The sequence below is a fragment of the Rhodoferax sp. genome (genome assembly GCF_025354435.1).
In the GTDB taxonomy this organism is placed as follows: Bacteria; Pseudomonadota; Gammaproteobacteria; order Burkholderiales; family Burkholderiaceae_C; genus Rhodoferax_B.
In genome coordinates this window covers 1-46603 of record NZ_JANXMU010000043.1, presented here as the reverse complement: position 1 = coordinate 46603, position 46603 = coordinate 1, and the positions used below count along the sequence as shown (strand labels likewise).

49 protein-coding genes are annotated in these 46603 nt (G+C 62.6%); 24 read left to right on the top strand and 25 right to left on the bottom strand.

What is annotated here, in order from left to right; genetic code table 11:
• The 5 genes from Q0T48_RS11415 to Q0T48_RS11395 form a co-directional block, all read left to right on the top strand.
• Positions 1-534 (top strand): DMT family transporter (locus Q0T48_RS11415; protein WP_295956395.1); only part of this gene is annotated, 534 nt, incomplete at its 5' end.
• 29 nt (positions 535-563) lie between these two features.
• Positions 564-1433, top strand: a complete 870-nt coding sequence (locus Q0T48_RS11410) for a sulfurtransferase (protein ID WP_295956393.1) — start codon at positions 564-566, stop codon at positions 1431-1433.
• 31 nt (positions 1434-1464) lie between these two features.
• The gene (locus Q0T48_RS11405) at positions 1465-1770 is read left to right on the top strand and encodes a hypothetical protein (protein ID WP_295956391.1); all 306 of its coding nucleotides are present in this window, start codon (positions 1465-1467) and stop codon (positions 1768-1770) included.
• Positions 1771-1772: 2 nt separating this feature from the next.
• A complete protein-coding gene (locus Q0T48_RS11400) occupies positions 1773-2735 on the top strand; it encodes a homoserine kinase (protein ID WP_295956389.1) in 963 nt (320 codons plus the stop codon).
• Positions 2736-2748: 13 nt separating this feature from the next.
• Positions 2749-3546: a BPSS1780 family membrane protein gene (locus tag Q0T48_RS11395; protein ID WP_295956387.1), complete on the top strand. Its 798-nt coding sequence runs from the start codon at positions 2749-2751 to the stop codon at positions 3544-3546.
• A gap of 40 nt (positions 3547-3586) precedes the next feature.
• Here the strand turns inward: Q0T48_RS11395 and arsH are convergent, their stop codons facing one another.
• The 6 genes from arsH to Q0T48_RS11365 all read right to left on the bottom strand — a co-directional run bounded on the left by arsH (position 3587) and on the right by Q0T48_RS11365 (position 8483).
• Positions 3587-4309: an arsenical resistance protein ArsH gene (arsH, locus tag Q0T48_RS11390; protein ID WP_295956386.1), complete on the bottom strand. Its 723-nt coding sequence runs from the start codon at positions 4307-4309 to the stop codon at positions 3587-3589.
• A complete protein-coding gene (gene arsC, locus Q0T48_RS11385) occupies positions 4281-4706 on the bottom strand; it encodes an arsenate reductase (glutaredoxin) (RefSeq protein ID WP_295956384.1) in 426 nt (141 codons plus the stop codon). Before arsC ends, arsH begins: the two co-directional genes overlap by 29 nt.
• Positions 4703-5395, bottom strand: a complete 693-nt coding sequence (locus Q0T48_RS11380) for an MIP/aquaporin family protein (protein WP_295956382.1) — start codon at positions 5393-5395, stop codon at positions 4703-4705. The genes arsC and Q0T48_RS11380 overlap by 4 nt, the downstream gene beginning before the upstream one ends.
• Positions 5382-5717: a helix-turn-helix domain-containing protein gene (locus Q0T48_RS11375; RefSeq protein WP_295956381.1), complete on the bottom strand. Its 336-nt coding sequence runs from the start codon at positions 5715-5717 to the stop codon at positions 5382-5384. The genes Q0T48_RS11380 and Q0T48_RS11375 overlap by 14 nt, the downstream gene beginning before the upstream one ends.
• Before the next feature lie 61 nt (positions 5718-5778).
• Entirely contained in the window at positions 5779-6024 is a 246-nt protein-coding gene (locus Q0T48_RS11370) for a hypothetical protein (protein WP_295956379.1), read from the bottom strand.
• 68 nt (positions 6025-6092) lie between these two features.
• Positions 6093-8483 (bottom strand): UvrD-helicase domain-containing protein, encoded by a 2391-nt coding sequence (locus tag Q0T48_RS11365; protein WP_295956377.1) that lies wholly within the window; start codon positions 8481-8483, stop codon positions 6093-6095.
• Between the two features lie 20 nt (positions 8484-8503).
• Between Q0T48_RS11365 and Q0T48_RS11360 the strand changes: the two genes are divergently transcribed.
• Both Q0T48_RS11360 and Q0T48_RS11355 read left to right on the top strand, forming a co-directional pair.
• On the top strand, positions 8504-9169 hold the full coding sequence (locus Q0T48_RS11360) for a hypothetical protein (protein WP_295956376.1): 666 nt from the start codon (positions 8504-8506) through the stop codon (positions 9167-9169).
• A gap of 43 nt (positions 9170-9212) precedes the next feature.
• A complete protein-coding gene (locus Q0T48_RS11355; RefSeq protein ID WP_295956374.1) occupies positions 9213-9872 on the top strand; it encodes a CBS domain-containing protein in 660 nt (219 codons plus the stop codon).
• A 60-nt stretch (positions 9873-9932) separates the two neighbouring features.
• Here Q0T48_RS11355 and Q0T48_RS11350 read toward each other — a convergent pair whose 3' ends face one another.
• Together Q0T48_RS11350 and Q0T48_RS11345 are read right to left on the bottom strand one after the other, a co-directional pair.
• The gene (locus Q0T48_RS11350) at positions 9933-11147 is read right to left on the bottom strand and encodes a fatty acid desaturase (RefSeq protein WP_295956372.1); all 1215 of its coding nucleotides are present in this window, start codon (positions 11145-11147) and stop codon (positions 9933-9935) included.
• A gap of 123 nt (positions 11148-11270) precedes the next feature.
• A complete protein-coding gene (locus Q0T48_RS11345; protein ID WP_295956370.1) occupies positions 11271-12542 on the bottom strand; it encodes an RsmB/NOP family class I SAM-dependent RNA methyltransferase in 1272 nt (423 codons plus the stop codon).
• A 54-nt stretch (positions 12543-12596) separates the two neighbouring features.
• Between Q0T48_RS11345 and Q0T48_RS11340 the strand changes: the two genes are divergently transcribed.
• On the top strand, positions 12597-12854 hold the full coding sequence (locus Q0T48_RS11340; RefSeq protein ID WP_295956368.1) for a DUF1653 domain-containing protein: 258 nt from the start codon (positions 12597-12599) through the stop codon (positions 12852-12854).
• Here Q0T48_RS11340 and Q0T48_RS11335 read toward each other — a convergent pair.
• Positions 12826-13938: an ATP-binding protein gene (locus Q0T48_RS11335; protein WP_295956366.1), complete on the bottom strand. Its 1113-nt coding sequence runs from the start codon at positions 13936-13938 to the stop codon at positions 12826-12828. The two genes, Q0T48_RS11340 and Q0T48_RS11335, sit on opposite strands and share 29 nt — an antisense overlap.
• Complete coding sequence (locus Q0T48_RS11330) at positions 13926-14675, bottom strand: response regulator transcription factor (RefSeq protein ID WP_295956364.1); 750 nt, start codon at positions 14673-14675, stop codon at positions 13926-13928. The genes Q0T48_RS11335 and Q0T48_RS11330 overlap by 13 nt, the downstream gene beginning before the upstream one ends.
• Positions 14676-14919: 244 nt before the next feature.
• On the opposite strand from Q0T48_RS11330, the gene Q0T48_RS11325 reads away from it, so the two are divergent.
• The 4 genes from Q0T48_RS11325 (at position 14920) to Q0T48_RS11310 (ending at position 19190) form a co-directional block, all read left to right on the top strand.
• Positions 14920-15786 (top strand): EF-hand domain-containing protein, encoded by an 867-nt coding sequence (locus Q0T48_RS11325; protein WP_295956362.1) that lies wholly within the window; start codon positions 14920-14922, stop codon positions 15784-15786.
• A gap of 112 nt (positions 15787-15898) precedes the next feature.
• The gene (locus Q0T48_RS11320; RefSeq protein ID WP_295956360.1) at positions 15899-16945 is read left to right on the top strand and encodes a LacI family DNA-binding transcriptional regulator; all 1047 of its coding nucleotides are present in this window, start codon (positions 15899-15901) and stop codon (positions 16943-16945) included.
• 128 nt (positions 16946-17073) lie between these two features.
• A complete protein-coding gene (locus Q0T48_RS11315) occupies positions 17074-18465 on the top strand; it encodes a glycoside hydrolase family 3 N-terminal domain-containing protein (RefSeq protein ID WP_295956358.1) in 1392 nt (463 codons plus the stop codon).
• Positions 18462-19190, top strand: coding sequence for a tetratricopeptide repeat protein (locus Q0T48_RS11310; protein ID WP_295956355.1), 729 nt, complete (start codon positions 18462-18464; stop codon positions 19188-19190). The genes Q0T48_RS11315 and Q0T48_RS11310 overlap by 4 nt, the downstream gene beginning before the upstream one ends.
• Before the next feature lie 73 nt (positions 19191-19263).
• Here the strand turns inward: Q0T48_RS11310 and purN are convergent, their stop codons facing one another.
• Positions 19264-19857 (bottom strand): phosphoribosylglycinamide formyltransferase, encoded by a 594-nt coding sequence (purN, locus tag Q0T48_RS11305; RefSeq protein ID WP_295956353.1) that lies wholly within the window; start codon positions 19855-19857, stop codon positions 19264-19266.
• On the opposite strand from purN, the gene Q0T48_RS11300 reads away from it, so the two are divergent.
• Complete coding sequence (locus Q0T48_RS11300; protein ID WP_295956350.1) at positions 19847-20521, top strand: YceH family protein; 675 nt, start codon at positions 19847-19849, stop codon at positions 20519-20521. The two genes, purN and Q0T48_RS11300, sit on opposite strands and share 11 nt — an antisense overlap.
• Here the strand turns inward: Q0T48_RS11300 and Q0T48_RS11295 are convergent.
• Positions 20513-21070 (bottom strand): HNH endonuclease, encoded by a 558-nt coding sequence (locus Q0T48_RS11295; protein ID WP_295956348.1) that lies wholly within the window; start codon positions 21068-21070, stop codon positions 20513-20515. The two genes, Q0T48_RS11300 and Q0T48_RS11295, sit on opposite strands and share 9 nt — an antisense overlap.
• 162 nt (positions 21071-21232) lie before the next feature.
• Between Q0T48_RS11295 and Q0T48_RS11290 the strand changes: the two genes are divergently transcribed.
• The 3 genes from Q0T48_RS11290 to lspA all read left to right on the top strand — a co-directional run bounded on the left by Q0T48_RS11290 (position 21233) and on the right by lspA (position 25696).
• Entirely contained in the window at positions 21233-22267 is a 1035-nt protein-coding gene (locus Q0T48_RS11290) for a bifunctional riboflavin kinase/FAD synthetase (RefSeq protein WP_295956345.1), read from the top strand.
• Between the two features lie 82 nt (positions 22268-22349).
• The gene (gene ileS, locus Q0T48_RS11285) at positions 22350-25187 is read left to right on the top strand and encodes an isoleucine--tRNA ligase (RefSeq protein ID WP_295956343.1); all 2838 of its coding nucleotides are present in this window, start codon (positions 22350-22352) and stop codon (positions 25185-25187) included.
• Positions 25187-25696 (top strand): signal peptidase II, encoded by a 510-nt coding sequence (gene lspA / locus Q0T48_RS11280; RefSeq protein ID WP_295956341.1) that lies wholly within the window; start codon positions 25187-25189, stop codon positions 25694-25696. Before ileS ends, lspA begins: the two co-directional genes overlap by 1 nt.
• A gap of 77 nt (positions 25697-25773) precedes the next feature.
• Here the strand turns inward: lspA and Q0T48_RS11275 are convergent, their stop codons facing one another.
• Positions 25774-26082: a BON domain-containing protein gene (locus Q0T48_RS11275; protein WP_295956338.1), complete on the bottom strand. Its 309-nt coding sequence runs from the start codon at positions 26080-26082 to the stop codon at positions 25774-25776.
• A gap of 375 nt (positions 26083-26457) precedes the next feature.
• Here Q0T48_RS11275 and Q0T48_RS11270 point away from each other — a divergent pair, with 375 nt between their 5' ends.
• From Q0T48_RS11270 to Q0T48_RS11260, 3 genes are all read left to right on the top strand, one after another.
• Positions 26458-26778, top strand: coding sequence for a thioredoxin family protein (locus Q0T48_RS11270; RefSeq protein ID WP_295956336.1), 321 nt, complete (start codon positions 26458-26460; stop codon positions 26776-26778).
• Between the two features lie 69 nt (positions 26779-26847).
• Positions 26848-27243, top strand: coding sequence for a VOC family protein (locus Q0T48_RS11265; protein WP_295956333.1), 396 nt, complete (start codon positions 26848-26850; stop codon positions 27241-27243).
• Between the two features lie 85 nt (positions 27244-27328).
• The gene (locus Q0T48_RS11260; protein ID WP_295956331.1) at positions 27329-28990 is read left to right on the top strand and encodes a Na/Pi cotransporter family protein; all 1662 of its coding nucleotides are present in this window, start codon (positions 27329-27331) and stop codon (positions 28988-28990) included.
• Here the strand turns inward: Q0T48_RS11260 and moaD are convergent.
• The 7 genes from moaD to Q0T48_RS11225 form a co-directional block, all read right to left on the bottom strand.
• Positions 28987-29238, bottom strand: coding sequence for a molybdopterin converting factor subunit 1 (moaD, locus tag Q0T48_RS11255; RefSeq protein WP_295956329.1), 252 nt, complete (start codon positions 29236-29238; stop codon positions 28987-28989). The two genes, Q0T48_RS11260 and moaD, sit on opposite strands and share 4 nt — an antisense overlap.
• Positions 29235-30455 (bottom strand): gephyrin-like molybdotransferase Glp, encoded by a 1221-nt coding sequence (gene glp / locus Q0T48_RS11250; RefSeq protein ID WP_295956327.1) that lies wholly within the window; start codon positions 30453-30455, stop codon positions 29235-29237. Before glp ends, moaD begins: the two co-directional genes overlap by 4 nt.
• Positions 30452-30973: a molybdopterin-guanine dinucleotide biosynthesis protein B gene (gene mobB, locus Q0T48_RS11245; protein ID WP_295956325.1), complete on the bottom strand. Its 522-nt coding sequence runs from the start codon at positions 30971-30973 to the stop codon at positions 30452-30454. Before mobB ends, glp begins: the two co-directional genes overlap by 4 nt.
• A 69-nt stretch (positions 30974-31042) precedes the next feature.
• Positions 31043-32470 (bottom strand): threonine synthase, encoded by a 1428-nt coding sequence (gene thrC, locus Q0T48_RS11240; RefSeq protein WP_295956323.1) that lies wholly within the window; start codon positions 32468-32470, stop codon positions 31043-31045.
• 155 nt (positions 32471-32625) lie between these two features.
• On the bottom strand, positions 32626-33015 hold the full coding sequence (locus Q0T48_RS11235; protein WP_366887952.1) for a signal protein: 390 nt from the start codon (positions 33013-33015) through the stop codon (positions 32626-32628).
• 104 nt (positions 33016-33119) lie between these two features.
• Positions 33120-34442 carry a homoserine dehydrogenase gene (locus Q0T48_RS11230; RefSeq protein ID WP_295956321.1) on the bottom strand — a complete coding sequence of 441 codons (1323 nt, stop codon included), beginning with the start codon at positions 34440-34442 and terminating at the stop codon, positions 33120-33122.
• Between the two features lie 47 nt (positions 34443-34489).
• Positions 34490-35713, bottom strand: coding sequence for a pyridoxal phosphate-dependent aminotransferase (locus Q0T48_RS11225; protein ID WP_295956318.1), 1224 nt, complete (start codon positions 35711-35713; stop codon positions 34490-34492).
• A 243-nt stretch (positions 35714-35956) separates the two neighbouring features.
• Here Q0T48_RS11225 and Q0T48_RS11220 point away from each other — a divergent pair, with 243 nt between their 5' ends.
• The 4 genes from Q0T48_RS11220 (at position 35957) to Q0T48_RS11205 (ending at position 39168) form a co-directional block, all read left to right on the top strand.
• A complete protein-coding gene (locus tag Q0T48_RS11220; RefSeq protein WP_295956316.1) occupies positions 35957-36334 on the top strand; it encodes an Mth938-like domain-containing protein in 378 nt (125 codons plus the stop codon).
• 173 nt (positions 36335-36507) lie between these two features.
• Positions 36508-36984: a peroxiredoxin gene (locus Q0T48_RS11215; RefSeq protein ID WP_295956314.1), complete on the top strand. Its 477-nt coding sequence runs from the start codon at positions 36508-36510 to the stop codon at positions 36982-36984.
• A gap of 162 nt (positions 36985-37146) precedes the next feature.
• Positions 37147-38847 (top strand): PhoH family protein, encoded by a 1701-nt coding sequence (locus Q0T48_RS11210; protein ID WP_295956310.1) that lies wholly within the window; start codon positions 37147-37149, stop codon positions 38845-38847.
• Positions 38848-38865: 18 nt separating this feature from the next.
• Positions 38866-39168 carry an antibiotic biosynthesis monooxygenase family protein gene (locus Q0T48_RS11205; protein ID WP_295956307.1) on the top strand — a complete coding sequence of 101 codons (303 nt, stop codon included), beginning with the start codon at positions 38866-38868 and terminating at the stop codon, positions 39166-39168.
• Positions 39169-39368: 200 nt separating this feature from the next.
• Here the strand turns inward: Q0T48_RS11205 and Q0T48_RS11200 are convergent, their stop codons facing one another.
• The 5 genes from Q0T48_RS11200 to Q0T48_RS11180 form a co-directional block, all read right to left on the bottom strand.
• Positions 39369-40016 (bottom strand): OmpA family protein, encoded by a 648-nt coding sequence (locus tag Q0T48_RS11200; RefSeq protein WP_295956305.1) that lies wholly within the window; start codon positions 40014-40016, stop codon positions 39369-39371.
• A gap of 222 nt (positions 40017-40238) precedes the next feature.
• Positions 40239-42842, bottom strand: coding sequence for a bifunctional aconitate hydratase 2/2-methylisocitrate dehydratase (acnB, locus tag Q0T48_RS11195; protein ID WP_295956304.1), 2604 nt, complete (start codon positions 42840-42842; stop codon positions 40239-40241).
• 56 nt (positions 42843-42898) lie between these two features.
• A complete protein-coding gene (locus Q0T48_RS11190) occupies positions 42899-43537 on the bottom strand; it encodes a hypothetical protein (RefSeq protein ID WP_295956302.1) in 639 nt (212 codons plus the stop codon).
• Positions 43534-44544 carry an aldolase/citrate lyase family protein gene (locus tag Q0T48_RS11185; protein WP_295956300.1) on the bottom strand — a complete coding sequence of 337 codons (1011 nt, stop codon included), beginning with the start codon at positions 44542-44544 and terminating at the stop codon, positions 43534-43536. Before Q0T48_RS11185 ends, Q0T48_RS11190 begins: the two co-directional genes overlap by 4 nt.
• A gap of 5 nt (positions 44545-44549) precedes the next feature.
• Positions 44550-45536, bottom strand: coding sequence for a malate dehydrogenase (locus Q0T48_RS11180; protein WP_295956298.1), 987 nt, complete (start codon positions 45534-45536; stop codon positions 44550-44552).
• A 199-nt stretch (positions 45537-45735) separates the two neighbouring features.
• Here Q0T48_RS11180 and Q0T48_RS11175 point away from each other — a divergent pair, with 199 nt between their 5' ends.
• The gene (locus tag Q0T48_RS11175) at positions 45736-46518 is read left to right on the top strand and encodes a GntR family transcriptional regulator (RefSeq protein ID WP_295956296.1); all 783 of its coding nucleotides are present in this window, start codon (positions 45736-45738) and stop codon (positions 46516-46518) included.
• Positions 46519-46603: the final 85 nt, after the last annotated feature.

Genomic DNA, 46603 nt, shown 5'->3' with positions numbered 1-46603 from the left:
CCCCTGATGGCCACGGTGCTGGCCAGTTTTGCCGGTGTGGTGTTGATGTTGCGCCCGACCCTGGACCAGAACCAACTCTTTGCCGGACTGGTCGGCCTGCTTTCCGGCATGGGGGCGGCGCTCGCTTACTTGCAGGTCACGGCTCTGGGCAAGGCGGGCGAACCAGAAGGCCGCACCGTGTTTTATTTCTCGGTCGGCACAGCGACCGTCGGGTTGACTGGCATTGCGTTCACGGGCCTGACACCCTGGTCGGCCGCGAGTTGGCAAGCCACCGCCTGGCTGGTGCCGATTGGCGTGCTGGCGTCGCTGGGCCAGTGGTGCATGACACGCGCTTACAGCCGGGGCTCAACCCTGCTGGTCGCCAATCTGCAGTACTCCGGCATTGTGTTTGCCGCCATCTACAGCCTGCTGCTGTTTGGCGACCAGATTGCGCTGCTGGGCTGGGCCGGCATGGGCCTGATTGTGGCCAGCGGTCTGGCCGCCACCGTGCTGCGTTCGCGCGCCATTCCCAACACCCCGGCCGAAGAACACTGAACCTACAACTATTGAAGGAACCCCGTCTGATGTACACCACCCTGATCTCCGCCCCGCAACTCCATGCCCTGCAGTTGAGCGGCCAGCCGCTGATGGTGTTTGACTGCAGTTTTGAGCTGATGGAGCCCGGTGCCGGCGACCGGCAGTACCAGCAAGCGCACATCCCCGGTGCCGTCCGCGCCGACCTGGACCGGCACTTGAGCGCCGCCAAAACAGCAACGGACGCCGCCTCCGGTGGCCGTCACCCGCTGCCCTCACGGGACACCTTGGCCGCCTGGCTTTCCCGCATCGGCTTTACCAACGCCATGCAAGCCGTGGTGTACGACCGCCAGGGCGCCAACTATTGCGGCCGCCTGTGGTGGATGCTGAAATGGGCCGGCCATGAAAACGTCGCCGTGCTGGATGGCGGTTGGCAGGCCTGGCAGGCCCACGGGGGCGAAACACAGAGCGGTCAAATAGACGCCAACGCCCCAGCTTCAGCATCAAATTACCTTCTAGCCCCCGCTGAATATGCATTGATAGCTACTGAAACAATAGCAACCAAACTCGGGCGGCCGACGCAGAACCTGATTGACGCGCGGGGCGCCCCTCGCTTCAAGGGCGAGGTGGAGCCACTGGACCCGGTGGCGGGCCACATCCCCGGCGCGCTCAACCGCCCGTTCAGCCAAAACCTGGAGCCAGACGGCAAATTCAAGCCCGCCGCGCAGCTGCGCGCCGAGTTCACCGCGCTGCTGGGCAGCAGCGACCCGGCCAGCGTGGTGCACCACTGCGGCAGCGGTGTCAGCGCCAACCCCAACCTGATCGCCATGGAAATAGCCGGTCTGGGCCGCACCGGCCTGTACGCCGGGAGCTGGAGCGACTGGTGCAGCGATCCCACACGACCGTTCGCGCAAGGCTAGGCACAAGGGTAAGCACTCTACAATGAAAGCTATGCGCGCCTACCACATCCTCCCCCTTTTCCTGCTCGGTCTATCCCCTGTATCCCTTACATGGGCCGCCACCCCTGCGGTACCGATCGACCAGCGCATCCAGCACATCGAAGTGCAGGACGCGGATGTGCGCATCAACGAGCTGCGCGTGGGCGGCGAGACGCAAACCATCACCGTCAAACCCACCAACGGCCTACCGGCCTACGAGGTGATTCCGGCCAACGGCGCGCGCAACCGCACCATCGACGGGCGCGACGGCGGCCAGGGCAGCGTGGGCTCGCGGGTCTGGAAACTGTTCAACTTCTAAGCATGGCGGTTTATACAAAAGTCTCTTTGAAAGAGGCCAAAGCGCTGGTGCGCCAGCTGGATTTGGGCGATGTGAGTGCACTGCGCGGCATCCAGGGCGGTATCGAGAACACCAACTACTTTGCCACCACCGACAGCGGCGAGTTCGTGCTCACCCTGTTCGAGCGCCTTAGCTTCGAGCAGTTGCCCTACTACCTGCATCTGATGAAGCACCTGGCCCAGCGGGGCATTCCGGTACCCAACCCAGTGGGCAACAAGGCGGGCAACATCCTGCATACCGTCAAAAAGAAGCCCGCCTCGGTGGTCACCAAGCTGCGCGGCAAAAGCGAGCTGGCCCCTGGTGTGCTGCACTGCGCCGCCGTGGGCGACATGCTGGCGCGCATGCACCTGGCCGGGCGTGACTTCGCCATGGACCAACCCAATCTGCGCGGCCTGGCCTGGTGGAACGAAACCGCCCCGGTGGTCATGCCGCACCTGGAACCCGCCCAGGCCCAGTTGCTGCAAAGCGAGCTGGCCTACCAGAACCACATTGCCGAATCCAGCGCCTACGCCGCGCTGCCGCAAGGGGCCATCCACGCCGACCTGTTTCGCGACAACGTGATGTTCGATACGGTAAACGGTGTGCCCCAGCTCAGCGGTTTTTTCGACTTTTACTTTGCGGGCACCGATGCCTGGCTGTTCGACATCGCCGTGTGCCTGAACGATTGGTGCGTGGATCTGCCCACCGGTGCCCACGACGCGGCCCGCTGCGATGCCTTCCTGGCCGCCTACCAGGCCGTGCGGCCCCTGGCCGCCGCCGAGCGCCAGTTGCTGCCCGCCCTGCTACGCGCCGGGGCCCTGCGCTTCTGGATCTCGCGCCTGTGGGACTTCCATTTGCCGCGCGAAGCCGCGCTGCTGCAGGCCCACGACCCCTCCCACTTCGAACGCGTGCTGCGCCAGCGCGTGGCCCATCCGGTCACCCTCTGAGCCCCTCTACTCCATGAAACTCCAAATCGTCCCCGCGCGCACAGGCACCCTGTGGGTGCGGCTGGGCATCCAGACCTTCTTCAAACAACCGCTGGCGCTGGCCGGGTTGTTCTTCATGTGCATGGCCGCAATCAGCATCATCAGCCTGGTGCCGATTCTGGGCAGCATCGCCGCCATGGTGTTTTTGCCCACCATGGCGCTGGCCCTGATGGCCGCCACGCTGGAGGCCACCAAGGGCAAATTCCCCACCCCCAGCATCGTGCTCAGCGCCCTGCGCGCCGGGCAGCAGGGCATCCGCCCGATGCTGGTGCTGGGTGCCCTGTACGCGGTAGGTTTCATGGTGGTGTTGGGTATCTCGGCCCTGGTGGATGGCGGCGAATTTGCCCGCGTCTTTCTGGGTAGCCACGTAGCCGAAGAAGCCAGCGACGAACCCCTGCGGCTGCAGGCAGGCATGCTGGCCTTCATGGTCTTACACCTGCCGCTGTCGCTGGCCTTCTGGCATGCGCCTGCGCTGGTGCACTGGCACGGCATCAGCCCGGGCAAAAGCCTGTTTTTCAGCCTGGTGGCCTGCTGGCGCAACAAGGGTGCCTACGTGGTGTTCGGCCTCACCTGGTTCGGCGTGCTGCTGGCCGTGGGCATGGTGGTGCAGTTGCTGGCCGTGCTGCTGGACCAGCCCGCTTTTCTGGGCGTGGGCGCATTCGTCATCACGCTGCTGACCACCTGCATGTTCCTGACCTCCATCTACTTCAGCTTCCGCGACAGCTTTGCGGCAGACGAGGTGGAAGAAAAAACCCCAGACGCTATTGAATAAATAGCTACTTGCGCAGGTGCAATATGCGTTAGAGTGTGTTTTAGATACTTTTTTGGTTAACGCGTTGTGACAGGGCTTCGGCGCTCTCTTTGCGTTCGCTGTAGCGGTCTACCAAGTAGGCCGATGCATCCCGGGTCAACAGGGTGAACTTCAGCAGTTCCTCCATCACGTCCACCACCCGATCAAAATAGGCCGACGGTTGCATCCGCCCGGCCGCGTTAAATTCCAGAAACGCCTTGGCCACCGACGACTGGTTGGGGATGGTCAGCATGCGCATCCAGCGGCCCAGCACGCGCAACTGGTTCACGGCATTGAACGACTGCGAACCGCCGCTGACCTGCATCACCGCCAGCGTCTTGCCCTGGGTGGGCCGCATGGCCCCCTGGGCGAGCGGAATCCAGTCGATCTGGGTCTTCATCACCCCGGTCATCGCGCCGTGCCGCTCGGGCGATGTCCAGACCATGCCCTCGGCCCACTGCGCCAGGGCGCGCAGTTCCTGCACCTTGGGGTGCGATTCGGGCGCGCCGTCGGCCAGCGGCAGGCCGTGCGGGTCGAAGGTGCGGGTTTCGGCGCCCATGCCGGTCAGCAGCCGGGCCGCCTCCTCGCTCAGCAGGCGGCTGAACGAGCGTTCACGCAGCGAGCCGTACAGCAGCAGGATGCGCGGCGGGTGGGTGCTAGGCGGCGCGCTGTGCAGGGCGGCCTGGGTCGGCACCTGGAACAACGCCGGGTCGATATTACTTAGCAAGGCGTTCCCCCTGGGCATTGACGACCGGCTCGCCGTCTTCCTTGGCAAACGCGCCCTGCTGGGGCGATGGCAGGATGTCCAGCACCGCCTCGGACGGGCGGCACAGCCGGGCCCCCAGCGGGGTGGTGACGATGGGGCGCTCCAGCAGGATGGGGTGGGCCAGGATGGCATCGATCAAAGCACCGTCGCTGAGCTCGGGGTTACCCAGTCCCAGCTCTTCATACGGCGTGCCTTTCTTGCGCAGCACAGCGCGGACCGGCAGGCCCAGCTGGGCGAGCAAGGCCAGCAATTGGTCACGGTCGGGCGGGGTTTTGAGGTACTCGACCACGGTGGGCTCAATGCCCGCATTGCGGATCAAAGCCAGCACGTTGCGCGAAGTGCCGCAGGACGGGTTGTGAAAGATGGTGGTCGTCATGGCGTGCTTTCTAAGGAGGGGGTGGTTTCAAACAAGCGGGCCAGCCCCAGACCAACCAGCGCGCCTGCGCACTGCGCCAGCACAAAGCCGGGCGCACTGGCCGGGGCGATACCCGCAAAACTGTCGCTCAGCATGCGGCCCAGCACGGCGGCGGGGTTGGCAAAACTGGTGCTGGCCGTGCACCAGTAGGCCGCGCCGATGTAGCAGGCCACCAACACGCTGGCCTTGCCCGCCGGGGCGCGCAGGATGACCAGCACCAGCCCGGCTGTGGCCACCGCCTCGGCGATCCACTGGCCGCTGCCCGTCCGCAGTTGGGCGCTGGTTTGCAGGATGGGCAGGCCGAACATGGCGTGTGCCAGCCAGGCACCGAGTACCGCACCCAGCAGCTGGAATACTATAAAAAACAGAGCTACCTGTGCAGGTCTTGTATGCGCTAGCTGCCCTTTTGACCATGCAACTAGCGTGACCAGCGGGTTGAAGTGCGCGCCGCTCACGGGGCCTAGCATTTCAATCAAGACGTACAAAGCCCATACGGTCACCAGCGTGTTGGCCAGCAGCGCCACGGCCGGGTTGCCACCCGCCAGGCGCTCGGCCATCACGCCCGAGCCAATCACCGCACACAGTAGCCCGGCCGTGCCCAGGCATTCGGCCAACAGCTGCTGAAAAATCCGGGGTTTAGCAGACGGCACAGACGGCCTCCACCGCGCAGGCTTCGCCCTGGCAACAGTGCTCGGTCAGGTAGCCCAGCAGCGCGTTCATCTGGTCGAAGTTGGCGCGGTAGATCAGGTTGCGGCCACGCGGCTCGCTGCTGACCATGCCGGCATGGGCCAGCTCCTTGAGGTGGAACGACAGCGCGCTGGGGGCCACGCCCAGCCGCTCGGCCATCGTGCCCGGGGTCAGACCCTTGGCCCCGGCCACCACCAGCGCCCGGAACGCACGCAAGCGCTGCACCTGGGCCAGGGCCAGCAGGGAACGGACGGCGGCAGGTTCTTCCAGCGGAATTGTTTTCATATTTCAATGATAGTTGAAATGTTGAGGTAAAAAAAGCCGCCCCAGCGGCTGCCACCAGGTTTCACATGCCCATCTGCAAAAACGCCACCGGGTCGCGCGCAATGCGCAGGCCTTGCTCCCGCGCATGGGCCAGGGCGTTGTCTTCCGACACAAACGGGTTGTCGAAGCTGAATACGCGCTGGCTGGGGATGGGCATGCCGTAGTGCTGCGCAATGCCGACCCGCGCCAACCAGGTGCCGTCAATCATGGGCTTGGCAAACAGCGAGACGACACAGTCGCCGACGTGGAATTCTTTCAGGTCTGTCATGGCGGGCTCCTTGGGGGTTGGTGCCCGCCATGCTGCGCGCCTTGTGTGACGCTATGAAGACAAGCGTTTCAGGGCACCGGAGTGAGTTTGGCTACGCTCAGCGCCAGCCACTTCACGCCGTGGCGCGGGAAGTTGATTTGCGCACGGGCATCGTCGCCGCTGCCTTCCAGCAGATTCACCTTGCCCTCGCCGAACTTGGTGTGAAACACCTGCATGCCCACGCGCAGGCCGTGGCTGGGGGCGGCTTTTTGCGGCGGTACGGGCGGACTGGCAAAGGGGGCATCTTCTTTATTAAATCGGCCTCCAGCGCTGTATCCACCTGCGCTACCAGCTATGGATTTAAAAGCATAGCCAGATCCATACGCCGAGGACTTGGAGGTGATCCATTTCAACGCCGATTCGGGCAGCTCGTCGAAGAAGCGGCTGCGCGGGTTGTAGCGGGTCTGGCCGTGCAGCAGGCGGCTTTGCGAAAAGCTGAGGTACAGGCGCTGGCGGGCGCGGGTGATGGCCACGTACATCAGGCGACGCTCTTCCTCCAGGCCCTGGCGGTCGCTGAGCGAGTTTTCGTGGGGAAACAGGCCTTCTTCCATGCCACCGACAAAGACGGCATCGAATTCCAGACCCTTGGAGGAATGGACCGTCATGAGCTGTACCGCGTCTTGCCCGGCCTTGGCCTGGTTGTCCCCGGCTTCCAGTGCCGCATGGGTCAGGAAGGCGGCCAAGGGCGACAAGGTTTCACCGCTGTCTTGGTCGATAAAGCCATCGGCAGCGGGTGCATTGGGGTCCAGACCCTGGCTGGCGGGGGATTGGCTAAGCTCGTCCAGCGGCAGGGCCACGGCATCGCGGCCAAATCCTTGCTGGGAGACGAAGCTTTCGGCGGCGTTGACCAACTCCTCCAAATTCTCCACCCGGTCTTCACCCTCGCGGTCGGCCTTGAAGTGGGCCAGCAAGCCGCTGTGGGCCAGCACCAGGTCGATGATTTCGCGCAAAGTGCGGCCTTCGGTCTGCTCACGCAGCACGTCCAGCTTGGCTACAAAGGCACCGAAGTTGGCCCCGGCTTTACCGGGGATGATGCTGACGGCATCGTGCAGGGAGCAGCCGCTGGCACGGGCAGCATCTTGCAAAATCTCCAGGCTGCGCGCGCCGATACCACGCGGCGGGAAGTTGACCACGCGCAGAAAACTGGTGTCGTCGTTGGCGTTTTCCAGCAGGCGCAGGTAGGCCAGCGCGTGCTTGATTTCGGCCCGTTCAAAAAAGCGCAGGCCACCGAACACGCGGTAAGGGATGGCGGCGTTGAACAGTGCGGTTTCGATCACCCGGCTTTGGGCGTTGCTGCGGTACAGCACGGCGATTTCCTGGCGCGACATGCCGTCGCGCACCAGCTGCTTGACCTCGTCCACGATCCACTGGGCTTCGTCCAGATCGCGCGGGTTCTCCACCACCCGCACCGGCTCGCCGGGGCCTTGGGTGGTACGCAGGTCTTTGCCCAGGCGATTGCTGTTGTGGCTGATGAGCCGGTTGGCCGAGTCCAGGATGTTGCTGAAGCTGCGGTAGTTTTGCTCGAGCTTGATCTGCTGGGTCACGCCAAATTCACGTACAAAGTCGGCCATGTTGCCTACCCGCGCGCCGCGGAAGGCGTAGATGCTCTGGTCGTCGTCGCCCACCGCCAGCACGCTGCCGCCGGGCATGGCCATGCCTGCGGCCAGGTCCTTGGGGCCGTGGCCGCTGAGCATCTTGATCCAGGCGTACTGGAGCTTGTTGGTGTCCTGGAACTCGTCGATCAGGATGTGGCGAAAACGGCGCTGGTAGTGCTCGCGGATCGAGTCGTTGTCGCGCAGCAGCTCGTAGCTGCGCAGCATCAGCTCGCCAAAATCGACCACGCCTTCGCGCTGGCACTGCTCTTCGTACAGGGCGTAGATTTCGATTTTTTTGCGGGTTTGCGGGTCGTGGCTCTCCACCGCATCGGGGCGCAGGCCTTCTTCCTTGCAGTTGCCAATAAACCATTGGGTTTGCTTGGCAGGGTACTGTTGGTCGTCTATATTGAATTGCTTCATCAAGCGTTTGATGGCGCTGAGTTGGTCCTGGGTGTCTAGTATTTGGAAGCTCTGCGGCAAGTTCGCCAGCTTGTAGTGCGCACGCAGCAGGCGGTTGCACAGGCCGTGGAAGGTGCCAATCCACATGCCGCGCACGTTGATGGGCAGCATGGTGCCCAGGCGCAGCACCATCTCTTTGGCGGCCTTGTTGGTGAAGGTGACTGCCAGGATGCCGCCGGGGGTGACGCGCCCGGTTTGCAGCAGCCAGGCGATGCGGGTGGTGAGCACCCGGGTCTTGCCGGAACCGGCCCCGGCCAGAATCAGCGCGTGACCGGTGGGCAGGGTAACAGCCGCCAACTGCTCGGGGTTAAGGTTATGGAGGAGCGGCGCATTATCGGTGGGCAAGTTAGTATTTACTGAGAACATAGGCCGATTGTAGGAACCCCATGAAACGACCCCTCGCCCTTGCAGCCGCCGCCCTGCTGCTGGCGCTCCACCAGGCAGCCCTGGCCCAGGCATCCTGCTCCAGCGAAGGGCAGGCTGCGCCCACGGCTTTGCTGGAGCGCTTCATCAGTGCCGATTGCGAAGCCTGCTGGACCGATGCGCATGCCGCACTGCCCCGCCCCGGTGCAGTGGCCCTGGACTGGATCGTGCCGGGAGCAGGTGGCGACGATGCGCCCTTGTCGGCAGCAGCCCGCCAGGACGGGCTGGACCGCTTGCAAGCCATAGGACGGGCGATGGCCCCCACCACCCCGCTGCCCACCACACTTCTGCCATTGCGCGTGGCCCGTGGCCCGGCGCTGGGCGGCTACATCGGCACCTCCATCGCCTTGCAAGCCGCTACAGATGCCGTTTACGGCCCGCTCACCGCCTGGCTGGCGCTGGTGGAGACCATTCCGGCCGGAGCCGACGGCACGGCGATAGAACGCAATCTGGTGCGCAATACCTTGGTGCTGGACTGGAGTGCGCCCGGTGAACACGCAGAAATCCGCCCCTTGAGCGTTCCCGCAGGCGCCCAAGCCGCCCGCCTGCGGGTGATCGGCTGGGTGGAGGATGCCAGTGCGCGGGTGGTGGCGGTGGCGCAGTCGGTGTGTGTGCCCGCAGACGAATAATCCGCAATGTGGTACTTTGCACCAGCAGAGGAGGACTTGATCCATGTTTTCGGTTTATGGAATTACAGGGCGGGTGTTCACCGGCACGGTAGAGCAGTTGCGCCATATCGACAAGGTGAATGCCGTCGCACGGCTGCACCCCATCGAAGCGAACGATCTGGTGCTGGAGCCCGAGTTCTCCGTACCCACGTTTGAGGCCGAAACACACCATCCCAAAGCTCTTCTGCCCGCCACGGCTGTCGCCGCCTACACCCAGGTCAGCCAACCCGACACCCCGCGCCAGCCGCTGGACAAAGTGGGCTTGCTGATGACACAACCCGCAGTCACGGTGCGCACCAATGTGCCGCTATCCATAGCCGCCGTCTTGCTGGCCCGCCACCGTGTCGGCCAGGTGCCGGTACTGGACGCAAAAGGCCAATTGGTCGGGTTGCTGCTGCGGACCGACATCTACCCCACGCTGGAAAGCCCCAGTGCCACTGACTGGGCCGACCGCATGGCCCTGCCCGTGGCCAGCGTGATGTGGACACCGGTGGCCAGTGTCACCGCGGACACCGACATCCGCCGCGTCGCCCAGGTGCTGCTAGACACCCATCTGCCCGGCCTGCCGGTGGTGGACGACAACGGCACGCTCACAGGTTTTGTCTCGCGTACCGACATCCTGCGCTCCGTGGCCAACGACCCGCCCTTGGACGTGTGGGGCTGACCCAGACAGCAAAAAGCCCGCAGTAGCAGGCTTTTTGCTGTCTGGGAGCGGTGAACGCGATCAGGCGTGGGCGGCGCGCAACTTCATCGAGAAGTCTTGCAGGGCTTTGATGCCGCTGCTTTCGGCGCGGTGGCACCAGGCTTGCAGGTCGACCGTGAGCTGTTCACGCGACTGCGAGGTGTTGAGCCACATCTGGCGCAATTCTTCGCGCATCACCACCATCTTGTCGAGCACGGGGTGGGCGGCGCGGGCCTGGTCCAGGTGCGGTTGGGCAGCAGCGGGCACTTTTTCGGCATCGCGGTGCATCCAGCGCTTGGCGGCTTGCAGGGCCGACACATCACCTTGGCGGGCCTTGAGAGCTTCCAACTCGGCTTTGCAGGCCTGGCGCATTTCGCGGGCGAAACCGGCCATGACTTCATAGCGGTTGGTGATCAGCGCTTCCAATGTTTTTTCGTCGGCTACGGGCTTGATGACACCCAGTTGCAGCTTGGGCGGGGTCTTTTTAACCTTGGCCAGACCCACTTTTTCCAGGGCGCGGATGTAGACCCAGCCCATGTCGAACTCGTAAGGCTTGACCGAGAACTTGGCCGACGTAGGGTAGGTGTGGTGGTTGTTATGCAACTCTTCGCCACCGATCAGGATGCCCCAGGGCGAAATATTGGTGCTGGCATCGGGCGCTTCAAAGTTGCGGTAACCCCAATAGTGGCCGATACCGTTGATGATGCCGGCGGCGGTGACGGGAATCCAGATCATCTGCACGGCCCAGACCGACAGGCCTGCAATACCGAACATGGCCAGATTCAGAATCAGCATCAGGCCCACACCTTGCCAGCTGAAACGGGTGTACAGGTTGCGTTCGATCCAGTCGTTGGGGCAGCCATGGCTGAACTTGGCAATGGTTTCCAGGTTCTTGGATTCTTTACGGTACAGCTCGGCACCCGTCCAGAACACGGTTTTAATGCCGTGGGCGTGAGGGCTGTGCGGATCGTCCTTGGTTTCGCACTTGGCGTGGTGCTTGCGATGGATGGACACCCATTCTTTGGTGACCTGTCCGGTGCCCAGCCAAAGCCAGAAACGGAAAAAGTGGGCGGGAATGGCGTGCAGATCCATCGCCCGGTGCGCCTGGTGGCGGTGCAGGTAGATGGTGACACTGGCAATGGTGATGTGGGTGGTGACCAGCGTGTACAACACGATCTCCCACCACGACAGGTTCCACAAACCATTCGCAAGCCAGTCAACAGCTGCGTTCAACACAGCCCAATCGGGTAACAACATAAGGTAAAAGCCTCGGTTTCTAATAGGGCTAGCGGCTCAAAGTCTGCTGGCCAGCCTTCTATTGTATGCAGGAGCCCCAAAATATCCTAGGGCTCCGTCTCTACCCGCAGACACTGTGGGCGTTTATTTTTTCTGCCAGACCGCCGCAAAGAAGCCATCCGTGCCATGCCGGTGCGGCCACAAGCGCAAAAACTCGCCGCCACTGACCGGGCCGCTGCACAGGCTGGCCGCGTTCTCTACTTTTAAATGGGTCAGGATGTCGGCGGTTTCAAGGGGGGTGAAGTCAGGATTCGCCGCCGAGAACGCCAGGGCGATCTCTTCATTTTCCGCGGGCAGCACGCTGCAAGTGGCATACACCAAGCGGCCACCGGACTTGAGCAGGCGCGCAGCACTCTGCAAAATTGCGGTTTGCTTGACCACCAACTCTTCCACCGCCTTGGGGGTTTGCCGCCACTTCATGTCGGGGTTGCGGCGCAGGGTGCCCAGGCCGGAGCACGGGGCATCGACCAGCACGCGGTCGATCTTGCCGGTCAGGCGCTTGATGCGGTCGTCGCGCTCATGGGCGATGGCGGCAGGGTGCACGTTGGATAAGCCACTGCGCGCCAGCCGGGGCTTGAGCGCGTCCAGCCGGTGGCCCGAGGTGTCAAACGCATACAGGCGACCGGTGCTGCGCATACCCGCACCGATGGCCAGCGTTTTGCCACCGGCACCGGCGCAGAAGTCCACCACCATTTCGCCACGCTTGGCATCCAGCAGCAGGGCCAGCAGTTGCGAGCCTTCGTCTTGTACTTCGATGGCACCACGGGTGAAGGCATCAAGCTTGGTCAGCGCTGGCTTGTCGGTCAGGCGCAGGCCGTAGGGCGAGTAAGGGGTGGCTACCGATTTAATGCCGACCTTGGCCAGCTCTTTCTGCACGTCGTCGCGCTTGGCGTTCAGGGCGTTGACGCGCAAATCCAGGCCTGCGCCGTGGACCAGGCTGTCCACCAGCGGCCAGAATTCGTCTTTGAGCTGCTCTTTCAGCGGCTGCACCAGCCACTCGGGCAGGTTGTGGCGGTGCCGGTCCAGCAGGTCTTCGGTTTTGACCTGGTCGCAGTTTTCCAGCCAGGTTTTCTCCTGATCGGTCAGCGCGCCGTACAGAAAATCGCGTGGGCCGTGGAAGCCCAAAATGGCCAGCCGGCGCTGCTTGGAGCCGCTGCCGGAAGGAGAAAAGTGGTCAAACAGCAGTTTTTTGCGCAAAACCGTGTAAACGGTTTCGGCCAGGGTGGCGCGCTCGCGTGGGCCCAGCGACCGGTTGTCGCGGAAAAACCGCGAAACCACCGAGTCGGCAGGGTGTTCAAATTGGAGGGCTTGGCGTACGAGTTCAGAACACTCGTCGAGGAAATCTTTAGGATGCATAACCCCGATTGTCCCATGTGGGTCCCACGCCGCTTTTTTACCCCCGATATTTCCATGTCCGACCCCACCCTGCCCCCGCTCACCACCACCCCACCCGGCCGTTACCGCCACTACAAAGGCATGCTGTACGACGTGGTCGGCACGGTGCGGCACAGCGAAACGCTGGAGCCCATGACCCTGTACCGTGCCCTCTACGGTGAACACGGGCTGTGGGTGCGCCCGGCAGCAATGTTCGAAGAAGAGGTGGTGATAGCCGGCGTGCGCCAGCCGCGCTTTAGCCGCATCACGGGTGACGAGGCAAACGCAGCGTAGCCACCAGCCCGGCGCTGTCGCCGTTGCGCAATTGCAAACTGCCCCGGTGCTTACGGGCGATGTCATGGCTGATGGACAGGCCCAGGCCCACTCCGCCGTGGTGGCGGTTGCGCGAGGCCTCGACGCGGTAAAACGGAGCCAGCACCTGCTCCAGCTCGGATTCCGGCAAACCAGGGCCGGGATCAACGATCTCGATGCACACCTCCGCCGCCGCATCCTTCAACTGGATATGGGCCGACCCACCGTAGCGGATGGCGTTTTCCACCAGGTTGCTGATGCAGCGCCGCAAGGCCGAAGCCTGGGCCCGCACTGGATCAGCGGTACCGGTGATGCGCACCGTGTGCCCGCAGGCCAATTGGTCGTCGGCCATGCTTTGCACCAGCGACTGCAGGTCCAGCCGCACAAAGGGCTCCTCAATGGCCGCGCCGCGCAGGTAGTCCAACGTGGCGGTGATCATCGCGTCCATCTCGACCACATCGTTCTGAAATGCCCGTTTTTGCGCCGGATCGGCCAGGCCTTCAGCGCGCAGCCGCAGCCGCGTCAACGGGGTGCGCAGATCGTGCGATACCGCGGCCACGAAACGGTCACGCTCCCTGAGTTGCTGGCGGATTTGTGCCTGCATCTGGTTGAACACCTGGCTGGCCTCGCGGCACTCCAGCGGGCCGTCTTCGGCCAGCGGCGGGTGGTCGATGTCCTGGCCCAAGGCCTTAGCGGCGCGGGCCAGGCGGCGGATGGGTTCGGACAACCAGCGGGCCCCGATCCAGGCCGCCAGCACCAGAGCGCACAACCGCACGCCAATATCCAGCCACAGGCCCGGCATGGTCCAGATCGATATTTCGGGCGGATGCTGAGCATCTTCCATCGCCATCTCGGGCAGTTCCCAATCGAATGACAAAGCGGGCGGCTCCATCCCGCTGCCGCTCTGCATCGGCGGACGCAGTTCGGACATCATGGTCAGCGCCAGCACATGGCTGGCCAGCACCGCCACGCACAGCAGCAAGGCCAGACGGCCAAACAAAGTAGCAGGCAGCAGCCGCGCCAACAGCCTGCGCGTGGTGGCGAAAAACCGCTTCAGTGCGGCCATCCGGGCTGGCCCTGCACGGATTGGGCGGTGAACATGTAGCCCGAACCGCGCACGGTCTTGATCATCGACGGCATGTCGCTCGGCTGCGTGGTGTCGCTCAGCTTTTGCCGCAAGCGCGACACCAGCAGATCGATGCTGCGCTCGAACGCGTCCATGGAGCGGCCCCGCGCCTGCTCCATCAACTGGTCGCGGCTCAGCAGGCGGCGCGGTGCGGCCAAAAAGCTCGACAGCAGGCGAAATTCGGCGTTCGACAGCGGCACCACCAGGCCCGACGGCGCGGTCAGCCGCCGCTCGTGGCGGTGCAGGGCCCAGCCGTCGAAATACACCACATCGCTGCCCACTTCCTGCAGGATCCGGTCGTGCACCGACGCGGCGCGGCGCAGCACGGTGTGGATGCGGGCCACCAGCTCGCGCGGCTCAAAGGGCTTGCTCATGTAGTCGTCGGCCCCCATCTCCAGGCCTAGCACCCGGTCAAAGTGGCTGGTGCGGGCAGTCAGCATGATGATGGGAATTCCCGAACGCTGGCGCAGCTCGCGTGCCAGGCTCAGCCCGTCGATACCGGGCAGCATCACGTCCAGCACCACCAGGTCGATGGGCAAGGTCGCCAACTGCTGGCGCATGCTGGAGCCGTCACAGGCGGTGTGGGCACAAAACGCGAAGCCCGTCAGGTAATCGCGCAGCAGCGTGGTGATGCCTTCGTCGTCGTCCACGACCAAAATTTGCCGACAGGGGTTCATAAATTACTCATTTCGCCGAAAAGTGTAGGCAGGCAAAGGGCCCTTTAAGCGCAGAACTGGTGGCTCTTTACCTATCTTTTCTGGCACTCAAACCGGCCTTTGTACCAGCGCAGATACAAACCGGACAAGCCAGCTTTACCGGGCGACACAAGAATCAGACAGCAGATTTACGCAGCCTTGGCTTACATGGACTTGGGGCAGAGCACCCCAAGCCCTGCAAGTTATTTCACGTTAAAGGAACTCCATGGCCTCCATCAGTAGCCTCAGCAGCAACAACAGCAACGCCTGGGCCACCATGGCCGCCGAGCGCAAAGCCAAGCTGTTCGCCAAGACCGATACCGACGGCAACGGCGGCGTAGACAGCACCGAGCTGCAAACCCTGATGGACAAGGTCTCCGAGCGCACGGGTGTCACCAACCCCAGCACCGCTGCCGACCTGATGTCCAAGCTGGACAGCAATGGCGACGGCACGCTGGATGCCACGGAACTGCAAAAAGGTATCCCCAGCATTGTCCCCCTGCCCAGCACCATGGACTTCGCCCAGGCCCGCAGCACGGGGGGTACCGGCAGCGCTGACACCAGCAACGGCATTACCACCACGGTGACGACCACCGTCAGTGGCGACAGTGACGGTGACAGCGATGCCTTCGCCAGCCTGGACACCGATGGCAACGGCCAACTCAGCAAAGCCGAATTCGATGCCACCAAACCGCACGGCGCAGGCGGCCCACCCCCTACGGGTGCCGCCAGCAGCAGCGACAGCACCGTCTACGACCCGCTGGACACCAACAAAGACGGCATCGTCTCGGCTGCAGAAGCGGCTGCCGGTGCCGCCAACGGCACGACCAGCACCACCGACACTTTGCAGGCCCTGCTCAAGGCCATTGACACCGACAAGGACGGCACGCTCAGCAATACCGAAGCCGATGCTTTTGCGAAGCAGGTCAGCACTGCCATAGAGACGCTGCAAAAGTCGTCTGCTACCAACGCCAACGGCACCGACCGCATCGATATCAACCAACTGGCCCAGCAGGTGCTCAAGCAATACGCCGACATCGCCGCCGGGCAAAGCAGCCAAACCTCCGGCTCCACCGTCAGCGTTTCCGCATAAAATAGGCCTCTAGCGTATATTCCGTATACACAAGTAGCTATATTTACAATAGCACATCAGAATCCTGCATCGGCAGGCCTGGGGCGAGCGCTTGCAGCTACCATCCATCGCAATGACCGCGCTGCCTCCTCCCCCACCGTCCATCCCGCCGCCCGAACGCAAGCGCCGCGCCGCCAGCATCACCGTAAACGATGTAGCGCGCCTGGCCGGTCTGTCGGCCATGACGGTGTCGCGCGCCATCAACACCCCCGACCGGCTGCCGCCCGCCACGCTGGCCAAAGTGCGTGCCGCCATTGCCAGCACCGGCTACGTGCCCAACCTGCTGGCGGGTGGCCTGCGGTCTAACAAAAGCCGCCTGGTGGCGGCCCTGGTGCCGACCCTGGTCAGCCCGGTTTTCAACGAAACCGTGCAAGCCCTCACCGCCGCCCTGCGGCTGCAGGGCTACCAGCTGATGCTGGGGCAAACCGGCTATGCCGACCCGCTGGAAGATGAACTGCTGGGCGCCATCATTGGCCGCCGACCCGACGGCATCGTGCTGACCGCCGTGGTGCATTCGGCCGACGCGCGCCGCCGACTGCAGGCCTCGGGCATTCCGGTGGTTGAAACCTGGGACCTGACACCCGACCCCATCGACATGCTGGTCGGCTTTTCGCACAGCGCGGTAGCCGATGCGGTGTGCCGCTACCTGCACGGTCGGGGCCACCAGCGCCTGGCCGTCATGGGCGGCGACGACGAACGCGCCCAGCGCCGCAGCCAGGCCTTTGTGGCCACCGCCCTGGGCCTGGGCCTGCCCGAGCCGCTGGTGCATATCGTCCCCGCGCCCACCACACTGGGCAGCGGACGCACCGGCCTGCAGGCCTTGCTTGCGCGCAGCGCCGACTTTGACGCGGTGTTTTGCAGCTCCGACCTGCTGGCACTGGGCGTATTGACCGAAGCCCAGGCCCTGGGCATGGCCGTACCCGATCGCCTGGCGGTGGTGGGTTTTGGCGACCTGGCCTTTGCGCGGGACCTGCACCCCGCCCTGACCACTGTGCGCATCGACGGCACGCGCATCGGCACCGAAGCCGCCCGCTGCATCGTCGACCGGGTTGAAGGCCGCCCCGTGCCCGAGCGCATAGTGGACATCGGCTTCAGCATCATCGAACGCGCCAGCGTTTAACGCCGCCTTCCTAGGGATTTCACCGAGTGGTATTGAATTGACATCCAATTTGGTAACGTTAACAATATGAAATGTTAACGATACCAAACTCAAATCCACCCGGCTACAACCAACCCAAGGAAACGACCATGACCTCTCGCCCACCCCAGCGCTTTACGCTCAAGCCGGTCGCACTCGGCTCCAGCTTGCTGGCAACTGCCATTTTTGTGGCCGCCTGCGGCGGCAGCGACGGTGACGGCACCCTGCCCGTCAAGCAACCGACGCTGAACGCCCGCGCAAAGGCCATCCTGACCGTAGACGGCAAGCAGTTCAAAGACCTGAACGGCAACGGCAAACTCGACCCCTACGAAGATTGGCGCCTACCGGTCGACGACCGCATCAACGACCTGGTCGCCCAAATGAGCGACACGGAAAAGGTCGGCATGATGATGATCAACGACAACAACGCGGGCTGCGGCGGTGCCGTCACGCCCACGGCGATTGACTACATCAATACCCAGAAAATGACCCGCTTCATCCTGCGCTCGACCGCCGCGGGCGCAGCCGATCCCTGCGACGGCAGCGTCATACCGGGCCGAGGCGGATATACCGTCACCCCGCAGCAGCTGGCCGCCTACACCAACGCGGTGCAGGAAGTGGCCGAGAGCACCCGCCTCGGCATCCCGCTGGTCTTCAAGGACAACGCCCGCAACCATGTTGAAACCGATCCGCGCCAGGGCATTGGCGCCGGTGCTGGTGCCTTCACCCAGTTCCCGAAGGAAGCCGGCTTGGCCGCTGCTGCGCTGGGCGAGCAGTTTCTGAAAGAAGGCAAGGCAACTACCGGTGACATGTCCGTGGTCAAGACCTTCACCGAGGTCATGGGGTCGGAGTACAACGCCGTCGGCCTGCGCGCCATGTACGGCTACATGGCCGACCTGCTGACCGAGCCGCGCTGGTACCGTGCGCACGAGGTTTTCACCGAGGATGCCGACCTCAACGCCAACATCATGAAGTCGCTGGTCGAAGGCCTGCAGGGCAGCACGGTCAAGGACGGCACCTCGGTCAGTGCCGCCACCAAGGTCGCCCTGACCATGAAGCATTTCCCGGGCGGCGGGCCGCAAGAGCTAGGCATGGACCCCCACTATTCGTTCGGCAAGTACCAGCAGTACAGCGACAACTTCGTTTACCACATGAAGCCCTTTGTCGCAGGGATCAATGCGGGCGTGTCGGCAATCATGCCGTACTACGGCGTGCCGATGAGCGGGCGCGACGCGAACAAGAACCCGATTCCGCTGACCGCCGACGGCGTCACCTATCCGCTCACCGGCTTTGCGTTCTCGAAGTCCATCGTGACCGACCTGCTGCGCGGCAAGCTCGGCTTCAAGGGCTATGTCAACTCCGACACCGGCATCATCAATGACCGTGCCTGGGGCCTGGAAGACAAATCAGTTGCGGAGCGGGTGGCGGCTCTTCTTTGCAACCTGCCATCCCCCTTGTTCACACGGCTCGCACGACGATGCAAACACCGACTTCCGATATGACCCACTCCGCAACCCGTTGGACCACCGCACTGCTGCTGGCGGCGCTGATCGCCCTACCCTTCAGCGCGCAAGCGGGACTGAATGCAGGCCTGGCAGCTTACGACAAGGCCGAATACACCACGGCCCTGAAGGAACTGGCTTCACTGGCAGAAAAAGGCAACGCCCAAGCCCAGTACCGGCTAGGGAAAATTTTCAACCTGGGCCAAGGCGTACCGCCCGACAAAAAAGAGGCCGCCAAATGGTTCCACTTGGCCGCGCAACAAGGCTTAGCCGCAGCCCAGGGCGCTCTGGGCTACCTGTGCCTGGTGGGCGAAGGCGTGTCCCAAAACAGCGATCTGGCACTGGAATGGACGCGCAAGGCTGCCCAGCAGGGAGATGCCACAGCGCAGTTCAACCTGAGCGTGATGTACGGCGAACCCTTCGGCATCCAGAAGAATCCGGCCGAATCGCTGCAATGGCTGCGCAAGGCGGCAGACCAGCGACACATCGAGGCACTGAATGCCCTTGCTGCCTTCTATGCCAAAGGCAAGGATGGGGCCCCAAAGAACCCGGTTTTCGCCTACGCGCTGTTTGCTGCGTCCGCTGAGAAGGGCGACTCAACCGCCGCCGCCGAGCAAAAAGCCCTGGCGACGGGCATGTCCACCAAGGAACTCCAGGCGGGCAAGGCACTGGCTCGCAAGTGGACGCCTGGGACCCGCTTTGTCCACATCGCTGCGCACGCTTGATACACCGCACATCGCTCCAACACAAAATTTATAAAAAATCAGGCTCTAGCGCATACGTTATATACACCAGTAGCTACATTTTTAATAGCAAACCCGCAATTACACGCGGATACAGCAAATGCTCCTGGGTGAGCACCCGCGCGGCCAGCACCTGGGCGGTGTCGCCGGGCAGCACCGGCACCACGGCCTGGCCCAGGATGGGGCCGTGGTCCAGCTCGGCGGTCACCTGGTGCACGGTGGCTCCGGCGAAACAGCAGCCTGCATCCAGCGCCCGCTGGTAGGTATTCAAACCCGCAAAAGCCGGTAACAGCGAGGGGTGGATGTTGACCATCCGCCCCGCGTAGCGCTCTACAAAGCCCGGTGTCAGGATGCGCATGAAGCCCGCCAGCACCAGCAGCGCGGGTTCATAGCGGTCAATGACCTGCGCCAGTTGGGCATCGAAAGCCGAGCGCGGGTCGGGAGCATCGGCAAAGGACTTGTGCTCCACCACCTCGGCGGCCAGGCCTTGTGCGCGGGCCAGCTCCAGCCCCCCAGCAGCCGCCTTGTTGCTGACAACCGCCACCACTTTGGCACCGAAACGCCGCGCCCAGTCGTCGCGGATCGACGCGCGCACGATGGCCGCCATGTTGGAGCCGCCGCCAGAGATCAAAATAACAATGTTCTTCATACTGACTGGAATTATCCCTGTGACTACCCTCCTCTCGCCCATCGAAGCCCGCGTATTGGCCACCTTGATGGAAAAAGCCCGCACGGTGCCCGACAGCTACCCCCTATCCATGGTGGCACTGCTCAGCGGCTGCAACCAGAAAACCAGCCGCGAGCCGACCATGAACCTGACCGAGGCCGAAGTCGCCGAGGCCCTGGGCAGCTTGAAAGATTTAACCCTGGTGCGTGAATCCAGCGGCAGCCGGGTGACCCGCTTCGAGCACAACTTCCAGCGCGGCATCGGCGTGCCCGAGCAGTCCGCCGTGGTGCTGGGCCTGCTGATACTGCGCGGCCCGCAAACCGCAGGCGAGCTGCGCCTGAACACCGAGCGTTGGTACAAATTTGCCGACATTTCCTCGGTGGAGGGCTTTCTGGACGAAATGCTGGAGCGCAGCGAAGAAAAAGGCGGCCCGCTGGTGGTTAAGCTGCCGCGCAGTCCCGGCGAACGCGAGCAGCGCTGGGCGCACCTGCTGTGTGGCCCGGTGGATGCCAACGCCATGGGCACCAAAGCCCCCGAAGGCGGCAGCAGCACCCGGCTGGAAGCACGAATTGAATCGCTGGAAGAAGAAGTGGCCCAATTACGGGCCACGGTGCAGAAGCTGTGCTCCGAGCTGGGGCTAAATTAACAAGCGCGACGACTTGGGCACATGGGCGATCAGAAAATCCATCTGGTCGGCCAGGATGCGGCGGTTGCGCAAAATAAAGTCCTCCCACAGGCTGGGCACGTAGGGCGTGTACAGCAGCGGCATGTGCGCCTGCTCGGGCGTACGGTTGCTTTTGCGGTGGTTACAGGCGCGGCAGGCGGTGACCACGTTCATCCAGGTGTCCGCGCCCTTCTGGCCCAGCGGCTTGATGTGCTCGCGGGTCAGCTCGGTCTCCACAAAATGGTTGCCACAGTAGGCGCAGACATTGCGGTCGCGCACGAACAGCTTGGTGTTGGTGAGGCTGGGACGCAGGTCAAACGGGTTGATGTTGGGCACGCCGCGGGTGCCGATGATGCTGTTGACCGTGATGATGGACTGCTCGCCAGTGATGGCGTTGTGCCCGCCATGGAACACCGCCACTTGCGCGCCCATCTCCCAGCGCACCTCTTCGGCAGCGTAGTAGACAACGGCCTGCTCCAGCGATATCCACGACTGGGGCAGCCCTTGGGCTGAGAGCTTCAAGACCTTCAAAACACGCCTCCTGGATCAAATGAACGACCACTTACCGGAAATGCACCAAGGGTTTCAATCCTTGTATCTGTCTGCTAGGTCACAATATACCTTGTTCCATGCGTTATTACGTGACAGCGCTTATTCGACGGGCGCAATCCGCTATCAAAAAGATACCACTCCATGCAGGTTTTTCGTGGCTTCCAACACCCGGGCATTGCGCCCCACTGTGCGCTCACCATCGGCAACTTTGACGGGGTACACCGCGGCCACCAGGCCATGCTGGCGCTGCTGATCAACGAAGCCCGGCATCGCGGCGTGCCCAGCTCGGTGATGACCTTCGAGCCGCACCCGCGCGACTACTTTGCCCAGGCCCACGGCCAACCCGACCTGGCCCCGGCCCGTATCGCCACCCTGCGCGACAAGCTCACCGAACTGCACCGCTGCGGCGTAGACCAGACCGTGGTACTGCCCTTCGATGCCGCATTTGCGGGCCAATCCCCCCAGGCCTTCATCGACGACGTGCTGGTGCGCGGCATGGGCGTGCGCTATGTGCTGGTGGGCGACGACTTCTGCTTTGGGGCCAAGCGCGCGGGCGACTACGCCATGCTGGACGCGGCAGGTGTTGCCCAGGGCTTTGATGTGGCCCGCATGAACAGCTACGAGGTGCATGGCACCCGCGTATCCAGCTCGGCCGTGCGTGCCGCCCTGCAGACGGGCCGCATGGACGACGCGACCCGCCTGCTGGGCCGCCCGTTCAGCATCAGCGGCCACGTGGTGCACGGGCGTAAGCTGGGGCGGCAACTGGGCGAGTCGGCTCCAGGCCGCCAGGACGGCTTTCGCACCCTGAATTTGCGCTTTGCCCACTGGAAGCCCGCCGCCAGCGGCATCTTTGCAGTCAAGGTACACGGCTTGGGCGATCAGGCGCTGGTGGGCGTGGCCAACCTGGGCATCCGCCCCTCGCTGGACCCGAACGACATCAACGGTGGCCGCGTGCTGCTGGAAACCCATTGCCTGGACTGGCCCGCCAGCCTGGGGCCTGAGGGGGCCTACGGTAAAATTATCCGCGTGGAACTGCTGCACAAACTGCATGACGAATTGAAATACGACAGTCTGGATGCCCTGCAAATCGGCATCGCCAAGGACTGCGACGACGCACGCGCGTACTTCGCCCTGCATGCAGAAACCAGCCGCCAGACAACGCGCGACCGAATTTAGACGATCTCAAGGCCCCTGCGGCCATTAGATCTTGCAGCCTGCGCCTGTCGGCTGCCTCCCCAACGTGTTCCCAAGAAATCCCATGACCGAATCCACCGCCCCTGACTACCGCAGCACCCTGAACCTGCCCGACACCCCCTTCCCTATGCGCGGCGACCTGCCCAAGCGCGAGCCGGGCTGGGTCAAGGAGTGGGAAGACCAGGGCATCTACAAGAAGCTGCGCGCCTCTCGCTGCGGCGCGCCGCGCTTTGTGCTGCACGACGGCCCGCCCTACGCCAACGGCAACATCCACATCGGCCATGCCGTCAACAAGATCCTGAAGGACATGATCGTCAAGGCGCGCCAGCTCAAGGGCATGGACGCGGTCTACGTGCCGGGCTGGGACTGCCACGGCCTGCCGATCGAAAACGCCATCGAAAAGCTGCATGGCCGCAACCTGAGCCGTGACGAAGTGCAGGCCAAGAGCCGCGCCTTTGCCGCCGAGCAGATCGCCGGCCAGATGAGCGATTTCAAACGCCTGGGCGTGCTGGGCGAGTGGGACAACCCCTACCGCACCATGGACTACGCCAACGAGGCCAACGAAATCCGCGCCCTGAAACGCATCATGGAACGCGGCTTTGTGTACCGCGGCCTGAAGCCCGTGTACTGGTGCTTCGACTGCGGCAGCTCGCTGGCCGAATTCGAGATCGAATATGCAGACAAGAAGTCGCAAACCCTGGATGTGGGCTTTGAATGCGCCGAGCCCGAAAAGCTGGCCGCCGCCTTTGGCCTGGCATCGCTGCCCCAGCCCGCCCTCGCCGTGATCTGGACCACCACCGCCTGGACCATCCCCGCCAACCAGGCACTGAACCTGAACCCGGCCCTGACCTACGCACTGGTGCAAACCGAGCGCGGCATCCTGCTGCTGGCCGAGAACCTGGTGGAAAAAGCCATGGCCCGCTACGCGCTGAACGGCACGGTGCTGGCCACTGCCCTGGGCGAAAAACTGGCCTTCATTAACTTCAAGCATCCGTTCTACGACGTAAAGGATGACAAAGGTGAATACGGCTACCAGCGCCTGAGCCCTATCTTCCTGGCCGACTACGCCACAGCAGACGACGGCACCGGCCTGGTCCACTCCTCCCCCGCCTACGGCGTAGAGGATTTCAACTCCTGCGTGGCCAATGGCATAAAAACCGATGACATCCTCAACCCCGTGCAAGGCAATGGCCGCTACGTGGACGAACTGCCACTGTTTGGTGGGCTGAACATCTGGAAGGCCGCGCCGCTGGTGATCGAGAAACTGCGCGAGCACGACCGCCTGTTTGCCACCGAGACCATTACCCACAGCTACCCCCACTGCTGGCGCCACAAGACCCCGGTGATCTACCGGGCCGCGGCCCAGTGGTTCATCCGCATGGACGAGGGCGAAGGTGTGTTTACCGTGGACAAAGCCCCGCAGACCCTGCGCAAGCTGGCCCTGGCCGCCATCGAAGAAACCCAGTTCTACCCCGAAAACGGCAAAACCCGGCTGCGCGACATGATTGCGGGTCGGCCCGACTGGTGCATCAGCCGCCAGCGCAACTGGGGCGTGCCCCTGCCCTTCTTTATCCATACCGCCACCGGTGAATTGCACCCGCGCACCATGGAGCTGATGGACCTGGCTGCCAATATGGTGCAGCAGGGCGGCGTGGAAGCCTGGAGCAAGGCCACGGCGGAATCGCTTATCGGTAGTGACGCGCCCAACTACATCAAGAGCACCGACATTTTGGATGTGTGGTTTGACTCTGGCACCACCCACGAACACGTGCTGCGCGCCAGCCACGCCGAGCAATCCGCCTGGCCCGCCGACCTGTACCTGGAAGGCCACGACCAGCACCGCGGCTGGTTCCATAGCTCCCTGCTCACCTCGTGTGCCATGTACGACCACGCGCCTTACAAGGGCCTGCTGACCCACGGCTTCACCGTCGACGGACGCGGCCGCAAGATGAGCAAGAGCGAGGGCAATGTGGTGGCCCCGCAAGAGGTCAGCGACAAGATGGGCGCGGAAATCATCCGCCTGTGGTGCGCCTCCACCGACTATTCGGGCGACCTGGCCATCGACGCGAAGATTTTGGCCCGCGTGGTAGACACCTACCGCCGGGTGCGCAACACGCTGAAGTTCCTGATGGCCAACGTCAGCGATTTCGATCCTGCAACCGATGCGGTGCCCGCCGACCAATTGCTGGAAATCGACCGTTACGCACTCAGCCGCGCGGCCCAGCTGCAGGCCGACATCCTGGCGCACTACGAGGTGTACGAATTCCACCCCGTGGTGACCAAGCTGCAGGTGTATTGCAGCGAAGATTTGGGTTCGTTCTACCTGGACGTGCTGAAAGACCGGCTCTACACCACCGCGCCCAAGTCGCTCGCCCGCCGCAGTGCCCAAACCGCGCTCTGGCAGATCACCCACGCCATGCTGCGCTGGATGGCCCCGTTCCTGAGCTTCACGGCAGAAGAGGCCTGGAAAATCTTTGGTAGCTCGGAAACCATCTTCCTGGAAACCTATGCCGACCTGGGCACGCCAGATGCCACGCTGATGGCCAAGTGGAGCCGCATTCGCGAAATCCGCGACGCGGTCAACAAAGACATCGAAGTGCTGCGCGCCGACGGCAAGGTGGGCGCGTCGCTGCAGGCCAATGTGGACCTGACCGTGCCCGCAGACGACTTTGCGCTGCTGTCCAGCCTGGGCGCGGACCTGAAATTCGTATTCATCACCTCCGCTATCACTTTAATAGCTGGTGACGCAGTCAGTACCAGCGCCAGAGCCAGTTCTGACGTGAAATGTGAACGCTGCTGGCATTACACGCCGGACGTAGGCGTGGACACGGCCCACCCCACCCTGTGTGGCCGCTGCAGCAGCAACCTGTATGGAGCCGGTGAAACCCGGGCGTTTGCGTAATGGCGACCAAAAGCAAATCCACCTTTGGTAAATCCAGCGCCAGCCTGATTCCCTGGCTGGGCCTGGCGCTGATCATTTTGATCGCCGACCAGTTCACCAAAGTGCTGATCACGGGCTACTACCACCTGGGCGACAGCACCTATGTCACCAGCTTCTTCAACATCGTGCGGGCCCACAACACCGGCGCGGCGTTCTCGTTCCTGGCGGGCGAAACCGGCTGGCAGCGCTGGTTCTTTACCGGCATCGGGGTGGTGGCGGCGCTATTCATCATTTACATGCTGCGCTCGCATCCCGGGCAAAAGCTGTTCTCGTTTGCCATGGCCTGCATTCTGGGCGGTGCCATTGGCAACGTGGTGGACCGGCTGCTGCACGGCTACGTGGTGGACTTTCTGGACTTCCACTGGCGCGGCATGCACTTTGCCGCCTTCAACCTGGCCGATGCCGCCATCACCATCGGGGCCATCAGCCTGATTCTGGACGAGCTGCTGCGGGTTCGGCGGGGTAAATAGGCAGCGACTCTGCACAGCAAAAAGCCCGCTTCTGCGGGCCTTTTTTTGGCCTGCCGCAGCAGGTCGGGGGATGCCGTTTACTCGTCGTTGTCGGTCGAGAAGGTGCGCACGCTGCTGTAAGCGTTGGACACACCAGACACCTTGCTGGCCACTAGGCGGGCCTTGGCTTCTTCCACGGGGCCTTGGGCCCAGCCGTGCAAGGTCACATTGCCATTGCTGGCGGTGACGGTCAGATCCTTGGCATCGCCACCGAGTTGGCTGCTGATGGCGGATTGGACCGAGCTTGCCAAGTCTGCATCATTGCCTGCAGCATGGGCGGGCAGGAAAGCGCCAGCGGTCAGGGCGAACAGGGCGGAAGCGGCGATGCGGTTGAAAGTGCGTGTCATGGTGAAGTCCTTTGGGTTGTTACACCAATATGGGTGCATTGTTTTGGGGTGAAGTGATCTTCCCAAGCGGCGACAGCTTGTGTGTGTCGGGAACATGCTGGCCGTGTTGCAGCTGCAATCCAGGATGCAACCCATTCTTATTTTTAGCTATCGAATCAGTAGCATACACCGCATACTTCGCCTGCGCTAAAGCCTTAAAATACCTATAAATCAATAGCCACCCACTCTGCCACACCGCGGTGTCTGCGGGGACGGACAACGCAGCACCATCGGGCTGGCCGTTCCAAGACAGGAAGCCCCGGTGCGGGCCTGGTTTGCAGAGGTGCCGACCTCTACACTGGCGACCTGTATCCCATCCTGACACGCAAGGACACCATGGCCCACACTTACCACCAGGAAGCCCCCACCCGCGCCGACATCGACACCCGCCTCGGCCCGCTGGTGCTGGAGTTTGGCGACGACTATTGCGGCATCTGCGCCGCTGCCCGCCCTGCCATCGAACAGGCGCTGGCCGAACGGCCCGAGGTGCAGCACCTCAAAATTGCCGATGGCCGGGGCCGCCCGCTGGGCCGGTCGTTCGGTATCAAGCTGTGGCCGACCCTGGTGTTTTTGCAGAATGGGCGTGAAGTGGCGCGGCTGGTGCGGCCCACGCAAGCCCAGGCTATTTCCCAAAGTTTGCATTTGCTACTGAAATAATAGCTTTTTGCGTAGGTAGCACCTGCGCTGGAGGCGATTTTTTCTTGTATTTTTCAAAGGAGAACCAGCATGCCTATCCAGCTCGATCACACCATCGTTCCCAGTCGCAACAAGGTGGCGGCGGCCCAGATGCTGGCAGAGCTGTTGGATGTACCCTGGGCACCTAGCAGCCTGGGGCCGTTTGCGCCGGTGTACATCAACGACGGGCTGACGCTGGACTTCATCGACACCGAAGAAGCATTCCCCATCTACCACTTCTGCTTTCGGGTGGAGGATGCTGCGTTCGACGCGATCTTGGGCCGCATCCGTGCCGCGGGCATCCCGTTTCGCAGCACGGTGCGCGGCCCCCAGGATGGGCTGGTCAACCCGTTCATGGGCGGGCGCAGCATCTACTGGAACCAGCCCGACGGCCACCAGTGGGAGATGCTGACCGTGAGCTACGCGCGCCCGCCCAGCAACGGCTAAGGTGGGGTGGCGAATGCAGACGACTCCTGGGCGCTTACATAGCAATAGCTGTCGCAAGCCCGGCGTATAGTCGCGCGCTTAAGTTATGAAGCATTTACTCAATTTATTAGCCGCTATCGCGCTGCTCGTCTGGGGAACCCATTTGGTACGTACCGGCGTACTGCGGGTATTTGGGGCCAATCTGCGCCAGATCCTGGCGCACAGCATGGGCAACCGGTTCACCGCCGCTTTGTCTGGTATTGGCGTAACGGCCCTGGTGCAGTCCAGTACGGCCACCTCGCTGATGACCTCGTCCTTCGTCGGCCAGGGGCTGATCACCCTGCCCGCCGCGCTGGCCATCATGCGCGGGGCCGACATCGGCACCAGCTTGATGTCGGTACTGTTCTCGTTCGACCTGTCCTGGCTGTCGCCGCTGTTCATCTTTGTCGGCGTGGTGATGTTTTTGTCCACCAAAGACGGCACCGCCGGGCGCATTGGCCGGGTGCTGATCGGCCTGGGCCTGATGCTGCTGGCCTTGCGGCTGGTGGTGGAGGCCACCGAGCCGCTGCTGGCCTCACCGGTGGTGCGCGGCCTGCTGGCGGCGGTGAGCAGCGACGTGCTGATGGAGATCACCCTTGGCATGCTACTGGCGGTGCTGGCCTATTCCAGCCTGGCCGTGGTGCTGCTGATTGCCGCGCTGGCCGCGTCCCACGTGATCCAGATGGACGTGGCGCTGGGCCTGGTGCTGGGTGCCAACCTGGGCAGCGGCGCGCTGGCGGTGCTGACCACCTCCAAATCGGCCATCGAAGTGCGCCAGGTCACCGTGGGCAACTTTGTCTTCAAGCTGATGGGCGTGGTGCTGGCCGCCCCCTGCGTGGGCCTGTGGCTGCGCCACGTGCACCCGTCTATGCCTGATGCCACCCAGGGCGTGGTGCTGTTCCATTTGGCCTTCAACGTGGCGATGAGCGTGGCCTTTATCGGGCTGACGCAGCTGGTCGCCAAGGCCATGGAAAAGCTGCTGCCCAAGCCGCCCACCCAACCGGCCGAGCGCACCCGGCCCCAGCACCTGGACCCGTCCGCCCTGTCTACCCCCTCGCTGGCCATCTCCTGTGCTGCCCGCGAGGCGCTGCACCAGGCCGACGTGGTGGAGACCATGATGCTGGGCATCCTGACCGTCATCAAGAACAACGACCTCCCGCTGGCCGACGAGCTGCGCAAGCTCGACGACACGGTGGACCGGCTGTACTCGGCCATCAAGTACTACCTGACCAAGATCTCGCGCGAAGCCCTGTCGGAAGAAGAAAGCCGCCGCTGGACCGACATCATCAGCTTCACCATCAACATGGAGCAGATCGGCGACATCATCGAACGCGTGCTGATCGATGTGGAAGACAAAAAGATAAAACCTGGCCGCAATTTCTCTGAGGCGGGCATGGCCGAAATCACCGAGCTGCACGCCCGGCTGGTCGACAACCTGCGCCTGTCGATGAGCGTGTTTTTGAACGGCAATGTGCACGATGCGAAAAAGCTGCTGGAAGAAAAAGCCCGTTTCCGCGACCTGGAGCACGCCTACTCGCGTTCGCACCTGATCCGCCTGGCGGACAACACCCAGTCCAGCATCGAAACCAGTTCGCTGCACATCGACCTGATCAGCGAATTGAAGCGCATCAACTCGCACATCTGCTCGATTGCGTACCCGATTCTGGATTCCGCCGGGGCACTGGCGCCGAACCGGCTACGCAGCTCCAAGCTGGCGGATTTGAACTAGCCGCCCGTCACCGGCGGGAAAAACGCCACTTCGGCACCGTCCACCAGCGCAGCGTGCGCGCCCACCATCACCTGGTTCAGCGCCACCCGCACCGACCGGCCTGGGGCCAGGCTGCTGGCGTAGGCTCCGCCCCGGGCCACCAGCTCGTCGCGCAGGGCCTGGACGGTGGTGGCGGTGGTGTCCACCGGCTCCTGGCCGGTGCCCAGCGCCTCGCGGATGGAGGCGAAATACTTCACTGTCAGCTTCATGCCTGCAACTCCGCCAAGGGAATGAAGCGCACCGTGTCGCCCCAGGCGATGGTCTGGCCGGGCTGGGTGTCTACCAGGCCGTCGGCCCAGGCGGCGCTGGTGAGCACGCCGGAGCTTTGGTTGGCAAACAAATCCAGCCCGCCCGCCGCGTTGCGCCGCACCCGCAAAAACTCACGCCGCTTGTCGGCCCGGGGCCAGTCAAAGTGCGCGGGCAGTTGCATCGCAGGTGGCTCCACGGCGGTGGCACCCTGCAGGCGCAGCACAAACGGCCGCACCAGCAGCAAAAAGGTCACGAAGCTGGCCACTGGGTTGCCCGGCAGGCCGATGAAGTGGCTGCCCCCCACCGTACCGTAGGCGAACGGCTTGCCGGGTTTAATAGCCAGCTGCCACAGGTGCAGGCTGCCCAGGGCCTGCACGGCGGCTTTGACGTGGTCTTCTTCGCCCACCGAGACACCGCCGCTGGTCAGGATCAGGTCGTGCGTCTGGCTGGCGGCGCGCAGCGCGTCTACCGTGGCATCGCGCTGGTCGGGCACGATGCCCAGATCGGTGACCACGCAGCCCATGCGCTGCAACAGGGCGCGCAGGAAGAAGCGGTTGGAGTTGTAGATGGCACCCGGGCGCATGTCTTGTGGAGCTACATCGCCAGGCATGACCAGTTCGTCCCCGGTCGAGAACAAGGCCACCCGGGGGCGGCGCGCCACGGTCAAGGCATCCATGCCAATACTGGCCGCTAGCGCGATACCGGCGGGCGTAAGTCGCTCACCTTTCGATAGCACTACGGCATTTTGAGCCACGTCCTCGCCCGCGCGGCGCACGCACTGTCCTGGCTGGGGCGGACGCAGCACGCGCACCGTGCCATCGGGCTGCACGGCGCACTCTTCCTGCATCACCACCGCGTCGGCCCCCACGGGCAGTGGCGCGCCGGTGAAGATGCGGGCCACGGTGCCGGGCTGCAGGGGCTCGGGGGCGGCACCTGCAGCGATGCGCTGGGATACCGGGAGTGCAGCATCGGCCACATCGGCACAGCGCATGGCATAGCCGTCCATCGCGCTGTTGTCGAACGAGGGCACTTGCAGCGGGGACACGGCATCCTGCACCAGCACGCGGCCATCGGCATCGAAGGTATTGACGTTTTCAACAGCGGCCAGCGGCACGGCGTAGGCCAGCAGGGTCGCCAGTGCGTCGTCAAGCGGGATCAAAGGGGCACGGGGGGTCATACGGGAGCCTGGTATTCAAAAAGGGCTGCATGCTGCTGCAACCAGGCCACCACGGCGGCAGGGTTGTTGATGTCCAACACCGGGAGCGTGGAGGGACTGGGCAGCGGGGAGTCGGTGGCGATGGCAACGATGCGGGCATCCTCGGGGTACTGCACGGGCTGCTCGGACGCGGCGCGCCAGACTTCGATCTTCGGCAGTTCGCTGGTTTTGAAACCTTCCACCAGCACCCAGTCCACGCCGGGGTTCAGTTCTGCGATCAACGCGTGTACCGACAGGCGCTCCGGCTCGGCAAATTCACGCACCAGGGCCAAGCGCAGGTCGGAGGCAATCACCACCTCATACGCACCCGCCTGGCGGTGCCGCCAGCTGTCTTTGCCGGGCTGGTCGATGTCGAAACGGTGGTGCGCATGCTTGGCCACCGACACGCGCAGGCCCTGCTGCTTGAGCAGCGGAATCAGTTGCTCTACCAGGGTGGTTTTGCCGGAGCCGGAGAACCCGGCAAAGACTACGGCCTTCATGCTTGCATCTGACAAAAACTACATTTTTGATAGCTACTAGCGTAGGAGCTATATGCGCTAGTGGGCGTTTTAACCACAAGTTTTCTCGATCAAAGATTTGATCTGTACGACATCGGCGGGCAGGTTCAGCACACGCTTGGGCAAGGCCTCGATGCCCAGGAACTGCGGCGGCCGGTCGGGTTCGCGGCCCAGGGCTTCGACGATGGTGGCGGCGAACTTGATGGGCAGGGCCGTCTCCAGCACTACCATGGGCACGCCGGCTTGCAGGTGTGCACGGGCGACCTTCAGGCCGTCGGCGGTGTGGGTGTCGATGACCATGCCGAAGCGCGCGTCGGTATCCCGGATGGTGGCCAGGCGGTCCGCGTGGGTGCTCTTGCCGCTGGCAAAGCCGTAGCGGGTGGCGGCTTGCTGGAATGCCGGGTCGGCGCTCAGGTCGAAGTAGCCCTGGGCCGCCAGTTGCGTGCTGAACAGGTTTTTGGTACGCGCACCGTCGCGCCCTACCAGGTCGAACACAAAGCGCTCGAAGTTGGAGGCCTTGGAGATGTCCATCGACGGGCTGGAGGTTTCATGCGTGTCGGCGCTGCCGCGCACGCGGTAGATGCCGGTGCGGAAGAACTCGTCGAGTACGTCGTTCTCGTTGGTAGCCACCACCAACTTTTCGATCGGCAGGCCCATCATGCGTGCCACGTGGCCCGCGCAGACGTTGCCGAAGTTGCCCGAGGGGACGGAAAAGCTGACATTCTGGTCGTTGGTCTGGGTCGCCTGGATGTAGCCCGCAAAGTAATACACCACCTGGGCCAGCAAGCGCGCCCAGTTGATGCTGTTGACGGTGCCGATCTTGTATTTGCGCTTGAAGTCAAGGTCGTTGGACACGGCCTTGACGATGTCCTGGCAGTCGTCGAACACGCCTTCGATGGCAATGTTGACGATGTTCTCGTCCATCAGGCTGAACATCTGCGCCTGCTGGAACGGGCTCATGCGGCCTTGCGGCGAGGTCATGAACACGCGCACGCCTTTTTTGCCGCGCATGGCGTATTCGGCCGCGCTGCCGGTGTCGCCGCTGGTGGCCCCCAGGATGTTGAGCTGCTCGCCGCGCCGGGCCAATTCATATTCGAACAGGTTGCCCAGCAGCTGCATGGCCATGTCCTTGAAGGCCAGCGTGGGGCCGTTGGACAGACCTTCTAAAAACACGCCGTTTTCCAGGTGCCGCAGGGGCACGATTTCACCAGTGCGGAACACCTCCACGGTGTAGGTTTTGGCGCACAGGGCGCGCAGGTCGGCGGCGGGAATGTCGTCGATGTACAGCGACAGGATTTCGAACGCCAGCTCGGCGTAGCCTTGCTCGTGGTAGACCTTGCGCCAGCGGGTCAGCGTGGCGGGATCCACCTGCGGGTAGTGCGCAGGCAGGTAAAGGCCGCCATCGGGGGCCAGGCCTTCGAGCAGGATTTCGCAAAATTGGCGCGGCGTAGCGTCACCGCGGGTGGAGAGGTAGTGCATGGGGTTTGTCTCGCAGTCAATGTGCCGCAACGCAGGGTGCTTGCGCGCCAAATGTGTGTGCAAATTTTAGCAACGCAGAGCCGCCATCCCCAGACGCAAACCCAGACGTAAAAAAACCCAGCCAGGCTGGGTTTTTTAAAGCGCCATGGGGCTGCTTACTTTGCGCAGGCCTTGCCACCGGAGGGGTGGTTGCCCTTGGCCTTGGCATCGGCTTCGGCCATGTATTCGCCGGTCTTGGTCTTGCCGTAGAACTTGGTGCCTTCGCAATGGTAGGTCTTGGACTTTTCGTTGACCCAGACCTTGCCGTCGCCGCCGCCAGCAGCTGCCACGGTAGGCATGGCGGTTGCGGCTTTCTTGGCGGCAGGGGCTGCTGCGGCAGGCTTGGCGGCGGGTGTGGCCGCAGGCGCCACCACTACAGGGGCTGCAGCGGGAGCCATGGCAGCAGGGGCCGAAGCGGTGGCGGCAGGCACGGCGGTGGCGGCAAAGCCCACACCGGCGAAGCACATACCAAGGGCGATAGCGAGGGCACGGATATTGGATTTCATAGGGATTCCTTAAATGAAGCTTGCAGTTGAGAGGACCACAGCGCCGAATGTTTGCGCTTGTAAACCTCAACGGCCCATGCCGTGCCCAGGCCGACCGCTTTACATCACGCTAACTCTTCTTTACGAATGCGCGTGATCGGGGCCAGCACGGTGGGCAAGGCCTGCATCTGCGACAGGGCGGCGTTCATGCGCGATTCAATGCAGTCGTGGGTCAGGATGATCACATCGGTCTGGGTGGCACCCTCGCCGCCCACTTCGTCGGCTTCGCGCTGCAGCACCGCGTCGATGCTGATGTCGGCGGCCGCCAGCAGGCCGGTTACAGTGGCTAGCACGCCGGCCTGGTCGGCCACGCGCAGGCGCAGGTAGTAGCTGGTGACGACTTCGCCCATGGGCAGCACCGGCAGGTCGCTCATGGAGTGGTGCTGGAAGGCCAGGTAGGGCACGCGCTGGGCCGGCTCGGCGGTGTGCAGGCGGGCAATATCCACCAGGTCGGCGATCACCGCGCTGGCGGTGGGCTCGCTGCCCGCGCCCTTGCCGTAGTACAGCGTGGTGCCGACGGCATCGCCCTGCACCATCACCGCGTTCATGGCTCCTTCTACATTGGCAATCAGACGCTTGGCCGGGACCAGGCTGGGGTGCACGCGCAGCTCTACACCGTTGGCGGTGCGCTTGGTGATGCCCAGCAGCTTGATGCGGTAGCCGAGCTGTTCGGCGTAGCGGATGTCTTGTGCGCCGAGCTGGGTGATGCCTTCGATATAGGCCTTGTCGAACTGCACCGGGATGCCGAAGGCAATCGCCGACATCAGGGTCAGCTTGTGGGCCGCGTCCACGCCTTCAATGTCGAAGGTCGGGTCGGCCTCGGCATAGCCCAGACGCTGGGCTTCTTTGAGCACCACGCTGAAGTCCAGGCCCTTGTCGCGCATTTCGCTGAGGATGAAGTTGGTGGTGCCGTTGATGATGCCGGCCACCCACTGGATGCTGTTGGCCGTCAGGCCTTCGCGCAGCGCCTTGATGATGGGGATGCCCCCGGCCACGGCGGCTTCGAACGCGACCATCACGCCCTTGGCATGGGCAGCAGCAAAAATTTCGGTGCCGTGCACGGCCAGTAGGGCCTTGTTGGCGGTGACCACGTGCTTGCCTGCAGCAATGGCTTCCAGCACCAGCTCTTTGGCCAGGGTGGTGCCGCCGATGAGCTCGACCACGATGTCGATGGCCGGGTTTTGCACGATAGCGCGGGCATCGGCTACCACCTGGGCGCGGTCGCCCACCAAAGCCTGGGCTTCGGCGATGTTGCGGCGCGACACCATGGTGACTTCGATGCCGCGCCCGGCGCGGCGCTTGATTTCTTCCTGGTTGCGTTGCAATACGTTGAACACGCCGCTGCCGACGGTGCCGATGCCGAGGATGCCTACTTGGATGGGTTTCATATCAGTTTTATATATAAATAATGGCTCTAGCGCAGATACTGTTTGCGTTAGGCGCTACGTTTACGATAGTGTTCCAGGAATTTGGCAACGCGGCTAATGGCTTCACGCAGGTCGTCTTCGTGGGGCAAAAATACGATGCGGAAGTGGTCCGGCGTGGGCCAGTTGAAACCCGTGCCCTGCACCAGCATCACATGGGTTTCCTGTAGCAATTCAAGGATGAACTGCTGGTCGTCCGCTATCGGATACATGGTCTTGTCCAGTTTAGGGAACATGTACAACGCCGCGGTGGGCTTGACGCAGCTGACTCCGGGGATCGCCGTGATCAGCTCGTAGGCCAGGTCGCGCTGGCGGCGCAGGCGGCCGCCCTCACCCACCAGGTCGTTGATGCTCTGGTAGCCGCCCAGTGCCGTCTGGATCGCCCACTGGCCGGGCACGTTGGCGCACAGCCGCATGTTGGAGAGCATGTTCAGGCCCTCGATGTAGTCGCGCGCCGGTTTCTTGTCGCCCGACACCACCATCCAGCCCGCGCGGTAGCCGCAGGAGCGGTAGCTTTTGCTCAAGCTATTGAAGGTCAGGGTCAGCACGTCGTCGCTGAGCGAGGCCATGGCCGTGTGCTTGGCGCCGTCGTACAACACCTTGTCGTAGACCTCGTCGGCAAAAATCACCAGGCCGTGCTCACGGGCCAGCGCCACGATGCCTTTGAGCAGGGCATCGGAGTACAGCGCGCCGGTGGGGTTGTTGGGATTGATGACCACAATGCCCTTGGTGCGCGGCGTGATGCGCGCGCGGATGTCGTCCAGGTCGGGCATCCAGCCATTGGCTTCGTCACAGATGTAGTGCACCGGGGTACCGCCCGACAGGCTCACCGCCGCGGTCCACAGCGGGTAGTCGGGCGCGGGCAACAGCAACTCGTCGCCATCGTTCAAAAGGGCGTTGGTGGCCATCACGATCAACTCGCTGGCACCGTTGCCCAGGTAGATATCATCCAATGTGACAGCTTTTACACCTTGTTGCTGGGTGTAATGCATTACCGCTTTGCGCGCGCCGAAAATGCCTTTGCTGTCCGAATAACCGGCCGAGTTGGGCAGGTTGCGAATCATGTCCTGCTGGATTTCTTCGGGCGAATCAAAGCCAAACACCGCCAGGTTGCCGATGTTGAGCTTGATGATTTTCAGGCCCTCTTCCTCCATCTGGCGCGCTGCGTCCATGATGGGCCCGCGGATGTCATAGCACACACTGGCCAGCTTGGTGGATTTTTGGATGGTCTTCATGGTGTCCCTGGCGGGCGCAGGCTCAAGCCGCCGCACCCGAGCAGTCGTAGTAATAAAAACGGAATTACCCATTCCCCGAGCAGGCTCAACGCACGCCTTCCAGAAACACCGCAGAGCTGGCTTTGCCAGGCTGCTGGTGTTGCCCCCTGAAAGGGGGTTGGCGAAAGATGCGTAGCACTGCAGCTTGGGGGTGTAAGTAATAAATAGAAACCTATAATTGGACCACATTTGCAAAGCCGATCCATGAAGCTCCAACCCGATAAATTCGACGTGCAATCCATCACCGGCTACGGCCCAGGCTGGGTCGGCATCAATACCGACAAAGTGCTGCACAGCGTGGTGGTGGGCTCGCGCGGCGAGCGGCTGGAGTGGCACTGCAGCCGCTTTGAAGATTTAACCCCCGAGCATTTTGCCCAACTGGCCGCGATGGGCCCGGAACTGGTGATTTTTGGCAGCGGCAGCCGCATCCGCTTTCCGCAGCCGGTATGGCTCAAGCCCCTGATGGCGCAGCGCATCGGCATAGAGACCATGGACACCCAGGCTGCCTGCCGCACCTACAACATCCTGGCCCAGGAGGGCCGCCATGTGGTGGTGGCCTTACTGCTTGAGCCTGCCGCCTGAGCCTGTCGATGGCCCTCCCGGTTTCCGAGTAAAATCGAGGGTTGCAGTTTGAAGCAGCCAGCGGTCGGGCTTTAGTGCCATCACAAGCATGCTGGCACCAATTACCCGGCCTTTCGCACCAGCCACTTCAAGCTTTCGACGACCACACCCAGTCACAAGAGACCCCAAGCACTATGGCGATCGTTGTCAATAAACTTATCTCTGAATTTGAAGCCAACGCCACCGGTGGCATTAAGGTTTCCAACACCACGCACCTTGGCAAAGTTGTGGTTTTGTATTTTTACCCGAAGGACAACACTCCCGGTTGCACCACCGAAGCCATGCAGTTCCGCGACAAGCACAAGGAATTCGTCAAGGCCGGTGCCACTGTGTTCGGCGTGTCGCGCGACAACATGAAGTCGCACGATGAATTCAAAACCAAGCTCGAGCTGCCGTTTGAACTCATCGCAGACACCGAAGAAAAAATGTGCCACATGTTTGGTGTGGTCAAAAACAAGATCATGTACGGCAAAAAGGTCAAGGGCATCGAGCGCAGCACCTTCCTCATCGGTGCCGACGGCATCCTGAAGAACGAGTGGCGCGGCCTGAAAGTTCCCGGCCATGTGGACGATGTGCTGCAAGCCGTCAAAGACCTGAAAAAAGCGGTTTAACGCAACTCGCTGCCAGTACGTAGTACCGCAACAGGGCTCATGCATAATGAATTCATGTTGCTGGTAAATTTAACTACGCTCACCCTCAAAAGCCGCCCGGCCTGCCTGGCGGCTTTTGCGCTTTTTGATTGCCTTTAATTTAACGAGCGAGTCCCACAACCTATGCCATTGCCTCCCGCCCCCACCAAGCGCGCCGCCACTTTGGCCCGTGAAGCCTATGACGTGATAGCCAAGTCCATCAAAAAAGCGGGGACCAACCGGGCACCTAAAGCCGCTGCCAACGCATCCGCTTTGCAAGAGAAACCGCAAGCCCGCAACGTGGAGCCGGTGGTCGAACTCAAGCGCGAAAAGCCCGCGCCCGAAGCTCCCAGAAACCTCCCCAACCTGGACAAACCCAGCGAAGCCCCAGCGCGCAACCGCAACGCCGCCCTGCTGCAAGAGCCTGCGCCCAAACGCAAAGCGCCCAAGAGCGCCAGCCCGGCCAAGCTGTTTGTGCTGGACACCAATGTGCTGATGCACGACCCGATGTGCCTGTACCGGTTTGAAGAGCACGACATCTTCCTGCCGATGATCGTGCTCGAAGAGCTCGACAGCAACAAAAAGGGCATGACCGAAGTCGCCCGCAACGCCCGCCAGACCAGCCGCTCGCTGGATGCGCTAGCCGGCGCCAAAGAGGCCGACATGGCCGAGGGCCTGAAGCTGGACACCACCGGCCACCTGGAAGCCGGTGGCAAGCTGTTCTTCCAGACCCAGACACTGAACTACACCCTGCCCAGCAGCCTGCCCCAGGGCAAGGCCGACAACCAGATCCTGGGTGTGGTCGAAGCGCTGCGCCCGCTGCACCCGGGCCGCGAAGTGGTGCTGGTGTCCAAAGACATCAATATGCGCGTCAAAGCCCGCGCCCTGGGCTTGGCTGCAGAGGACTACCAGAGCGACAAGGCGCTGGACGACGGCGAATTCCTGTACTCCGGCGCGCTGGCCTTACCCGCCGACTTCTGGACCAAGCACGGCAAAACCGTGGAGAGCTGGCAGCAAGGCCTGTACACCTTCTACCGCATCTCCGGCCCCATCGTGCCCGAGATGATGGTGAACCAGTTTGTGTACTTCGAGTCGCCCGGTGAGCCTAATCTGTACGCCCGCGTCACCGAAATCCGCGCCAAAACCGCGGTGCTCAAGACACTGAAGGACTACAACCACCTCAAGCACGCCGTGTGGGGTGTCACCACCCGCAACCGCGAACAGAACTTCGCGATGAACCTGCTGCTCGACCCCGAAGTCGATTTCGTCACCCTGACCGGCAACGCAGGCACCGGCAAAACCCTGATGGCGCTAGCTGCGGGTCTGACCCAGGTGCTAGATGAACGCCGTTACACCGAAATCATCATGACGCGGGCGACGGTCAGCGTCGGTGAAGACATCGGCTTCCTGCCCGGCACCGAGGAAGAAAAGATGGGCCCCTGGATGGGCGCACTGGACGACAACCTGGAAGTGCTGGCCAAAACCGAGACCAGCGCCGGCGAATGGGGTCGCTCGGCCACCAACGAACTAATCCGCTCGCGCATCAAAATCAAGAGCATGAACTTCATGCGCGGCCGCACCTTCCTGAATAAGTACGTGATAATCGACGAGGCGCAAAATCTGACGCCCAAGCAGATGAAAACCTTGATCACCCGCGCTGGCCCCGGCACCAAGATCGTCTGCATGGGCAACCTGCAGCAGATCGACACGCCCTACCTGACCGAAGGCTCCTCCGGCCTGACCTTCGCGGTAGACAAGTTCAAGGGCTGGCCGCACAGCGGCCACATCATGCTGGCCCGCGGCGAGCGTTCCCGTCTGGCCGACTTCGCCAGCGAGGTTTTGTAAACCCTACCGAGACAAACCATGATTTTAGAAATTGCCGACATCCGTATTCGCCCGGGCGAACAAGCTGCTTTTGACGAGGCCATAACGCGGGGCCTGGAAACCGTCATCAGCAAGAACGCAGGCTGCGAGGGCTACAAGGTCAACAAGGGCGTAGAAAGCCCCGAGCGCTACGTGCTACAGATCTTCTGGACCTCCATCGAAGCCCACAACGTCGGCTTCCGCGAAAGCCCGGCATTTGCCGAGTGGCGCGCCATCGTAGGCCCGTTCTTCGCCACCCCTCCCGTAGTGGAACATTTCGAGCTGGTCACCAAGTCGCCTTGATCCCACAAGCGTAAAAAAGCCCGTGGAACCATTAGGTTCCACGGGCTTTTTTTTATGGTCTAAACAGCACCAACCCCAGCCAAAATCCACCCCATCCCCCTCCAGAAACACCGCAGAAATGGCTCAGCCAGGCTGCTGGTGTTGCCCCCTGCAAGGGGGGGTTGGCGAAAGAAGCGAAGCTCTGTAGCCTGGAGGTGTGCCTAGTTCCCGCGTTCAGCCAGGAAGATTTCGACCCGGCGGTTGCGGGCGCGTCCGGCATCGCTGCTGTTGTCAGCCACTGGCTCGCGCGAACCCCGGCCCGCCACGATGATGCGGCGCATATCTACGCCACGGGCGGCCAGGTAGTCGCGCGCGGCATCGGCCCGGTCGAGCGACAGGGGTTCGTTGATGGCATCGCTGCCGGTGCTGTCGGTATGGCCGATGATGCGCACCTCGGTATTGGGTTGGTTTTGCAGGCCATTGGCAAACTGGTCCAGGATGGGACGCAGATTGGGCTTGATGTTGGCCCGGCCCGTATCAAACGAGATGTCACTGGGAATGTTCAGCTTGAGCTGGTTGTCAGCCGTTTGCGTCACCGCTACGCCAGTGCCCGCCGTAGCCTGCTCCATCGCCGCTTTTTTGTCCTGCATGTGCTTGGACCAGACATAGCCGCCCAGCGCGCCAAGCCCTGCACCAATGGCCGCACCGCCCTTGCTGTCGCCAATGATCACGCCCGCCAGCGCACCAATGCCTGCGCCGGTGGCGGTACCTTTTTGCGTTTCACTCATGTTGGCGCAACCGCCCAGGACCAATGCCAGGGCGGTGGTGGCGAGGATGGCCTTGCGGGGGATGTATGCACTGTTTGTCATTCGGATCTCCTTAGAAATGGGGCTCAAGAGTAAACCAACTACCATAACGTTTGTACCCCGAAAAGGTTACAAGCTGCCGCAATAGCTCCACACTTTACATTTATAACAAATAGGCAGCTAGCGCATATACAACAACGGCCTGTAGCTATCTAAAAAATAGCAACAGGCCTTGGCATAAAAACCAGAGGGCGCAGGCCCTCTGGCATCAGAACGATCAAACGGTTAGGCGGCGGCGGTGTCTTTCACCGTGTCGGCCAGGTCGGTGTAGTCTTTGACCTTGTCGAAGTTCAGGTACTGGTAAATCTTCTCGCTGTCTTTGCTGAGCACGCCCATGTCGGCCATGTATTCGGCCTTGGTGGGGATGCGGCCCAGCTTGGAGCAGATGGCGGCCAGCTCGGCCGAGCCCAGATACACATTGCTGTTTTTACCCAGACGGTTCGGGAAGTTGCGGGTAGAGGTAGAGAACACGGTAGCGCCCTCTTTCACCTGCGCCTGGTTGCCCATGCACAGGCTGCAACCCGGCATTTCCATGCGCGCACCGGCGCTGCCCAGCACGCCATAATGGCCTTCTTCGCTGAGTTGCTTGGCATCCATCTTGGTGGGCGGTGCCATCCACAGCTTGACGGGGATGTCGCGCTTGTTTTCCAGCAGCTTGGAGGCGGCGCGGAAGTGGCCGATGTTGGTCATGCAGGAGCCGATAAAGACTTCTTCAATCACATTGCCAGCCACTTCGGCCAAGGTCTTCACATCGTCTGGGTCGTTCGGGCAGGCCACGATAGGCTCGTGGATGTCGGCCAGGTCGATTTCGATGACGGCCGCGTAGTCGGCATCGGCATCGCCGTGCATCAGCTCAGGGTTGGCCAACCAGGCTTCCATCGCCTTGATGCGGCGGTTGATGGTGCGCACATCCGAGTAACCGGTGGCAATCATCCACTTTAGCATGGTGATGTTGCTGTTGATGTACTCGATGATCGGCTCTTTGTTCAGGTGCACGGTGCAGCCGCCCGCAGAACGCTCGGCAGACGCATCGCTGAGCTCAAACGCTTGCTCAACCTTCAGGTTAGGCAGGCCTTCAATTTCCAGGATGCGGCCCGAGAAGATGTTGATCTTGCCTTGCTTGGCCACAGTCAGCAAACCGGCCTTGATGGCGTACAGCGGAATCGCATTCACCAGATCGCGCAGGGTGATGCCGGGCTGCATTTCGCCCTTGAAACGCACCAGCACGCTCTCGGGCATGTCCAAAGGCATCACTCCCGTGGCTGCGCCGAAAGCGACCAGGCCCGAACCGGCGGGGAAGCTGATGCCGATGGGGAAACGGGTGTGGCTGTCGCCGCCGGTGCCCACGGTGTCGGGCAACAGCATGCGGTTCAGCCAGCTGTGGATGATGCCGTCACCGGGGCGCAGCGGCACACCGCCGCGGGTGCTCATGAAGTCGGGCAGTTCGTGGTGCATCTTCACGTCCACCGGCTTGGGGTAAGCGGCGGTGTGGCAAAAGGATTGCATCACCAGGTCGGCGCTGAAGCCCAGGCAGGCCAGGTCTTTCAGCTCGTCGCGGGTCATGGGACCGGTGGTGTCTTGCGAACCAACCGAGGTCATCTTGGGTTCGCAGTAGGTACCGGGGCGCACGCCCTGGCCTGCAGGCAAGCCACAAGCGCGACCGACCATCTTTTGCGCCAGGGTGAAGCCCTTCTTGGTGTCCACCGGGTTTTGCGGCAGGCGGAACAGCGTGCTGACGGGCAGGCCCAGCGCTTCACGCGCCTTGGCGGTCAGGCCACGGCCAATAATCAGCGGAATACGGCCACCGGCACGCACTTCGTCGAACAGCACTTCGCTCTTCAGCGCAAATTCGGCTATGACCTTGCCGTCTTTCAGCGCCTTGCCTTCGTAGGGGCGCAGCTCAACCACATCGCCCATGGCCATTTGGCTCACGTCGAGTTCGATCGGCAGCGCGCCGGAGTCTTCCATGGTGTTGTAGAAAATCGGCGCGATCTTGGCACCCAGGCACACACCACCGAAGCGCTTGTTGGGCACAAACGGAATGTCTTCACCGGTGAACCACAGCACCGAGTTGGTGGCCGACTTGCGGCTGGAGCCGGTGCCGACCACGTCGCCCACGTAGGCCACCAGGTTGCCCTTGGCGCGCAGGTCTTCCAGGAACTTGATAGGGCCGCGTTTGCCGTCGTCTTCCGGAACGATGCCAGGACGGGCATTTTTGTGCATGGCCAAGGCGTGCAGCGGAATGTCAGGGCGGCTCCAGGCATCGGGTGCGGGCGACAGGTCGTCGGTGTTGATTTCACCGGCCACCTTGAAGATGCTGACGGTGATGCTTTTCGGCACTTCGGGGCGGCTGGTGAACCATTCGGCATCGGCCCAGCTTTGCAGCACGGCCTTGGCGTAGGTGTTGCCCTTCTCGGCCTTTTCCTGCACGTCATGGAACTGGTCGAACATCAGCAGGGTTTTCTTCAAACCGGCGGCAGCGGCCTCGGCCACGGTGGCAGACGTGTCGTCCAGCAGGTCAATCATGGGGCTGATGTTGTAGCCGCCCAGCATGGTGCCCAGCAGTTCGGTGGCTTTTTCACGCGTCAGCAGGGGGCATTTTTCGGTGCCATGGGCCACGGCGGCCAGGTAGCTGGCCTTGACCTTGGCGGCATCGTCCACGCCAGCGGGAATGCGGTGGGTGATCAGGTTGAGCAGGTTGGCATCTTCGCCTGCGGGCGGGTTCTTCAGCAGCTCGATCAGCTCGCCGGTCTGCTTGGCAGACAGGGGCAGCGGGGGAATGCCGAGGGCGGCGCGCTCAGCGACATGGGCGGCATAGGCTTGCAACATGGTTTTCTCCTAGTTCAAATAATCGTGGGGGCAAACGGAAGGGCTTGAAAAGGTTCTTATGGTTTGGCAACTTCGGGTTGCGGTGCAGCCTGCTCCGGCACAGCGACCGGCGCCACGGGCACGGGAGCCACTGCGGCAGCAGGAGCATTAAGCACGCTTTGTGCCGGATTCAGCTTGAGCGACTCGGCCACGGCGATCTGCTGTGGGCTCATGCATTCGTCGGCCAGGCGCTGGCCCAGCTTTTGGTTCATCAGCATGGACTTGTTGCCCAGCTGCAGCCACACGGCTCCGGCTTTCTTGTCTTCCAGGCGGATGGCACCGGTGCTGGTTTCCACTGGGAACATGCGGTATTTAATGGTTTTGACCTGCACGTTGAAGTAGCCAGGGTATTTGGTGTCGGGCACCAGCGTGACAGTGGTACCCAATTCGCAGGGCACGTTACCGACTTGCACGCGCTCGGCAATCGCCATCTCGGCGGGGGTCAGGGCCGCTTCAGCTGCTTCGATACCGGCAGCCACATTTTTGGCGGCGGTTTTGAGCTGGATGCGGCTGCTGGTGGGCTTGGGAGCAGGCTTGGCGGCGGCTTTAGCCGTGGTTTTAGCGGCAGCCGCTTTCACCGGCTTTTTGGGTGCGTCCTGGGCCAGAACCAACGCGGGGGCCAGTGCCAACAGGGCAGCAAAGAGGATCAGTTTCATACAGTTTCAGTGGTGAGAATAGGAGTAGGGGGCTTGAAATACGCCGCCATTTCGGGCGGCAAGGCACGCCCAGTCTGGTGGGCGCGCTCCAGCACCTGCCAAAAATAACGGTAGCTGGCACGGTCGTGCAACTGACCCGCAAAAGAAATCGGGGCCCAATGGGCGGCCACCGCGGCGGCAATGATGCGGGCGGCGGCTTCGACCTCGGCCTCGCCCGGCGCAAACGCGGCCAGGATAGGCCGGATCTGGCTGGGATGGATGCTCCACATGCGGGTGAAACCAAGCGTGCGGGCCGCACGTTCGGCAGCGGCCTGCAAGGCCAGCGTATCGGCAAACTCGGTGACCACGCAGTGCGACGGCACCTTGCCATGCGCGTGGCAGGCGGAGGCAATCTCCAGCTTGGCGCGCACCACCAGCGGGTGGGTAAATTGGCCGGTCGCGCCCATGGCATCGCCCGGAATGGCTCCGCCGTGGCTGGACACAAAATCCATCAGCCCAAAGCTCAGGGACTGCACGCGGGGCTGGGCGGCGATTTCGAACGCACGCTGCACGGCGGCAGGCGATTCAATCAAAACATGTAGCGGCAGATGCAGAGCAGATACCCGCTGGAGCGCTTTTTCAACCAAAATAACATCGCGCACCGATTCGATCTTGGGCACCATGATGTGGGTCAAACGGTGGCCTGCCTGGGCGGCGATGACGGCCATGTCCTGCTCGAAAGCCGGGTGGTCTACCGCATGGACCCGCACCGCAACACGTGCATCAGGGGCGGCGGCCAGCGCCAGGGCGACCACCATGGCGGCGTGCTCGGCCTCACCGCCAACGGGCGCACCGTCTTCGCAGTCCAGGGTCACGTCGAACACGCAGGCCCCAAACTCTTCGGTCATCTCGGCCTGCAATTGCAGGCTTTTGCGCATCCGCGCTTCCACACCACTGTAGTGGTCACAGACCGGCAGGAGCACCTGAGCAGCCTGGGCACCCAGCAGAACTTGGCGTGGATGCTGCATTTTGCTTAGAGCAGGTGGGCTACGCCAGCTTGCTCGTCTTGCAACTCTTTCAGTGTGATGTTGATGCGCTCCTGGCTGAAGGCATCTACTTCCAGGCCTTCAACCAGCTTGTATTCGCCGCCTTCGCAGGTCACGGCAAAGCCGAACATCACGTCCTTGGGAATGCCGTACTGGCCGTCCGATGGGATGCCCATGGTGACCCACTTGCCGTTGGTGCCCAGGGCCCAGTCGCGCATGTGGTCAATGGCGGCATTGGCTGCCGAGGCGGCCGACGACACGCCGCGTGCCGCGATGATAGCCGCGCCGCGCTTGCCCACGGTAGGCAAAAAGGTGTTGGCATTCCACTCCTGGTCATTGATCATGGTCTTGACGCTTTCGCCGTTGATGGTGGAGAAACGGTAGTCGGCATACATCGTGGGCGAGTGGTTGCCCCAGACGGTGAGTTTTTCGATGTCGGCCACAGCCTTGCCAGTTTTGGCAGCGATCTGGCTCAGCGCGCGGTTGTGGTCCAGGCGCAGCATGGCGGTGAAGTTCTTGCGTGGCAGGTCTGGCGCGCTCTTCATAGCAATGTAGGCATTGGTATTGGCAGGATTACCGACCACCAATACCCTGACGTTGCGGCTGGCCACAGCATTCAGGGCCTTGCCCTGGGCGGTAAAAATTGCGCCGTTGACGGCCAGCAACTCGGCACGCTCCATGCCGGGGCCACGGGGACGTGAACCAACCAGCAGCGCGTAATCAGTGTCCTTGAATGCGGTCATCGGGTCGCTGTGGGCTTCCATGCCTGCCAGCAACGGGAAAGCGCAGTCGTCGAGTTCCATCATCACGCCTTTGAGGGCTTTTTGCGGGCCTTCAACTGGCACCTCAAGCAATTGCAAAATCACGGGCTGGTCTTTGCCCAGCATTTCGCCAGAAGCAATGCGAAACAACAGGGCGTAACCGATTTGACCTGCTGCACCAGTGACGGCAACGCGGACGGGGGGTTTAGACATGATTGGCAACTTTCAGATTGGTTAGAAAAGGGTAAGCGGATCAGTGATGTGAATGTGCAGTGTGAGCGGCTGCCGGACTTGCACCTGACGGGCTATCCAGTCAACTTCAGCGCCGGATTTTACGCTTGAAAACCGGGCAGCGTCAACTTGTCTTATGTCTTATATAAGATATGATTACGTGGATTCACACCCCGTACACATGGCCGCAATCCCCACCTCTTCTGCTCCCTCATTTGCCGATGATCTGGCCAGTGCGACGCCAGCATTCAGCCCGCTTTACCAGCAGATCAAGGGCCTGATTTTGCAAAGCCTGCAGTCTAGCGAGTGGAAGCCCGGCGAAGCCATTCCCTCAGAGATGGACCTGGCGGCACGCTACCGCGTCAGCCAGGGCACCGTACGCAAGGCCATAGACGAGCTGGCATCGGGCAATCTGGTGGTGCGTCGCCAGGGCAAAGGCACATTTGTAGCCACGCATGCAGAGCAACATGTGCAGTTCCGTTTTCTCAAGCTGGTGCCCGACAGCGGCACCCCCGGCAGCGAAGGCCCGGCCCAGCGTGAGATCATCGACTGCCGCCGCCTACGGGCCAGCGCCGACATTGGCCGCATTCTGGGCCTGCGCAGCGGCGACTCGGTATTGCAGGCACGACGGGTCCTCAGCTTTGCCGGTACACCCACTATTCTGGAAGACATTTGGCTGCCCGCCGCGCCGTTCAAGGGACTGACGGCCGAGCGCCTGGCCAACTACCACGGGCCGATGTACGCCCTGTTTGAAACCGAATTCAATGTGCGCATGGTGCGGGCCGAAGAAAAGATACGCGCCGAGCCCGCTACTGACGGGCGCGAGCTGTTGTTGAAGGTGGCGCATGGCACGCCGCTGCTCAGCGTAGAGCGCATCGCGTACACCTACCAGGACCTGCCCATGGAGCTGCGCCGGGGCTACTACCGCACCGATACGCACCACTACCACAACACACTGAACTGACTGGGGACTTCGGGCAGATGCACTTCAAAGGCAACAAATCATCGCTCCCCAGCAAGCTCTGCGTGACCTGCGGCCGCGAAATGAC

Bases quoted from the DNA above. Each gene is read 5' to 3' on its own strand.
- Q0T48_RS11410 (WP_295956393.1), top strand. From the start codon at position 564: ATGTACACCACCCTGATCTCCGCCCCGCAACTCCATGCCCTGCAGTTG.
- Q0T48_RS11405 (WP_295956391.1), top strand. From the start codon at position 1,465: ATGCGCGCCTACCACATCCTCCCCCTTTTCCTGCTCGGTCTATCCCCT.
- Q0T48_RS11400 (WP_295956389.1), top strand. From the start codon at position 1,773: ATGGCGGTTTATACAAAAGTCTCTTTGAAAGAGGCCAAAGCGCTGGTG.
- Q0T48_RS11395 (WP_295956387.1), top strand. From the start codon at position 2,749: ATGAAACTCCAAATCGTCCCCGCGCGCACAGGCACCCTGTGGGTGCGG.
- arsH (WP_295956386.1), bottom strand. From the start codon at position 4,309: ATGCCCAGGGGGAACGCCTTGCTAAGTAATATCGACCCGGCGTTGTTC.
- arsC (WP_295956384.1), bottom strand. From the start codon at position 4,706: ATGACGACCACCATCTTTCACAACCCGTCCTGCGGCACTTCGCGCAAC.
- Q0T48_RS11375 (WP_295956381.1), bottom strand. From the start codon at position 5,717: ATGAAAACAATTCCGCTGGAAGAACCTGCCGCCGTCCGTTCCCTGCTG.
- Q0T48_RS11370 (WP_295956379.1), bottom strand. From the start codon at position 6,024: ATGACAGACCTGAAAGAATTCCACGTCGGCGACTGTGTCGTCTCGCTG.
- Q0T48_RS11365 (WP_295956377.1), bottom strand. From the start codon at position 8,483: ATGTTCTCAGTAAATACTAACTTGCCCACCGATAATGCGCCGCTCCTC.
- Q0T48_RS11360 (WP_295956376.1), top strand. From the start codon at position 8,504: ATGAAACGACCCCTCGCCCTTGCAGCCGCCGCCCTGCTGCTGGCGCTC.
- Q0T48_RS11355 (WP_295956374.1), top strand. From the start codon at position 9,213: ATGTTTTCGGTTTATGGAATTACAGGGCGGGTGTTCACCGGCACGGTA.
- Q0T48_RS11350 (WP_295956372.1), bottom strand. From the start codon at position 11,147: ATGTTGTTACCCGATTGGGCTGTGTTGAACGCAGCTGTTGACTGGCTT.
- Q0T48_RS11345 (WP_295956370.1), bottom strand. From the start codon at position 12,542: ATGCATCCTAAAGATTTCCTCGACGAGTGTTCTGAACTCGTACGCCAA.
- Q0T48_RS11340 (WP_295956368.1), top strand. From the start codon at position 12,597: ATGTCCGACCCCACCCTGCCCCCGCTCACCACCACCCCACCCGGCCGT.
- Q0T48_RS11335 (WP_295956366.1), bottom strand. From the start codon at position 13,938: ATGGCCGCACTGAAGCGGTTTTTCGCCACCACGCGCAGGCTGTTGGCG.
- Q0T48_RS11330 (WP_295956364.1), bottom strand. From the start codon at position 14,675: ATGAACCCCTGTCGGCAAATTTTGGTCGTGGACGACGACGAAGGCATC.
- Q0T48_RS11325 (WP_295956362.1), top strand. From the start codon at position 14,920: ATGGCCTCCATCAGTAGCCTCAGCAGCAACAACAGCAACGCCTGGGCC.
- Q0T48_RS11320 (WP_295956360.1), top strand. From the start codon at position 15,899: ATGACCGCGCTGCCTCCTCCCCCACCGTCCATCCCGCCGCCCGAACGC.
- Q0T48_RS11315 (WP_295956358.1), top strand. From the start codon at position 17,074: ATGACCTCTCGCCCACCCCAGCGCTTTACGCTCAAGCCGGTCGCACTC.
- Q0T48_RS11310 (WP_295956355.1), top strand. From the start codon at position 18,462: ATGACCCACTCCGCAACCCGTTGGACCACCGCACTGCTGCTGGCGGCG.
- Q0T48_RS11300 (WP_295956350.1), top strand. From the start codon at position 19,847: ATGTTCTTCATACTGACTGGAATTATCCCTGTGACTACCCTCCTCTCG.
- purN (WP_295956353.1), bottom strand. From the start codon at position 19,857: ATGAAGAACATTGTTATTTTGATCTCTGGCGGCGGCTCCAACATGGCG.
- Q0T48_RS11290 (WP_295956345.1), top strand. From the start codon at position 21,233: ATGCAGGTTTTTCGTGGCTTCCAACACCCGGGCATTGCGCCCCACTGT.
- ileS (WP_295956343.1), top strand. From the start codon at position 22,350: ATGACCGAATCCACCGCCCCTGACTACCGCAGCACCCTGAACCTGCCC.
- lspA (WP_295956341.1), top strand. From the start codon at position 25,187: ATGGCGACCAAAAGCAAATCCACCTTTGGTAAATCCAGCGCCAGCCTG.
- Q0T48_RS11275 (WP_295956338.1), bottom strand. From the start codon at position 26,082: ATGACACGCACTTTCAACCGCATCGCCGCTTCCGCCCTGTTCGCCCTG.
- Q0T48_RS11270 (WP_295956336.1), top strand. From the start codon at position 26,458: ATGGCCCACACTTACCACCAGGAAGCCCCCACCCGCGCCGACATCGAC.
- Q0T48_RS11265 (WP_295956333.1), top strand. From the start codon at position 26,848: ATGCCTATCCAGCTCGATCACACCATCGTTCCCAGTCGCAACAAGGTG.
- Q0T48_RS11260 (WP_295956331.1), top strand. From the start codon at position 27,329: ATGAAGCATTTACTCAATTTATTAGCCGCTATCGCGCTGCTCGTCTGG.
- moaD (WP_295956329.1), bottom strand. From the start codon at position 29,238: ATGAAGCTGACAGTGAAGTATTTCGCCTCCATCCGCGAGGCGCTGGGC.
- glp (WP_295956327.1), bottom strand. From the start codon at position 30,455: ATGACCCCCCGTGCCCCTTTGATCCCGCTTGACGACGCACTGGCGACC.
- mobB (WP_295956325.1), bottom strand. From the start codon at position 30,973: ATGAAGGCCGTAGTCTTTGCCGGGTTCTCCGGCTCCGGCAAAACCACC.
- thrC (WP_295956323.1), bottom strand. From the start codon at position 32,470: ATGCACTACCTCTCCACCCGCGGTGACGCTACGCCGCGCCAATTTTGC.
- Q0T48_RS11235 (WP_366887952.1), bottom strand. From the start codon at position 33,015: ATGAAATCCAATATCCGTGCCCTCGCTATCGCCCTTGGTATGTGCTTC.
- Q0T48_RS11230 (WP_295956321.1), bottom strand. From the start codon at position 34,442: ATGAAACCCATCCAAGTAGGCATCCTCGGCATCGGCACCGTCGGCAGC.
- Q0T48_RS11225 (WP_295956318.1), bottom strand. From the start codon at position 35,713: ATGAAGACCATCCAAAAATCCACCAAGCTGGCCAGTGTGTGCTATGAC.
- Q0T48_RS11220 (WP_295956316.1), top strand. From the start codon at position 35,957: ATGAAGCTCCAACCCGATAAATTCGACGTGCAATCCATCACCGGCTAC.
- Q0T48_RS11215 (WP_295956314.1), top strand. From the start codon at position 36,508: ATGGCGATCGTTGTCAATAAACTTATCTCTGAATTTGAAGCCAACGCC.
- Q0T48_RS11210 (WP_295956310.1), top strand. From the start codon at position 37,147: ATGCCATTGCCTCCCGCCCCCACCAAGCGCGCCGCCACTTTGGCCCGT.
- Q0T48_RS11205 (WP_295956307.1), top strand. From the start codon at position 38,866: ATGATTTTAGAAATTGCCGACATCCGTATTCGCCCGGGCGAACAAGCT.
- Q0T48_RS11200 (WP_295956305.1), bottom strand. From the start codon at position 40,016: ATGACAAACAGTGCATACATCCCCCGCAAGGCCATCCTCGCCACCACC.
- acnB (WP_295956304.1), bottom strand. From the start codon at position 42,842: ATGTTGCAAGCCTATGCCGCCCATGTCGCTGAGCGCGCCGCCCTCGGC.
- Q0T48_RS11190 (WP_295956302.1), bottom strand. From the start codon at position 43,537: ATGAAACTGATCCTCTTTGCTGCCCTGTTGGCACTGGCCCCCGCGTTG.
- Q0T48_RS11185 (WP_295956300.1), bottom strand. From the start codon at position 44,544: ATGCAGCATCCACGCCAAGTTCTGCTGGGTGCCCAGGCTGCTCAGGTG.
- Q0T48_RS11180 (WP_295956298.1), bottom strand. From the start codon at position 45,536: ATGTCTAAACCCCCCGTCCGCGTTGCCGTCACTGGTGCAGCAGGTCAA.
- Q0T48_RS11175 (WP_295956296.1), top strand. From the start codon at position 45,736: ATGGCCGCAATCCCCACCTCTTCTGCTCCCTCATTTGCCGATGATCTG.